This window comes from Nonomuraea terrae (genome assembly GCF_044465245.1).
Taxonomy (GTDB): domain Bacteria; phylum Actinomycetota; class Actinomycetes; order Streptosporangiales; family Streptosporangiaceae; genus Nonomuraea; species Nonomuraea terrae.
This window is the reverse complement of record NZ_JBITLL010000005.1, coordinates 502,081-557,151: the sequence shown is the minus strand read 5'-3', so window position 1 is coordinate 557,151 and position 55,071 is coordinate 502,081. Positions and strand designations below refer to the sequence as shown.

At 72.2% G+C, this 55,071-nt stretch carries 56 protein-coding genes and 1 pseudogene (1 of these 57 only partly in view); 32 read left to right on the top strand and 25 right to left on the bottom strand.

Annotated elements, in window-relative coordinates:
• On the bottom strand, window positions 1–11 hold the beginning of the coding sequence (locus ACIBP6_RS26350) for an alpha/beta fold hydrolase (RefSeq protein WP_397056255.1). The gene continues 655 nt to the left of window position 1, outside the view; only the first 11 of its 666 coding nucleotides appear in the window; it begins with the start codon at window positions 9–11; its stop codon lies off the left edge, out of view.
• A gap of 159 nt (window positions 12–170) precedes the next feature.
• Here ACIBP6_RS26350 and ACIBP6_RS26345 point away from each other — a divergent pair, with 159 nt between their 5' ends.
• The 7 genes from ACIBP6_RS26345 to ACIBP6_RS26315 all read left to right on the top strand — a co-directional run bounded on the left by ACIBP6_RS26345 (window position 171) and on the right by ACIBP6_RS26315 (window position 6,196).
• A complete protein-coding gene (locus tag ACIBP6_RS26345) occupies window positions 171–1,262 on the top strand; it encodes a barbiturase (RefSeq protein WP_397056253.1) in 1,092 nt (363 codons plus the stop codon).
• 87 nt (window positions 1,263–1,349) lie between these two features.
• Window positions 1,350–1,880, top strand: a complete 531-nt coding sequence (locus tag ACIBP6_RS26340; protein WP_397056251.1) for an SseB family protein — start codon at window positions 1,350–1,352, stop codon at window positions 1,878–1,880.
• 57 nt (window positions 1,881–1,937) lie between these two features.
• The gene (locus tag ACIBP6_RS26335) at window positions 1,938–2,522 is read left to right on the top strand and encodes a prepilin peptidase (RefSeq protein WP_397056249.1); all 585 of its coding nucleotides are present in this window, start codon (window positions 1,938–1,940) and stop codon (window positions 2,520–2,522) included.
• Between the two features lie 43 nt (window positions 2,523–2,565).
• Entirely contained in the window at window positions 2,566–3,747 is a 1,182-nt protein-coding gene (gene aroC / locus ACIBP6_RS26330; protein ID WP_397056247.1) for a chorismate synthase, read from the top strand.
• The gene (locus tag ACIBP6_RS26325; protein WP_397056245.1) at window positions 3,744–4,244 is read left to right on the top strand and encodes a shikimate kinase; all 501 of its coding nucleotides are present in this window, start codon (window positions 3,744–3,746) and stop codon (window positions 4,242–4,244) included. Before aroC ends, ACIBP6_RS26325 begins: the two co-directional genes overlap by 4 nt.
• A complete protein-coding gene (aroB, locus tag ACIBP6_RS26320) occupies window positions 4,241–5,311 on the top strand; it encodes a 3-dehydroquinate synthase (protein ID WP_132615009.1) in 1,071 nt (356 codons plus the stop codon). Before ACIBP6_RS26325 ends, aroB begins: the two co-directional genes overlap by 4 nt.
• A gap of 129 nt (window positions 5,312–5,440) precedes the next feature.
• Window positions 5,441–6,196, top strand: a complete 756-nt coding sequence (locus ACIBP6_RS26315; protein ID WP_397056243.1) for an SGNH/GDSL hydrolase family protein — start codon at window positions 5,441–5,443, stop codon at window positions 6,194–6,196.
• A gap of 137 nt (window positions 6,197–6,333) precedes the next feature.
• Here ACIBP6_RS26315 and ACIBP6_RS26310 read toward each other — a convergent pair whose 3' ends face one another.
• Window positions 6,334–6,990 carry a restriction endonuclease gene (locus ACIBP6_RS26310; protein WP_397056241.1) on the bottom strand — a complete coding sequence of 219 codons (657 nt, stop codon included), beginning with the start codon at window positions 6,988–6,990 and terminating at the stop codon, window positions 6,334–6,336.
• A 481-nt stretch (window positions 6,991–7,471) separates the two neighbouring features.
• Complete coding sequence (locus ACIBP6_RS26305; RefSeq protein WP_397056239.1) at window positions 7,472–9,448, bottom strand: ATP-dependent DNA helicase; 1,977 nt, start codon at window positions 9,446–9,448, stop codon at window positions 7,472–7,474.
• Between the two features lie 240 nt (window positions 9,449–9,688).
• Here ACIBP6_RS26305 and ACIBP6_RS26300 point away from each other — a divergent pair, with 240 nt between their 5' ends.
• Together ACIBP6_RS26300 and ACIBP6_RS26295 are read left to right on the top strand one after the other, a co-directional pair.
• Window positions 9,689–10,909, top strand: a complete 1,221-nt coding sequence (locus tag ACIBP6_RS26300) for a hypothetical protein (protein ID WP_397056237.1) — start codon at window positions 9,689–9,691, stop codon at window positions 10,907–10,909.
• 78 nt (window positions 10,910–10,987) lie between these two features.
• Window positions 10,988–12,607 (top strand): Na+/H+ antiporter, encoded by a 1,620-nt coding sequence (locus ACIBP6_RS26295; RefSeq protein ID WP_397056235.1) that lies wholly within the window; start codon window positions 10,988–10,990, stop codon window positions 12,605–12,607.
• Here the strand turns inward: ACIBP6_RS26295 and ACIBP6_RS26290 are convergent.
• A complete protein-coding gene (locus ACIBP6_RS26290) occupies window positions 12,604–12,861 on the bottom strand; it encodes a UBP-type zinc finger domain-containing protein (RefSeq protein WP_397056233.1) in 258 nt (85 codons plus the stop codon). The genes ACIBP6_RS26295 and ACIBP6_RS26290 overlap by 4 nt on opposite strands.
• Window positions 12,862–13,237: 376 nt before the next feature.
• On the bottom strand, window positions 13,238–13,714 hold the full coding sequence (locus ACIBP6_RS26285) for a nucleoside deaminase (RefSeq protein WP_111182740.1): 477 nt from the start codon (window positions 13,712–13,714) through the stop codon (window positions 13,238–13,240).
• 221 nt (window positions 13,715–13,935) lie between these two features.
• Between ACIBP6_RS26285 and ACIBP6_RS26280 the strand changes: the two genes are divergently transcribed.
• The gene (locus ACIBP6_RS26280) at window positions 13,936–15,660 is read left to right on the top strand and encodes an ABC transporter ATP-binding protein (protein WP_397056231.1); all 1,725 of its coding nucleotides are present in this window, start codon (window positions 13,936–13,938) and stop codon (window positions 15,658–15,660) included.
• Window positions 15,657–17,507: an ABC transporter ATP-binding protein gene (locus ACIBP6_RS26275; protein WP_397056229.1), complete on the top strand. Its 1,851-nt coding sequence runs from the start codon at window positions 15,657–15,659 to the stop codon at window positions 17,505–17,507. Before ACIBP6_RS26280 ends, ACIBP6_RS26275 begins: the two co-directional genes overlap by 4 nt.
• Here ACIBP6_RS26275 and ACIBP6_RS26270 read toward each other — a convergent pair.
• From ACIBP6_RS26270 to ACIBP6_RS26255, 4 genes are all read right to left on the bottom strand, one after another.
• Entirely contained in the window at window positions 17,504–17,929 is a 426-nt protein-coding gene (locus ACIBP6_RS26270; RefSeq protein WP_397056227.1) for a hypothetical protein, read from the bottom strand. The genes ACIBP6_RS26275 and ACIBP6_RS26270 overlap by 4 nt on opposite strands.
• Window positions 17,930–18,413: 484 nt before the next feature.
• Window positions 18,414–18,749 carry a DUF202 domain-containing protein gene (locus ACIBP6_RS26265; protein WP_397056225.1) on the bottom strand — a complete coding sequence of 112 codons (336 nt, stop codon included), beginning with the start codon at window positions 18,747–18,749 and terminating at the stop codon, window positions 18,414–18,416.
• Window positions 18,750–18,756: 7 nt separating this feature from the next.
• Entirely contained in the window at window positions 18,757–19,089 is a 333-nt protein-coding gene (locus ACIBP6_RS26260; RefSeq protein ID WP_132614985.1) for a YidH family protein, read from the bottom strand.
• Window positions 19,090–19,139: 50 nt separating this feature from the next.
• The gene (locus ACIBP6_RS26255; RefSeq protein ID WP_397056223.1) at window positions 19,140–19,535 is read right to left on the bottom strand and encodes a hypothetical protein; all 396 of its coding nucleotides are present in this window, start codon (window positions 19,533–19,535) and stop codon (window positions 19,140–19,142) included.
• Window positions 19,536–19,664: 129 nt separating this feature from the next.
• Here ACIBP6_RS26255 and ACIBP6_RS26250 point away from each other — a divergent pair, with 129 nt between their 5' ends.
• The 5 genes from ACIBP6_RS26250 to ACIBP6_RS26230 all read left to right on the top strand — a co-directional run bounded on the left by ACIBP6_RS26250 (window position 19,665) and on the right by ACIBP6_RS26230 (window position 25,473).
• Window positions 19,665–20,258 (top strand): helix-turn-helix domain-containing protein, encoded by a 594-nt coding sequence (locus tag ACIBP6_RS26250; protein WP_397056221.1) that lies wholly within the window; start codon window positions 19,665–19,667, stop codon window positions 20,256–20,258.
• 79 nt (window positions 20,259–20,337) lie between these two features.
• Window positions 20,338–21,534 carry an MFS transporter gene (locus ACIBP6_RS26245; protein ID WP_397056219.1) on the top strand — a complete coding sequence of 399 codons (1,197 nt, stop codon included), beginning with the start codon at window positions 20,338–20,340 and terminating at the stop codon, window positions 21,532–21,534.
• A 122-nt stretch (window positions 21,535–21,656) separates the two neighbouring features.
• Complete coding sequence (gene bla, locus ACIBP6_RS26240; RefSeq protein WP_397056217.1) at window positions 21,657–22,622, top strand: class A beta-lactamase; 966 nt, start codon at window positions 21,657–21,659, stop codon at window positions 22,620–22,622.
• Entirely contained in the window at window positions 22,622–24,808 is a 2,187-nt protein-coding gene (locus ACIBP6_RS26235; RefSeq protein ID WP_397056216.1) for a transglycosylase domain-containing protein, read from the top strand. The genes bla and ACIBP6_RS26235 overlap by 1 nt, the downstream gene beginning before the upstream one ends.
• A gap of 23 nt (window positions 24,809–24,831) precedes the next feature.
• Window positions 24,832–25,473 (top strand): TetR/AcrR family transcriptional regulator C-terminal domain-containing protein, encoded by a 642-nt coding sequence (locus tag ACIBP6_RS26230; RefSeq protein ID WP_132623276.1) that lies wholly within the window; start codon window positions 24,832–24,834, stop codon window positions 25,471–25,473.
• A 27-nt stretch (window positions 25,474–25,500) separates the two neighbouring features.
• Here ACIBP6_RS26230 and ACIBP6_RS26225 read toward each other — a convergent pair whose 3' ends face one another.
• A complete protein-coding gene (locus ACIBP6_RS26225) occupies window positions 25,501–25,962 on the bottom strand; it encodes an aggregation-promoting factor C-terminal-like domain-containing protein (RefSeq protein WP_397056214.1) in 462 nt (153 codons plus the stop codon).
• A gap of 334 nt (window positions 25,963–26,296) precedes the next feature.
• Window positions 26,297–26,695 carry an aggregation-promoting factor C-terminal-like domain-containing protein gene (locus ACIBP6_RS26220; RefSeq protein ID WP_397056213.1) on the bottom strand — a complete coding sequence of 133 codons (399 nt, stop codon included), beginning with the start codon at window positions 26,693–26,695 and terminating at the stop codon, window positions 26,297–26,299.
• 187 nt (window positions 26,696–26,882) lie between these two features.
• Between ACIBP6_RS26220 and ACIBP6_RS26215 the strand changes: the two genes are divergently transcribed.
• Window positions 26,883–27,368 (top strand): glutathione peroxidase, encoded by a 486-nt coding sequence (locus ACIBP6_RS26215; protein ID WP_397056212.1) that lies wholly within the window; start codon window positions 26,883–26,885, stop codon window positions 27,366–27,368.
• Between the two features lie 125 nt (window positions 27,369–27,493).
• Here ACIBP6_RS26215 and ACIBP6_RS26210 read toward each other — a convergent pair whose 3' ends face one another.
• A complete protein-coding gene (locus tag ACIBP6_RS26210; protein WP_397056210.1) occupies window positions 27,494–28,369 on the bottom strand; it encodes an alpha/beta fold hydrolase in 876 nt (291 codons plus the stop codon).
• Window positions 28,370–28,372: 3 nt separating this feature from the next.
• A complete protein-coding gene (locus ACIBP6_RS26205; protein WP_397056208.1) occupies window positions 28,373–31,057 on the bottom strand; it encodes a helix-turn-helix transcriptional regulator in 2,685 nt (894 codons plus the stop codon).
• 187 nt (window positions 31,058–31,244) lie between these two features.
• Here ACIBP6_RS26205 and ACIBP6_RS26200 point away from each other — a divergent pair, with 187 nt between their 5' ends.
• Window positions 31,245–32,372, top strand: coding sequence for a hypothetical protein (locus ACIBP6_RS26200; protein WP_397056206.1), 1,128 nt, complete (start codon window positions 31,245–31,247; stop codon window positions 32,370–32,372).
• A 1-nt stretch (window position 32,373) separates the two neighbouring features.
• On the opposite strand, the gene ACIBP6_RS26195 is transcribed toward ACIBP6_RS26200, so the two are convergent.
• Window positions 32,374–33,000, bottom strand: a complete 627-nt coding sequence (locus ACIBP6_RS26195) for a TetR/AcrR family transcriptional regulator (RefSeq protein ID WP_397056204.1) — start codon at window positions 32,998–33,000, stop codon at window positions 32,374–32,376.
• A gap of 49 nt (window positions 33,001–33,049) precedes the next feature.
• Here ACIBP6_RS26195 and ACIBP6_RS26190 point away from each other — a divergent pair, with 49 nt between their 5' ends.
• On the top strand, window positions 33,050–34,000 hold the full coding sequence (locus tag ACIBP6_RS26190) for an NADP-dependent oxidoreductase (protein WP_397056202.1): 951 nt from the start codon (window positions 33,050–33,052) through the stop codon (window positions 33,998–34,000).
• Window positions 34,001–34,011: 11 nt separating this feature from the next.
• Here the strand turns inward: ACIBP6_RS26190 and ACIBP6_RS26185 are convergent, their stop codons facing one another.
• Window positions 34,012–35,085: a LacI family DNA-binding transcriptional regulator gene (locus ACIBP6_RS26185; RefSeq protein WP_397056200.1), complete on the bottom strand. Its 1,074-nt coding sequence runs from the start codon at window positions 35,083–35,085 to the stop codon at window positions 34,012–34,014.
• A gap of 177 nt (window positions 35,086–35,262) precedes the next feature.
• Between ACIBP6_RS26185 and ACIBP6_RS26180 the strand changes: the two genes are divergently transcribed.
• Entirely contained in the window at window positions 35,263–36,474 is a 1,212-nt protein-coding gene (locus tag ACIBP6_RS26180) for an ABC transporter ATP-binding protein (RefSeq protein ID WP_132616644.1), read from the top strand.
• Window positions 36,475–36,567: 93 nt separating this feature from the next.
• Here the strand turns inward: ACIBP6_RS26180 and ACIBP6_RS26175 are convergent, their stop codons facing one another.
• Complete coding sequence (locus tag ACIBP6_RS26175; RefSeq protein WP_397056197.1) at window positions 36,568–37,317, bottom strand: SDR family NAD(P)-dependent oxidoreductase; 750 nt, start codon at window positions 37,315–37,317, stop codon at window positions 36,568–36,570.
• 34 nt (window positions 37,318–37,351) lie between these two features.
• Between ACIBP6_RS26175 and ACIBP6_RS26170 the strand changes: the two genes are divergently transcribed.
• Window positions 37,352–38,503 carry a PQQ-dependent sugar dehydrogenase gene (locus ACIBP6_RS26170; protein ID WP_397056196.1) on the top strand — a complete coding sequence of 384 codons (1,152 nt, stop codon included), beginning with the start codon at window positions 37,352–37,354 and terminating at the stop codon, window positions 38,501–38,503.
• Here ACIBP6_RS26170 and ACIBP6_RS26165 read toward each other — a convergent pair.
• On the bottom strand, window positions 38,463–38,798 hold the full coding sequence (locus tag ACIBP6_RS26165; RefSeq protein ID WP_397056195.1) for a carboxymuconolactone decarboxylase family protein: 336 nt from the start codon (window positions 38,796–38,798) through the stop codon (window positions 38,463–38,465). The genes ACIBP6_RS26170 and ACIBP6_RS26165 overlap by 41 nt on opposite strands.
• A 229-nt stretch (window positions 38,799–39,027) precedes the next feature.
• Window positions 39,028–40,206: a TerC/Alx family metal homeostasis membrane protein gene (locus ACIBP6_RS26160; protein WP_397056193.1), complete on the bottom strand. Its 1,179-nt coding sequence runs from the start codon at window positions 40,204–40,206 to the stop codon at window positions 39,028–39,030.
• Window positions 40,207–40,379: 173 nt separating this feature from the next.
• Here ACIBP6_RS26160 and ACIBP6_RS26155 point away from each other — a divergent pair, with 173 nt between their 5' ends.
• Window positions 40,380–41,486 (top strand): NAD(P)/FAD-dependent oxidoreductase, encoded by a 1,107-nt coding sequence (locus ACIBP6_RS26155; protein WP_397056191.1) that lies wholly within the window; start codon window positions 40,380–40,382, stop codon window positions 41,484–41,486.
• A gap of 115 nt (window positions 41,487–41,601) precedes the next feature.
• Window positions 41,602–42,618: a glutamine synthetase gene (gene glnII / locus ACIBP6_RS26150; protein WP_397056190.1), complete on the top strand. Its 1,017-nt coding sequence runs from the start codon at window positions 41,602–41,604 to the stop codon at window positions 42,616–42,618.
• A 49-nt stretch (window positions 42,619–42,667) separates the two neighbouring features.
• Here glnII and ACIBP6_RS26145 read toward each other — a convergent pair whose 3' ends face one another.
• The 4 genes from ACIBP6_RS26145 to ACIBP6_RS26130 form a co-directional block, all read right to left on the bottom strand.
• Window positions 42,668–44,206 (bottom strand): aldehyde dehydrogenase family protein, encoded by a 1,539-nt coding sequence (locus ACIBP6_RS26145; RefSeq protein WP_397056188.1) that lies wholly within the window; start codon window positions 44,204–44,206, stop codon window positions 42,668–42,670.
• Window positions 44,207–44,276: 70 nt separating this feature from the next.
• On the bottom strand, window positions 44,277–45,173 hold the full coding sequence (locus ACIBP6_RS26140; protein ID WP_397056186.1) for an aminoglycoside phosphotransferase family protein: 897 nt from the start codon (window positions 45,171–45,173) through the stop codon (window positions 44,277–44,279).
• 85 nt (window positions 45,174–45,258) lie between these two features.
• Window positions 45,259–46,164, bottom strand: coding sequence for an alpha/beta fold hydrolase (locus ACIBP6_RS26135; RefSeq protein ID WP_397056184.1), 906 nt, complete (start codon window positions 46,162–46,164; stop codon window positions 45,259–45,261).
• Between the two features lie 73 nt (window positions 46,165–46,237).
• Entirely contained in the window at window positions 46,238–46,498 is a 261-nt protein-coding gene (locus ACIBP6_RS26130) for a DUF1876 domain-containing protein (RefSeq protein ID WP_397057080.1), read from the bottom strand.
• 344 nt (window positions 46,499–46,842) lie between these two features.
• Here ACIBP6_RS26130 and ACIBP6_RS26125 point away from each other — a divergent pair, with 344 nt between their 5' ends.
• Together ACIBP6_RS26125 and ACIBP6_RS26120 are read left to right on the top strand one after the other, a co-directional pair.
• A complete protein-coding gene (locus tag ACIBP6_RS26125) occupies window positions 46,843–47,877 on the top strand; it encodes a DUF2716 domain-containing protein (RefSeq protein ID WP_397057079.1) in 1,035 nt (344 codons plus the stop codon).
• Between the two features lie 246 nt (window positions 47,878–48,123).
• The gene (locus tag ACIBP6_RS26120) at window positions 48,124–48,552 is read left to right on the top strand and encodes a GNAT family N-acetyltransferase (protein WP_397056182.1); all 429 of its coding nucleotides are present in this window, start codon (window positions 48,124–48,126) and stop codon (window positions 48,550–48,552) included.
• On the opposite strand, the gene ACIBP6_RS26115 is transcribed toward ACIBP6_RS26120, so the two are convergent.
• Both ACIBP6_RS26115 and ACIBP6_RS26110 read right to left on the bottom strand, forming a co-directional pair.
• Complete coding sequence (locus tag ACIBP6_RS26115; protein WP_397056180.1) at window positions 48,549–48,938, bottom strand: hypothetical protein; 390 nt, start codon at window positions 48,936–48,938, stop codon at window positions 48,549–48,551. The genes ACIBP6_RS26120 and ACIBP6_RS26115 overlap by 4 nt on opposite strands.
• 12 nt (window positions 48,939–48,950) lie before the next feature.
• Window positions 48,951–49,181: a TetR/AcrR family transcriptional regulator gene (locus ACIBP6_RS26110; RefSeq protein WP_397056178.1), complete on the bottom strand. Its 231-nt coding sequence runs from the start codon at window positions 49,179–49,181 to the stop codon at window positions 48,951–48,953.
• A 60-nt stretch (window positions 49,182–49,241) separates the two neighbouring features.
• On the opposite strand from ACIBP6_RS26110, the gene ACIBP6_RS26105 reads away from it, so the two are divergent.
• The 4 genes and pseudogenes from ACIBP6_RS26105 to ACIBP6_RS26090 all read left to right on the top strand — a co-directional run bounded on the left by ACIBP6_RS26105 (window position 49,242) and on the right by ACIBP6_RS26090 (window position 50,477).
• Complete coding sequence (locus ACIBP6_RS26105) at window positions 49,242–49,532, top strand: antibiotic biosynthesis monooxygenase (RefSeq protein ID WP_397056176.1); 291 nt, start codon at window positions 49,242–49,244, stop codon at window positions 49,530–49,532.
• A gap of 79 nt (window positions 49,533–49,611) precedes the next feature.
• Window positions 49,612–49,701: pseudogene (locus tag ACIBP6_RS26100) on the top strand (hypothetical protein); the annotation flags it as partial.
• A gap of 80 nt (window positions 49,702–49,781) precedes the next feature.
• Window positions 49,782–50,090 (top strand): hypothetical protein, encoded by a 309-nt coding sequence (locus ACIBP6_RS26095; RefSeq protein ID WP_397057097.1) that lies wholly within the window; start codon window positions 49,782–49,784, stop codon window positions 50,088–50,090.
• Between the two features lie 15 nt (window positions 50,091–50,105).
• Entirely contained in the window at window positions 50,106–50,477 is a 372-nt protein-coding gene (locus ACIBP6_RS26090; protein ID WP_397056174.1) for a DoxX family protein, read from the top strand.
• A gap of 91 nt (window positions 50,478–50,568) precedes the next feature.
• Here ACIBP6_RS26090 and ACIBP6_RS26085 read toward each other — a convergent pair whose 3' ends face one another.
• Window positions 50,569–51,111, bottom strand: a complete 543-nt coding sequence (locus ACIBP6_RS26085) for a cupin domain-containing protein (RefSeq protein ID WP_397056172.1) — start codon at window positions 51,109–51,111, stop codon at window positions 50,569–50,571.
• Window positions 51,112–51,263: 152 nt separating this feature from the next.
• Here ACIBP6_RS26085 and ACIBP6_RS26080 point away from each other — a divergent pair, with 152 nt between their 5' ends.
• The 3 genes from ACIBP6_RS26080 to ACIBP6_RS26070 form a co-directional block, all read left to right on the top strand.
• Window positions 51,264–52,841: an alkaline phosphatase D family protein gene (locus ACIBP6_RS26080; protein ID WP_397056170.1), complete on the top strand. Its 1,578-nt coding sequence runs from the start codon at window positions 51,264–51,266 to the stop codon at window positions 52,839–52,841.
• A 7-nt stretch (window positions 52,842–52,848) separates the two neighbouring features.
• A complete protein-coding gene (locus ACIBP6_RS26075) occupies window positions 52,849–54,498 on the top strand; it encodes a discoidin domain-containing protein (protein ID WP_397056168.1) in 1,650 nt (549 codons plus the stop codon).
• 67 nt (window positions 54,499–54,565) lie between these two features.
• Window positions 54,566–55,071: SWIM zinc finger family protein (locus tag ACIBP6_RS26070; RefSeq protein WP_397056166.1), on the top strand; the 506-nt coding region annotated here is incomplete at its 3' end.

Here is a 55,071-nt window from a genome sequence, read left to right as displayed (position 1 = left end):
TCGCGAATCACGTCCGCGACCCTACCGCCGCGGGCGCTGAGCGCGGGTTGACATCATCGGCTGCCTTCATGGGCACACCTTGACCGTGAACACCGCCGACCGGGCCGGGCTGGCGTCGCCGGCCGCCCCCGGGACAGGGCGGGCGACCGGTACATGAGAAGGGGCGTGGCATGCCGGACCCGATCGAAGTGCGCAAGGTTCCCATCGAGAGCGTCACCGACGCCTCCGGGCTGTCGCGGCTCATCGCCGACGGCGTGATCGAGGCCGAACGGGTGCTGGCCGTCATCGGCAAGACCGAGGGCAACGGCGGCGTGAACGACTACACGCGCATCCTCGCCGACCGCGCCTTCCGCGAGGTGCTCGCCGAGCACGGGCACCCGGCGCCGGAGAGCGTGCCGCTGGTGTGGTCGGGCGGCACCGACGGCATCCTCAGCCCGCACGCCACCATCTTCGCCACCACCTCCGACGCCCCCGCCACCGACGAGCCGCGCCTGTCGGTCGGGGTGGCGATGAGCGAGGTCATCCTGCCGGAGGACATCGGCCGCCCCGCCATGGTGGAGAAGGTCGCCGCCGGGGTCCGCGAGGCCATGAAGATCGCCGGCATCGACGACCCGCGCGACGTGCACTACGTACAGACCAAGACGCCGCTGCTGACCCTGGCCACCATCACCGACGCCAGGCGCCGCGGCCACGACACCGCCATCGAGGAGACCGGCCCCTCGATGGACCTGTCCAACTCCACGACCGCCCTCGGCATCGCCGTGGCCCTCGGCGAGATCGAGATGCCGCGCGCCGACCAGATCCACAAGGACCTGTCGCTGTACTCGTCCGTCGCCTCCTGCTCGTCGGGGGTGGAGCTGGACCGGGCGCAGATCGTGCTCGTGGGGAACGTGCGCGGCATCGGCGGGCGCTACCGCATCGGCCACAGCGTCATGAAGGACGCCCTCGACGCCGACGGCATCTGGGCGGCCATCCGCGACTCCGGCCTGCCGCTGCCCGACCGGCCCCACCCGTCCGACCTCGGGGAGCGGCTGGTGAACGTCTTCATGAAGTGCGAGGCCGACCCGTCCGGGCGGGTGCGCGGGCGGCGCAACATCATGCTGGACGACTCCGACGTCCACTGGCACCGCCAGATCAAGGCCGCGGTGGGCGGCGTGGCCGCCTCGGTCACCGGCGACCCGGCGGTCTTCGTCTCGGTCGCCGCCGTCCACCAGGGCCCCTCGGGCGGCGGCCCCGTGGCCGCCATCTCCGACCTGAGCTGACCCGGCCCCTCAGGTGACGTCGGCTCAGGTGACGTCGGCGCCCGCCCTTTCCCGCACCGCCGGTGGGCGCCGGTAGTCTCCGGAGTTGTGCCGAGCATTCCGCAACCTCTCGACCCGCACGACGACGGCTCCGTCGCGCCGGCGGTGGCCGCCGCGCTGGCCGCCTACGACGCCGGTACGACCGGCCCCGCCGAGGTCCTCAACGCGCTGAGCGGCGCCCGCCTGCTCGTCCCCGTCGTCGCCCTGCTGACCGAGTCCGAGGTCGGCGCCCACGGGCTGCGGCAGGAGAAGGAGAGCGAGATGGCCCTGCCCAAGCTCGTCGGCCAGGACGGCAGGCAGGCGGTGCTCGCGTTCACCGGCACGGAGTCGATGGCCAGGTGGCGCCCCGACGCCCGCCCGATCCAGGCCGGCACGCTGCAGGTCTGTCAGGCCGCCGTCCAGGAGCAGGCCGCCGCGGTCGTGGTCGACGTGGCGGGCCCGGTGCAGTTCGTGATCGAGGGAGAGGTCCTGCGGGCTCTCGCCGCCGTCGAGTCCGGCACCGTCACCGACCTGCCCGGCGCGACCGTGGCCACGGTGCGGCCGGCGCCCCGCAAGCGCCGCTGGTTCTCCAGGCGCTGACAGTCGAAAACGGCATACCCCCGATGCGGGGGAGCGGGGCCGGTCTAGGGTCTGGGCGTGGTCGCACTCATGGCGCTGCTCGGCCTGGTCTGCGGGGGCCGGATCAGGGCGCTGGCCGACTCCTACGACGACGGCGTCACCCCGGCGCCCGCCTGGCCGCCACTCACGGAGCTCGCGACCGCCGCCCTGGCCGCGCTGGTCGCCTGGCAGGCGGGCCTCCCGTACGCGTGCTTCGCCGTGATCGGGGCCGCGCTGGCGGTCATCGACTGGCGCACGTACACACTGCCCGACGCGATCACGCTGCCCGCGTACCCGATCATGGCGCTCGCGCTCGCGCCCACCGGCGAGCTGCCGCGCGCGCTGGCCGGCGGGGCGGTGCTGGCGGCCGCGTACGGGCTGCTCTGGTTCCTCAGGCCGGACGCGCTCGGGTTCGGCGACGTCAAGCTGGCCGGCCTGATCGGCATGGCCGCCGCCGCGCTGGGCTGGCAGGCGCTCGTGGCGGCGGCCTTCCTCGGGCAGCTGTACGGCGCGCTCTACGGCCTGTCCCTGCTGCTGACCCGGCGCGGCACCCGGCACACGCAGTTCCCGTTCGGCCCTTTCATGGTGCTGGGCGCGTTCACGACACTCTGTCTCACGTGGTGACCGACGGACATCCCACCCGGCGGCACGTGGAAGACTTGTACGCATGTTGCGCTGGTTGACCGCCGGAGAGTCCCACGGCCCCGAACTCGTCGCCATCCTGGAGGGCCTGCCGGCCGGGGTCGAGGTGACCACGGCCGCCATCGGCGAGGCCCTGCGCCGCCGCAGGCTCGGCTATGGGCGCGGCGCGCGGATGAAGTTCGAGGAAGACCAGGTGACGATCGCCGGCGGCCTGCGCCACGGCCGCACGATGGGCAGCCCGGTCGCGGTCCGCGTCGGCAACACCGAGTGGCCCAAGTGGGAGAAGGTCATGTCGGCCGACCCGGTCGACCCGGCCGAGCTGGAGGGCCTGGCCCGCAACGCGCCGAGGTCCCGCCCCCGCCCCGGCCACGCCGACCTGGCCGGCATGCAGAAATACGGCTTCGACGACGCCCGCAACGTGCTCGACCGGGCCAGCGCCCGCGAGACCGCCGCCCGGGTCGCCCTCGGCGAGGTCGCCCGGCGCTTCCTCAAGCAGGCGCTCGGCGTCGACATCGTCAGCCACGTCACCGAGATCGGCGGCGCCCGCACGCCGTCGGAGACGCTGCCCGGCCCCCACGAGCTGGCCCGCATCGACGCCGACCCGGTCCGCTGCGCCGACCCGGGCGGCAGCGCCGCCATGGTCGAGGTGATCGACAAGGCCCACAAGGACGGCGACACGCTCGGCGGCGTCGTCGAGGTGCTCGCCTACGGCCTGCCGCCCGGCCTCGGCAGTTACACCCACTGGGACCGCCGGCTCGACTCCCGGCTCGCCGGGGCGCTCATGGGCATCCAGGCCATCAAGGGCGTCGCGGTCGGCGACGGCTTCGAGACCGCGCGCAGGCCGGGCTCGCGCGCCCACGACGAGATCGAATACTCCGCCGAGGACGGCGTGCGCCGCATCACCAACCGCGCGGGCGGCGTCGAGGGCGGCATGACCAACGGCGAGATCCTGCGGGTCAGCGCCGCGATGAAGCCGATCTCCACGGTGCCGAGGGCGCTGGCCACGATCGACGTCAAGACCGGCGAGGCGGCCAAGGCCCACCACGAGCGCTCCGACGTGTGCGCCGTCCCCGCGGCGGGCGTCGTGGCCGAGGCGATGGTCGCGCTCGTGCTGGCCGACGCGGCGCTGGAGAAGCTCGGCGGTGACTCCGTCGAGGAGGTCGCCCGCAACCTGTCCGGCTACCTATCATCAATGGTGATCAAATGACCAAGGCCGTGCTGATCGGGCCTCCCGGGTCCGGCAAGACCACGCTCGGGCGAATGCTCGCCGAGCGGCTCGGCGTCGCCTTCCGCGACACCGACGCCGACGTGGAGGCCGTGGCGGGCAAGCCCGTCCCCGACATCTTCGTCGAAGACGGCGAGGCCCGCTTCCGCGAGCTCGAACACGAGGCCGTACGCCACGCGCTGGCCGAGCACGACGGCATCCTGTCGCTGGGCGGCGGCGCCGTCCTGCACGAGGAGACGCAGGCGCTGCTCGCCGGCCACCACGTCGTCTACCTCCAGGTGGGCCTGTCCGACGCGGTCCAGCGGGTCGGCCTGGGCTCGGCCCGGCCGCTGCTCGTGCTCAACCCGCGCAGCCAGCTGAAGAAGCTCATGGAGGAGCGCCGCCCGGTCTACGAGCGGCTGGCCTCCCAGACGGTGGTGACCGACAAGCGCGAGCCGGAGGAGCTCGCCGACGAGATCGTGCAGGGGCTGCCGTCATGACCGCCACACGCATCCCCGTACGCGGCGACAGCCCGTACGACGTCGTGGTCGGCACCGGCGTGCTCGGCGAGCTGACCACCCTGCTCAAACCGGGCGTGCGCACGGTCGCGGTGATCTTCCCCGAGACGCTGCCGCAGATCGCGAAGCCGGTGTGCGCGGCGCTGTCGCAGGCCGGCTACACGGTGGCCGAGCTGCCCGTGCCCGACGGCGAGCAGGCCAAGACCGTCGAGGTCGCGGCCGGCCTGTGGTCCGCGCTCGGCCGCCACGGCGTGACCCGCTCCGACGCCGTGGTCGGCGTGGGCGGGGGCGCGACGACCGACCTGGCCGGGTTCGTGGCCGCCACCTGGCTGCGCGGCGTGCAGGTCGTGCTCGTGCCCACGACGCTGCTGGCCATGGTCGACGCCGCGGTCGGCGGCAAGAACGGCATCGACACCCCCGAGGGCAAGAACCTCGTGGGCACGTTCCTGCCGCCCGCGGGCGTGCTGTGCGAGCTGTCCACGCTCGACGGCATGCCGAGGGCCGACTACGTCGCCGGGCTCGCCGAGGTCATCAAGGGCGGCTTCATCGCCGACCCCGAGATCCTCACGCTCATCGAGGCCGACCCCGAGGCCGCCACCAGCCCCGCCGGCCCCCACACGCGCGAGCTCATCGAGCGCAAGATCCGCGTCAAGGCCGACGTCGTGGGCGCCGACCTGCGCGAGGCCGGCCTGCGCGAGATCCTCAACTACGGCCACACGCTCGCCCACGCCATCGAACGCGAGGAGCACTACGCCATCCGCCACGGCGAGGCCGTGGCCATCGGCATGGTCTACGCCGCCGAGCTGTCACGACTGTCGGGCCGCGCCGACCTGGTGGCGCGCACCCGCTCGATCCTCACCGCCGTGGGCCTGCCCGTCTCCTACCACGCCGGGGCCTGGCCGCGGCTGCGCGACCACATGCGCCTCGACAAGAAGAACCGCGGCGCCAAGCAGCGCTTCGTCGTGCTCGACGGCCTGGCCGAGCCCGGCCGCCTCGAAGACCCCGCCGAAGACCTCATGGAGGCGGCGTACAAGGAGGTCTCCGCGTGACACCCGCGGCGAGGGAAGAGTTTCGCCATGCCTGTGTCGTGGCCGGGGTGGCGGCGCGCGCCCTCACGGGCTTAGGACTACAGTCATACGTCCTTGCGCAGCCCCCTATCCCGGAGATAACACCACCTCATGAGGCACTACAAGTCCTTCGTCGCCCTCGGTGACAGCTTCACAGAAGGACTGAACGATCCCGGTCCGGACGGTCACTACCGTGGCTGGGCCGACCGGGTGGCCGAACGGCTCGCGGCCGACGACTCCTCCTTCCGCTACGCCAACCTCGCCGTACGCGGCAAGCTGCTCGACCAGATCGTGGCCGAGCAGGTGCCGCTGGCCGTGGAGATGGCGCCCGACCTGGTCAGCTTCTGCGCCGGCGGCAACGACCTGCTGCGGCCGGGCAGCGACCCCGACGTGATGGCCAAGAAGCTCGCGCAGGCCGTGCGCGACCTGCGGGCCGGCGGCGCCGACGTGCTGCTCTTCACGGGCGTCGACCCGCGCGACACCCCGCTCATGCGCCGCCTGCGCGGCCGTTTCGCCATCTTCTACCTGCATGTCCGCTCGATCGCCGACCTGTACGGGTGCCGGCTGGTCGACCAGTGGTCGATGCAGGGGCTGCGCGACTGGCGGGCCTGGAGCCCTGACCGGCTGCACATGAACGAGGACGGCCACCGGCTCGTCGCCGCCCGGGTGCTCGACGTGCTGGGGGTGCCGTTCGAGGACTGGCGCAAGGACTGGCCCGAACGCTCGGTCGACCCGCGGGCCCGCCGCCGCGAGGACGCCCAGTGGATGCGCGAGCACCTCGTGCCCTGGGTCTCGCGCCGCCTGCGCGGCGTCTCCTCCGGCGACGGCCGCACCCCGAAACGCCCCGACCTCGCCCCCTGGGCCTGACCCCAGGCACCCCGCGCCGCCATCGCGCCACGTGGCCCATCACGTGGCCCATCACCTGGCCCATCACCTGGCCCATCACCTGGCCCATCACGTGGCCCATCACCTGGCCCGCCACGTCGGGCTGTCACGCCTGCCCGTCACGTGCGTTGCCTCCTCGATGGCTCCGCCGCACCGATCCGGCGGTGGCGGCGGAGCCGTCCGCGGGGTCGGCGCCAAGGCCGTACGACCGAGTCCAGTCCGAGCAGCTCCTGTAGCCGGGCTCCTTCCTCGGCCCATGTCCGCAGCGTCTCGCGGTCGACGAGGTGAATGCCGACCTCGGCGGCGAACTCCACGGCCCCCTTGGTGAACGACCCATTGGTCACGACGACGGCGACGTCGGCGCCGTGCGCGTGCTCCGCCGTGCCGTTGACCTGGCGGATGACCCGTGCGTCGACCTTCTTCCCGGTGATCGTGTGCTTGCACTGCACCACGATCACCCGTCGGTCCCCGTTGCGGCCGATCAGGTCGGCGGCCCTGTCTCCGGCTCCGGCCACCCGCCTCGCGTCGACGCCGTCGCGGATCATCAGGTCGCGCACGGCGTTCTCGAAGGCGGTGGGGTCTAGCCGGTCGATCTCGGCGGCGAGGTCGAGCCGCAGGTGGGCCAGTCGCTCGGCGCGACGGCGCCTGACGGCCGCTCTCCAGCGCATGCGCCCGGCCAGGACCACCGCCGGGACGCAGATCGCCGCGGCGCCGGCGTACCACCTGCTGAGCAGCAGATCGACCAGGGCACTGATCGCCTCGACGGCGAGCAGCACCCGAACAGCGCCGCGATCGCGGCGGCGATCCATTCGCCGCCGCCGGACGGCGGGCGATGCCGGACGTGCGACCGCAGCCACGTCCACGCGGCCCTGCTCACGGGTGGGGAGCCTGCCGCGCCGGGGCGAGCTGCTCTGTGGGGGACTCGGCGGCCTGTACCGCGACCAGGCCGCGACGACGGCGACCGCCGGCATGGCCCAGCCCGCGCCTTTCCTGGATTTGCGCCTGGGCTTGTTCACCCCGTGGCCGCGCCGATAATACTGCTCTGCCATGGCCGGCCTCCGATGCGAATGTGGAGTGGTTCGCATGCAGGTGAACAAAGGCAGCCGACAAAAGACGTCAGGTGCGGCCGGAAAAGCGCGCCGGGACGCGACTGATTCATTCTCCGACGTTCAGCCGGTCACCTGGAAGAGGCTCTGACCTGCCGCATCGCCGCAGATCCGCGGATTTCCGCTCGACGAAGAAAATCCGCTTCCTGCGTCAGGCGGATTCGGCCGAGAGGCGCTTGAGCGCGGCTCTCGGGACGGCCGGGTCGGTGGTGCGCCAGAACGGCGGCAACGAGCCCAGCAGGAAACCGCTGTAGCGGGCCGTGGCGAGGCGCGGGTCGAGGACGGCGATCACGCCCTTGTCGTCCTGCGACCGCAGCAGCCGCCCCACGCCCTGCGCCAGCAGCAGGGCGGCGTGGTTGGCCGCCACCGCCATGAACCCGTTGCCGCCCCGCGCCTGCACGTGACGCTGGCGGGCGGAGGTGAGCGGGTCGTCGGGCCGGGGGAACGGCACCCGGTCGATGATCACGAGCCGCAGCGACGGCCCCGGCACGTCGACCCCCTGCCACAACGACAGCGTCCCGAACAGGCACGTCGGCTCGTCCTCGGCGAACTGCTTGACCAGCAGCATCGTCGAGTCGTCGCCCTGGCACAGCAGCGGCACGTCGAGCCGGTCGCGCAGCGCCTCGGTGGCCGCCTTGGCCGCGCGCATCGAGGAGAACAGCCCGAGCGTGCGCCCGCCGGCCGCCTCGATCAGCTCGGCGATCTCGTCGAGGTACTGCTGGGGCAGGCCGTCGCGGCCCGGCTGGGGGAGGTGCTTGGCGACGTACAGGATGCCGGAGCGGGGGTGGTCGAACGGCGAGCCGACGTCGATGCCCTGCCAGCCCTTGCCGTCGCCGAGCCCCCACTGCGCGGCCAGCGCGTCGAAGGTGCCCCCGAGCGCCAGCGTGGCCGAGGTGAGCACGACCGTGCGCTCGCCGAACAGCTTGTCGCGCAGCATGCCGGCCACGCTCAGCGGCGCCACCCGCAGCGCGGGCGGGCGCCGGTCGGTGCCGGCGTCGAGCCAGACGACCTCCGCCCGGTCGGCCTCGGTGGCGTGACCGTACGCCTCCAGCATGCGCACCGCCGTGTCGTGCACGTCGTCGAGCGCCGTGAACGCCGCCTTGCGCTGCCCGGCCTTGTCGGGGTCGTCCTTGTCGGCGTTGCGCGGGCCCAGGGCGGTGATGCAGCGCCAGGCCGTGTCGCGGACGAGCTGCAGGGTCAGCCCGAGCACCTGCGGCAGCTCGTCGATGCGCCCGGGCGGCGCGGCCGACAGCAGCGCCTTGAGGTCTTCGCCGGCCTCCAGCAGCTGGTCGGCGATGGGCTGCTCGATCAGCCGGCCGACCCGGCGGACGGCGAGCGTCACCGACGCCTCCGACAGCTCCGAGGTGACCACGGAGGTGACCCGGTCGGCCAGCTCGTGGGCCTCGTCGACCACGACGACGTCGTGCTCGGGCAGCACCGGCAGGTCGCCCATGGCGTCGATGGCGAGCAGCGCGTGGTTGGTCACCACCACGTCGGCGTCGCCGGCGCGGGCCCTGGCCAGCTCGGCGAAGCACTCGGCGCCGCTCGGGCAGCGCGAGGCCCCGAGGCACTCCTGGGCGCTCACCGAGAACTGCCGCCAGGCCTGCTCGCTCACCCCGGGGACCAGCTCGTCGCGGTCGCCGGTCTCGGTCTCCTCGGCCCACTCCTGGATGCGCTGCACCATGCGGCCGGTCGCGCTCACCTCGCGCGGGTCGAACAGCTGGTCCTGCTCGTCGTCCTCGGGCCAGCCCGCCGTGGCCTTGTAGCGGCACAGGTAGTTGCGGCGGCCCTTGAGTATCGCGTACGTCGGCTCGTGCGGCAGCTCCTTGCCCAGCGCCTCGGCCAGGCGGGGCAGGTCGCGGTCGACGAGCTGGCGCTGCAGCGCGATGGTGGCCGTGGAGATCACGACCGGCTTCTCGCTCTCCATCGCGTGGCGGACCGACGGCACCAGGTAGGCCAGCGACTTGCCGGTGCCCGTGCCGGCCTGGACGGCGAGGTGCTCCTCGGCGTCGAGCGCCTTCTGCACGGCCTGCACCATGGTGATCTGGCCCTGCCGCTCGCTCCCTCCGAGAGCGTTGACCGCGATGCTGAGCAGTTCGTCGACTGACGGGAGATGGGAGTCCGGCACGGCAGTAAACGCTACCGGCAATCCGCCGTCGCCGCGCCGAACGGGCTGTGATCGGCCGGACGCATCCCGGCGTTCCCGGACCCGTACGCCGGGAGGCGTGGCACACTGGACGATCGGGACTCCAGGTGGTCCAGGGCGTGGGACCCGAGGGGGCTCCCGGTGTAGGTGGGAAGGCCGGTTCATTAGGGTTTTCCGAGGTTGAGTGGACGAATAAAGGCTGGTTAAAGCAATATGTCCTCCATGTCGGAAGTTGTCCCGTTGCCGTCGTTCGGCGAAGTCTTCTTCGATGCCCGAGGTCAGGAGCGGTGTCTCCGGGTCACCTGGCACGAGGGGACACTGGTCCTCAGTCTGTGGCGCGGCGAGATGTGCACAGCGAGCTTCCGCATGCCGATGGAGGACGTCGGCCGGTTGCTCGACACCCTTGACGAGGGCTTCGCCGAGGCCACGGGCGAGCAACCCGCGGTGCCGGCCCAGGACCCGGGCACGGAGATCATCCCCGGCACCGGCCAGTACCACCGGCCGCCCCAGCACGCCCAGCAACCGCCGCCTGCGCCCCAGCAGGAGGAGCGGCAGGCGGCCTCCCTGTCGCCCACCGACGTGCTCGTGGCGCGCGGCAACCCGCCGCAGGACAAGCTCGTGGCGTCCTACAGCGAGACCACGGCGCCCAGGGACACGACTCCGGCCTACGGCGACCACCGGCCCTTCACCGGTCCCCAGTACGTCGAGCCGAACCAGTACGTCGAGCCGAACCAGTACGTCGAGCCGAACCAGTACACCGAGCAGCCCGCGCCGCAGTACGAGCAGACCGGGCCGCAGCCGGCCTACACGGGCGACCCCTTCAGCGGGCCGCAACCGGCCTACACGGGCGACCCCTTCAGCGGCCCGCAGTACACCGGCGACCCGCTCAGCGGACCCCACTACGCGCAGCCCGACCCGTTCACCGGCCCTCAGTACAGCGAGAACGAGCCCGTCTACCAGATGCCCGGCGAGCAGCGGCGCTCTTCGCCGCTGAGCACCGACCCGCTCGGCTTCCCGTCGCAGGCGCCCGACCCGTACCAGTCGTCGCCGGCGCGCTCCGACGCCTACCCCGCCGACCCGTACCCGTCCGATCCGTACGGAAGCCGGCGTTCCGAGGCCTACGAGCAGCCGCAGCCCAGCGCGGCCGGCCTCGGCACCCCCATGCACGGCATCCCAGGAGCGGGCCGCCCCCGGCCGCCCATCCAGCAGCGTCAGCAGCCGGCGCAGCCCGCCCGCGACGACTACGCGCCCTACCAGACGCCGCCCAACCCCGTGGACCCGCTGCTCGCCCTCGGCCGGCAGGAGTACACGCCCCAGCCCGGCCGGCAGGCCGACCCCAGCATGTCGCGGCCGTACATCGGGGACCCCATGTTCTCCACGGGCGAGCGCCTGCGCCCCGAGCAGCAGGATCACCTCGACGGAGGCGACCGCAGGGAGTGGTGAGGGCACCCGCCGTCGCGGCGGGTACGCTCTGCGCGGGACGATCGGCCCGCCCGGCCTGACCTGGCCACGCCGTGGCGCGTGATCGGCCCTGACGGATCGTGCGGGGAGGGGCTGCCGGTGGACGCGACCATGGGCCTGCAGTTGCTGCTGGTGGCCGCCGGGGCGATCGGCGTGGCCGCCGTGGCCCGGCGCAAGGGCTGGCCGGCGCCGCTGCTGCTGGTGGCCGCGGGCCTGCTCGTCTCGCCGCTGGTGCCGCCGGTGCCGCTGGAGCCCGAGCTCATCCTGTACGTCTTCCTGCCGCCGCTGCTCTACTCCGCCGCGTTCGAGAGCTCCTACCTGCGCCTGCGCGACGTCAAGCGCACGGTCGGCCTGCTGTCGGTGGGGCTCGTGCTGTTCACCGCGGCCGCCGTCGGGACGGCCGTCCACCTGATGCTGCCCGACCTGCCGCTGGCGCTGGCGTTCGCGCTGGGCGCGATCGTCGCGCCGCCCGACGCGGTGGCCGCCGTCGCGGTCGGCCGCCGGCTGGGCCTGCCGCGCAGGGCGCTGACCGTCCTCATCGGCGAGAGCCTGTTCAACGACGCCACCGCGCTGACGCTCTACCGGGTGGCGATCGGGGCGGCCCTCGGCGGGGCCGTCAGCCTCTGGGAGGGCCTGGGGCAGTTCCTGCTCGCCGCGGTGGGCGGTGTGGTGATCGGGCTGGCGCTGGCTTTCGCGTTCGCCTGGTTGTTCCGCTACACGCGTGACTCGCTGGTCGAGAACACGCTGATGCTGCTGATCCCGTTCGCCGCCTACCTCGCCGCCGAGTCCGTGCACGCCTCCGGCGTCATCGCGGTCGTGATCATCGGCCTCTATCTCGGCAACCGCATGCACCTGCAGGGGTTCGGCACCCGCCTGGTGTCCACCGCGGTGTGGCGGGTCACCGACTTCCTGCTCGAAGCCGTCGTGTTCGCCCTGATCGGGCTGCAGTTCGTCACCGTGACCGAGGGCATCATCGGCTACGGCGCCTGGGAGGTCGCCGGCTACGCCGCCGCGGTGCTGATGGTGACGATCCTCAGCAGGTTCGTGTGGGTCTTCACGGTGACGTCCCTCGTCAGGTTGCTGAGTCGTGCGGAGTCCAGGCCGCCGCCGGGGCAGCGGGTGGTCCTCTCGTGGGCCGGCATGCGCGGCGTGGTGTCGCTGGCGGCGGCGTTCGCCATCCCGCCCGATGTGCCCGCGCGCGACCGGGCGCTGCTGCTGTTCCTGACGTTCACCACCGTGATCGGCACGCTGCTCATCCAGGGCACCACGTTCCCCGCGCTGATCAGGCGGCTTGGCGTGTCGAGCGAGCGGGAGCGGTACGAGGACCGGCTCGCCGAGGCGGCGGCCCAGCAGGCGGCGCTCGACGCCGGCGTGGCGGAGCTGGAGCGGCTCATCGCGCAGGAGGGGGAGCCCGACGAGATCCAGGCACAGGTGATCGACAACCTGAGGGACAAGTCGTGGCGGCGTTCGCTGAGCGCGTGGGAACGGCTGGGCGGCGGCACCTCACACGGCGGCGCCGAGACGCCGAGCGCCCTCTACCGGCGCCTGCGCCGGCAGATGCTGCAGGCCGAACGGCAGGTCTTCGTCCGGCTGCGCGACGAGCGCCGCCTCGACGACGAGGTGCTGCACGAGGTGATGGCGCAGCTCGACTTCGAGGAGGCGATCCTCGAACGCGACTAGGCCATCTGGTTGTCCACGAAGCACCAGCGCCATTCCTCGCCGGCCTCGAACGACTGGATCACCGGGTGGCCGGTGGAGTGGAAGTGCTGGGTCGCGTGCTTGTTCGGCGAGGAGTCGCAGCACCCGATGTGGCCGCAGTCGAGGCAGCGCCGCAGGTGGACCCACCGGCTGCCGGAGGCCAGGCACTCCGCGCAGCCCTCGGGCGTCTGCGCGGAGGGGTCGTCGGCGTGGGAAAGATGCTCACACATTGCCATACGGCAAATCCTAGGACCAGCGCTCCGGCCGGCTCACGGCCGGTTCCCGCCCGCGGGGCACGGGCGGCCGGAGCTCCCGGGGGCATGGCGTCGGCACCCGTGTTCCGGTTTCGTCACCGAGCTGTAGATCTGAGGCGGGTGTCCGGACACCGGTCCGGCGTTCAGAATGGGAGCAGGTAGCGGGCGGTACCGCCCGTCCCCCCAAGCCGAGGAGGGCCGATGCTTCCGGGGTGTGGCTCGTGTAACTGCTCAGATCCCCTGTCCACCGCCAAGCCGCCGTGGTGGCAGTCGTACCTGACGTCACAAGTGCGATGACGTGACGGCGGAGCCCCGTCCGGGACGCCGGACGGGGCTCCGCCGCCGCTACGCCCGCCGGTCAGCGCGTGTAGAAGCGGCGGTGCAGCTCGCGGATCTCCTCGGCCAGCTCCGGCACGGGGCCCTCCACGGTCACCCCGGGGGCCACCTCGTTGACCGGCAGGGTGCGCACGGGCGGCGCGGGCACGCCCAGCTCCGCCAGCCAGGCGCCGAGCTGCGCGGAGGAGGCGGCGTAGACGATCCGCCCCAGGCCCACCCAGGCGTGCGCTGCCGCGCACATCGGGCAGTGCTCGCCGGAGGTGTACACCGTGGCGGCCGCCCGCTCCTCGGGCGGCAGGTGCTCGGCCGACCACCGGGCGAGCGCGAACTCCGGATGCCGCGTACGGTCGCCGGCGGCCACCCGGTTGTGGTCCTCGGCCAGGATGAGGCCGTCGCCGGAGACCAGCACCGAGCCGAACGGCTCGTCGCCCAGCTCCAGCGCCCGCGCGGCGAGGTCGACGCAGCGGCGCAGGTACGGCAGCTCAGACGAGTCGATCATGAGTCCCTCAACGTCCCAGCCTCGGCATTTCTCATCATTACCCAACGAAAGTAACGGGCTTCCGAAAGTGTACGAAATCTCGCATTTCCCCATGTCATGTACGGGAAACCCACCTTGAGGTCACTGAAAATCGGTTGATTCGCCGTACTAATCTGGTGGGGATGCCTCCCGATACGCACATACCTCGCCGTCCCCTGCTCTCCTCCAACTCCCTGTGGCGGATGAAGTCGTATCTCCGCCCCTACGTCGTCAGATTGGTGCTCATCTGGCTGATGGCGATCGTCGGCATCGCCGCCGCCATCTCGCTGCCCCTCATCATCGAGAGGGTCGTCGACGGCCCCGTCGCCCAGGGCGACACCGGCGCGCTGCTCCCGCTCGGGCTGCTCGCCATCGGCGTCGGCGTGGTCGAGGCCATGCTGATCTTCCTGAGGCGGTGGCTCCAGGTCAAGCCGGTCCTCGGCCTGGAGACCGCCATCCGCAACGACCTGTACGCCCACCTGCAGCGCCTGCCCATGGCCTTCCACGGCGACTGGCAGTCAGGTCAGCTGTTGTCACGGGCCACCACCGACCTGTCGACCATCCGGCGCTTCCTGGGCTTCGGAATGCTCTTCCTGGTCATGAACATCCTGCAGGTCGTCACAGTCATCGTGCTGCTGCTGAACAAGTACTGGCCGCTCGGGCTGCTCGTGGCCGCCTCGGCCGTGCCGATCGTCTGGACCTCGCTGCGCTTCGAGAAGCGCTACATCAGGATCTCCCGCCAGGTCCAGGACGAGCAGGGCGACCTCGCCACGTTCGTCGAGGAGTCCGCGATCGGCATCCGCACGATCAAGGCCTTCGGCCGCCGGCACCACGTCTACGACCGCTACGACGACGCCGCGCTCAAGGTGTACGGCACCTCGATGGACAAGGTCAGGCTGTCGGCGCGGTTCTTCTCCTTCCTGGAGATCATCCCCAACATCACGCTGGCCATGGTGCTGCTGCTCGGCGCGCTGGCCGTCGGCACGGGCGGGCTGACGCTGGGCGCGCTGGTCGCCTTCACCACGCTGATGCTCCAGCTCGTGTGGCCCATCGCGAGCCTCGGCTACATCCTGGCCATGGGGCAGGAGGCGATGACCTCCGCCGACCGCGTCATGGAGGTCCTGGACACCGTCCCCTCGATCGAGGGCGGCACCGAGACCATCGACGAGCCGCGCGGCCACCTGCGCTTCGAAGGCGTCGGGTTCCGCTTCCCCGACTCCGACGAGCCGGTGCTGCACGACGTCCGGCTCGACGTCCGGCCCGGTGAGACGGTCGCCGTCGTGGGCGCCACCGGGGCGGGCAAGACCACCCTGACCGCGCTCGTGCCGCGCCTGATCGACCCCACCTCCGGCCGCATCACGATCGACGGCCACGACATCCGCGACCTCGACCTGAGCACGCTGCGCTCGGTGGTGGCCACCGCGTTCGAGGAGCCGACGCTGTTCTCCATGAGCGTGCGGGAGAACCTCATGCTCGGCCGGGCCGACGCCACCGAGGAGGAGCTGGCCGACGCGATCCAGACCGCGCAGGCCATGTTCGTCTACGACCTGCCGTGGGGACTCGACACCCGCATCGGCGAGCAGGGCCTGTCGCTGTCCGGCGGGCAGCGCCAGCGGCTCGCCCTGGCCAGGGCCGTGCTGAGCAAGCCGCGCATCCTGGTGCTCGACGACACCCTGTCGGCGCTCGACGTCGAGACCGAGGCCCTGGTGGAGGAGGCGCTGCGGCACGTGCTGCGCGAGGCGACCGGCATCGTGGTCGCCCACCGCGCCTCCACGGTGCTGCTGGCCGACAAGGTGGCGCTGCTGCGCGGCGGCACCATCACGCACGTCGGGAAGCACCACGAGCTGCTGGCGCGGGTGCCCGAATACCGCGAGCTGCTGGCGCAGGACGCCGACTTCGACGACGCGGCGGAAGGGGCTCTGCGATGACCGCGACCGCTCCCGAGACCCAGCAGTCCGCCGGATCGTGGCGCGGCGTCGCCGCCGAGGACCAGGACGAGCTGTCCGAGAAGGTCTCCGTCCTGCTGCGGGCCCGTTCGCGGCGGCTGCTCGGCGACTTACTGGCGCCGCACCGGAAGAAGATCGCGCTGCTCGTGGCGATCATCGTGGTCTCCAACGCGGCCGGGTTGTCGATCCCCTTCCTGGTGGCGATCGGCATCAACGAGGGCATCCCGCCGATCACGAACGGCGACGGCCCCCGTGTGCTGCTGACCGTGGTCGGGGTGATCGTGGGCGCGGCCGTCACTCAGGCGATCACCCGGCAGGCGTTCCTGCGCCTGGCGGGCACCATCGGCCAGAGCGTCCTGCTGGAGCTGCGCCGACGGGTGTTCGACCACTTCCAGCGGCTGTCGCTGAGCTTCCACGAGAACTACACCTCCGGCCGGGTGATCTCGCGGCTGACCTCCGACATCGAGTCGATCGCCGAGCTGCTGCAGTCGGGGTTCGACGCGCTGGTCAAGGCCGTGTTCACCATGGTCGGCACGGCCGTGTTGCTGCTCGTCCTGGACGTGCACCTCGGCCTGGTCGCGCTGGTGCCGATCCCGATCCTGCTGGTGTTCACCCGCTGGTTCCGGCAGCAGTCCACGATCGTCTACCGGCGCACGCGCGAGACGGTGGCGCTCGTCATCGTGCACTTCGTGGAGTCGATGACCGGCATCCGCGCGGTGCAGGCCTTCCGCAGGCAGCCGCGCAACCAGGAGATCTTCGAGCAGCTCAACGACGACTACCGTGCGGCGAACGCGCGCAGCATGCAGCTCGGCGCGACGTTCATGACCGGCATCAAGCTGATCGGCAACTTCACGATCGGCGCGGTGCTGCTCTACGGCGGCCACCTGGCGATCCAGGGCGAGGTCGAGGTCGGCACCCTGGCCGGCTTCCTGCTCTACCTGCGCCAGTTCTACGAGCCGATGCAGGAGGTCAGCCAGTTCTACAACACCCTGCAGTCGGCGGGCGCGGCGCTGGAGAAGCTCTCGGGCGTCCTGGAGGAGGAGCCCGGGGTGCCCGAGCCGAGCGAGCCCGCCGCGCTGCCGGGCGGCCGGGCCCGTGGTCAGGTGCGCTTCGACGACGTCAGGTTCGCCTACGTCGAGGAGATGCCGATCCTGCCGCGCCTCGACCTGACCATCCCGGCCGGGCAGAGCGTGGCGCTGGTCGGCGCGACGGGCGCGGGCAAGACGACGCTGGCCAAGCTGATCTCCCGCTTCTACGACCCGACCGGCGGCCGCGTGCTGCTCGACGGCGTCGACCTGCGCGATCTCGACGAGCCGACGCTGCGCCAGGCCGTGGTCATGGTGACGCAGGAGAACTTCCTGTTCAGCGGTACGGTCGCCGACAACATCCGGTTCGGCCGCCCTGACGCCACCGACCGCCAGGTGCGCGAGGCCGCCAAGGCCATCGGCGCGCACGAGTTCATCTCCTCGCTGCCCGACGGTTACGACACCGAGGTCGGCAAGCGCGGCGGCCGCATGTCGGCCGGGCAGCGCCAGCTCGTCGCGTTCGCCCGGGCGTTCCTCGCCGACCCGGCGGTGCTCATCCTCGACGAGGCCACCTCCAGCCTCGACGTGCCGAGCGAGCGGCTCGTGCAGCGCGCGCTGCGCACGATCCTCGCCGACCGGACCGCGCTCATCATCGCGCACCGGCTGTCGACCGTGGAGATCGCCGACCGGGTGCTGGTGATGGAGCGCGGCCGCATCGTCGAGGACGGGCCGCCCGCCCAGCTCATCGCGGCCTCCGGCCGGTTCGCCGGGCTGCACCGCGCGTGGCTGGAGAGCCTCAGCTAATGGCCCGCGTGCGCCGCCGCGATGATGTACAGCTCGTACCCGAGGAACAGGGCGAGCGGGACGCCGAACGCGATCAGCAACCGGCCGGGCAGTTTGCTCCGCCGGGCGGCGGGCGCACTGTCCGGCCAGGACACCGGCGCCGGTGCGAACACCGGCGCCGGCCCCGGCTCGGGCTCGGCGACGAGCTCGGGGTGGCGGGCCAGATACCCGCTGGGAAACCACGTCAGGTGGTGCGCACCGCAGCTCGGGCATGAGGTGCCCGCCCACGGCGGCTGCACCGGCACTCCCGCGCTGAGCCAGATCTCCGCGCGCTTGCCGTAGGCGTCACAGAGGCGTCTGACGACGAACTCCTCTTCCCAGACGTATAAGCAGCGCAGGCATTCGTAGGGCCACATCTCGCGGGTCTCGAACCCGTCCAGCACTCGGACCACCCCCCGGATCGCCGTTCGCGCCCTGAGTGTCCGTCCGGTCTCCTACGCCCTTCAAGACGGGCTTGTGACACTGTTAGTTATGGAATGCTCACCATGTGTCAAGTTATGGGTCAGTACGCTGGCCTTCGCACCGGCCGTCGCACTGGGCTGAGCGGCGGCGTCGGGTCGGGAGCGGGCGGCTCGGGCGGCGGGACCGCCTCCGGGTGGTGCGCCAGGTAGCCGTCCGGGAACGTGGTGGCCTGCTCGCAGCCGCACCTCGGCAGCCGGCGCCCGACGACGGCGGTGGCACCTGCACGCCGGCCGGTAGCCAGACCTCGCCCTCGTTGCCGTGGTGGTCATCGATGCGCCTGACGATGTAGTGCTCTTCCCACACGTGCCAGCACCGTCGGCACTCGAAGGGCACGGTCCGGTGGATCTCTAGTTATGAGGTCACCCCTTCGTCCGAGTCCTCCTTGCCGCGCTCTCGCGACGGGGGTCACCGAAGGGTGAGCACAAAGGTGAACGCGCCCGCGACCAGGCACAACGTGCCGAGCCAGGCGAACCGCGCGTCGAGGTCGTCGTCCAGCGGCCGGCCGGCGTGCAGGGCCTCCTGCACCCGGCGGAACCGCAGCCTGGTCCTGATCAGCAGCACGCCGCCGCAGAGCGCCGCCAGCGCGAAGCCGGCGGCGCCGATCTCCGGCAGGCCGTGCCTGAGGGACAGCCCGGCCGCGCCGAGCCCGGCGGTGGACAGGGCCACCGCGGTGCGCACCCAGGCCAGCCGGGTGCGCTCGCTCTGCAGGCCGCGATCCCAGACCTCGTCCTCGGCGTTCATGCCGCGCTCACGTGCGGGCGGACACGATGATGAGGACGAGTGCCGCCACCGCCACGAAGGCGACGCCGTAGCCGAAGACGGCGGCGAGCGCCGGGGGCGGGAGCGGCTCCTGTGCGCGCAGGGCGCGCTGGATGTTGCGCCAGCGGGGGTAGGCCATGCCCGCCGCCAGCGCCGACAGGCTCACCAGCACCACGGCCAGCGCGGTGCGGATCCACGGCACGAACACGTCGGCCGGCACCGCCGCCATGGCCACCCCGCCCGCGCTGAGCGCCAGCGCCGTGCTCAGCCAGGTGAGGAAGGTGCGTTCGTTGGCCAAGGTGAAACGCGGGTCGGGTTCCATGGGAAAACCGTAATTCGGCCCCATTTCCCCTAGAGATGTTGGGATTGCGGTCAGCCGCCGCCCCCGCAGGCCTGTGCGACCTTCTGCGCGTACGCGGTCGCCTCGGTGCCCACCTTCTGGGCCGCGTCGACGGTGTCGTTGACGTCGTTGACGGTGATGCCGGTCAGCGTCGTGGCGAGCTGGTCGGAGGCCTCCTTGAGCGTGGTGTTGGAGGCCGTGTCGGCCACCCCGTTGAGCTTGGACGCGGCGTCGTCGATGGCCTTGTCCATGGCCTGTGGGTCGTTGGTCAGGTTTGCTATGTCGGCGACCAGCTCCGTCATGATCTTCGGCGCTTCCAGGCATGCCTGGGCACGGTCGATGGTGTTGTTGACGTCGCTGCAACCGGCGGCGAGCACGCCGGCGGTCACGACGGCCAGAGGCACGAGCCGGTTCTTGAGGAGACGCATGTCATTGACCCTACCCAAGCACTCGGCCACGTGGCGTGACCGGAAGGTTTCGGACGGCATCCGTCTGTTCGCCGGTGTATCCCAAAGAGGTCCTTGACTTCTCTTTGCCTGGGCTTGATGATCCCCAGCATGTCTTTGGAATCCTTGGGGCCGCGACGGGTGCTCGACGACCCGGCGGCGATGCGGGCCTTCGCCCATCCCGTCCGGCTGGCGCTGCACGAGCTGCTGCTGCGCGGGGGGCCGGCCACGGCCGCCGAGGCCGCCCGCGAGGTCGGCATCAGCCAGGCGCTGGCCTCGTACCATCTGCGGCAGCTGGCCAGGTACGGCTTCGTGGAGCAGGCCGAGGCGCGCGACGAGCGCGAGCGGCCGTGGCAGGTGACCGAGGCCGTCCAGGAGTGGTCCGACGCCGAGCCGGGCTCCGAGACCTCGGCCGCCCGGGGGCTGCTGGAGCGGGTCATGGCCGAGCGGGCGCTGTCGCGGCTGGTCGAATGGCAGCGCCGCCGCCAGGACGAGACCGGCGAGTGGCGGAACGCCGGCGGCATCGGCAACAGCTACGTCTACGCGACGCCTGAGGAGATCGCGGCGCTCGGCGAGGCGCTCAAGGGGCTGCTGGAGCCGCTGATGGCGCGGGTGTTCGACCCGTCGGACCGGCCCGAGGGGGCCCGGCCCGTGCTGCTGACGCGGCTGGTGGTCCCGCTCCCACCGACCGGCCGCCCGGAATGAGCGCTGGGATGAGGGCCGGGATGGGCGCCCGTAGGGGCACTGGGATGAGGGCCGGGATGGGCGCCCGTATGAGCGCCGGATGAGGCGGCTGCTCGCGGGAAACCCGGACTACCGGCGGCTGCTCGCGGCGGGGCTGATCTCGCAGACGGGCGACTGGGCGATCAGCACCGGCCTGGCCTTCCACGTCTACCAGCTCACCGGCTCGGCGCTGTCCACCGCGACGATGCTGCTGGTCTCGCGGCTGCCGGACGTCGTGCTCGGCCCGGCCGCCGGGGCGCTGGCCGACCGCTGGGACCGCCGCCGCCTGCTCGTCGCCGCGGACCTGCTGCTCGCGGTCGCGCTGCTGCCCCTTCTCGCGGTACGCGAACCCGGCCAGGTGTGGATCGTCTACACCGTCGCGCTGGTGACCGGCGTGCTCGGCACGGTGCTCGTACCGGCGCAGAAGGCGTTGCTGCCGCAACTCGTCACCGGGGCGCAGCTCGTCCGGGCCAACGCCCTGCACGGCCAGAGCGGCCAGGTCGCCCGGCTGCTGGGGGCGATGGCCGGCGGGGTCGCGGTCGAGGCGGGCGGCCTGGCCGCCGTCGTCTGGATCGACGTGGCCAGTTTCCTGCTGTCGGCGCTGCTGCTGTGGCGGGTGCGCCCGCCGGTCGCGGAGCCGGCGCCCGCCCGGGAACGGGGCCCGGCGGGCGGGGCGTGGGGGTGGGGGCTGCGGGACGCGGCTGTGCGGCCGCTCCTGGCGTACATGGTGATCACGGGGCTGGGGGAGGGGATCTTCGCGACGCTGGCGGCGCCGTTCGTGGCCGGCGTGCTCGGCGGGGCCGGGGACGCGTACGGGCTGTTCCTGTCGGTGCAGGCGGTCGGCGGGATCGCCGGCGGCCTCGCGGTCGCCGCCTGGCCGGGCGCCACCTCCCCGCGTGCGCTGCTGGGCTGGGGGACGGTGGTCTTCGGCCTGGCGGACCTGGCCCTGTTCGTCTACCCCCTCGCGTGGCCGGCGCTGTGGCCCGCGCTCGTGCTGATCGTCGTGGCCGGGGTCCCGGCCGCCGCCGCGATGGCGGGACTGACCACGCTCGCGCAGCGCAGTGTCCCGGACGGCCGCCGGGGCGCGCTCTTCGGCCTCCTCGGCGGCGCCCAGGCCGCCACCTCGCTGCTCGGCATGGCGCTCGCGGGCGTGCTCGGCGACCGCATCGGCATCGTGGCGACGCTGTGCCTGCACGCCGGCGGCCTGTTCACCGCAGGCGTGATGATCTTGGCGAGAATCCGCAAAGACCCCGTCTGACCTGGTGTCATGCGCAAACGGATATGGATCTGTTTGTGATATCGCTATTAGACATCGACTGATCGCATCTGCTTTGCTCCTGACCTCTGACGGATCACGGCAGACGACAGTAAGGATTCGACATGCGAGACCTCCGCGCCCGCCGCCGCACGGCCGCGCTGGAAGCGGCCGTTCTGACGATCTCCCTTCTCACGGGCTCCCTCCTCGCGGGCGGGGCCGTCACGGCGGGCCCGGCCGCCGCGGCCCCCGCCGCCGTGCGGGACGTGCAGGCGCTGTCCGGTGCGGCCCAGGCCAAGAAGGAACTGCGCGACCTGGAGCGGTCGCTCGGGGTCCGGATCGGCGCGTACGCCATCGACACCGCCACCGGCCGGACGATCGGCCACCGGTCGGGGGAGCGGTTCGCGCTGGCCTCCACGTTCAAGGCGATGGCCGCCGCGGCCGTGCTGCACAAGGCCCGCACCAGCGAGCCCGGCCTCATGGACAAGGTCGTCACGTGGACGGCCGCCGAGCTCAAGCCGAACTCCCCGATCACCGAGAAGCACGTCAAGGACGGGCTGACGGTCGCGCAGCTGTGCCACGCGGCGATCACCCGCAGCGACAACACGGCCGCCAACATGCTGCTCAAGCAGCTGGGCGGTCCCGCCGGCCTGACGCGCTACTTCCGCACGCTGAAGGACCCGATCTCCCGCCTCGACCGCTGGGAGACCGAGCTGAACGACTGGAGCCCCAAGGAGAAGCGCGACACCACCACGCCCGCGGCCATCGCCCGCGACCTGCGCCTGGTCACCGCCGGCGACGCGCTGCCGGCCAAGGACCGCGAGCGGCTCAACGGCTGGCTCGTCGCCAACACCACCGGCGACGCCCGCATCCGCGCCGGGCTGCCCGCCTCGTGGATCGTCGGCGACAAGACCGGAACGGGCGGCACGTACGGCACCGCCAACGACATCGCCGTCGCCTGGCCGAAGAAGGGCGCCGCGCCCGTCATCATGGCGGTCTACACCAACGGCCGCACGGCCGGCGCCGCCGCCCAGGACAAGGCCCTCGCCGACACCGCCTCCATCCTCGCCCGCGGGCTCGGCAGGCTCTGATGACGCCACGGGGGACGCAGATCCTACGGCTCGCCGCCTCGGGGGCGGCGGCGGGCGTCCTGCTCGCGGCCATCGCGCTGCCCACCGTGGGCGGCGCGGGGGCCGGGTTCATGGCCGCCGCGAACGAGGTGAACCTCAAGCCCGCCGACCTGCGCGAGCCGCCGCCGGCCGAGGTCACCATCGTGCGGGACGCGCACGGCGGCGTGATCGCCCGCTTCTACGAGGAGTACCGCGAGGTCGTCGGCCTGGACGAGATCGCTCCGGTCATGCGCACCGCGATCGTGGCCATCGAGGACTTCCGCTTCTACGAGCACGGCGCCATCGACCTCGAGGGCACGCTGCGCGCGCTGGCCACGAACCTGCAGTCGGGCCGGGTGAGCCAGGGCGGCTCCAGCATCACGCAGCAGTACGTCAAGCAGGTGCTGCTCAACTCGGCCGAGACGCAGCAGGAGCGGGACGCCGCCCTGGCGCCGACGTACGCGCGCAAGCTCAACGAGTTGCGGTACGCCATGGGGATCGAGAAGAAGTACACCAAGGACCAGATTCTCGAGAAATATCTGAACATCGCGTACTTCGGGGCGAGTGCGTACGGTGTGGAGGCGGCCGCCCGGCGCTTCTTCGGTATCTCGGCGGCCGAGCTGACCCTGCCGCAGGCCGCGACCCTGGCCGGCGCCGTGCAGGACCCGAACGCCACCGACCCCAACCTCGGCACGCAGCAGCGGGAGCGGCTGCTGAAACGGCGCAACGTCGTCCTCGACCGGATGGCCGAGTTGGGCGAGATCACGAAGGAGCAGGCGGCGACGGCGAAGGCCGCCAAGCTGGGCTACAAAGGCACCAAGCTCCCCGGAGGCTGCGAAGCCAGCAAATATCCGTACTTTTGCCTGTATGTCCGGCATGAGATCCTGGGCAACCCCGCCTTCGGCGCCACGGCCGAGGCCCGGCTGGCCAGGCTCAACCGCGGCGGCCTGACCATCGAGACCACCCTCGACCCGGCCATGCAGTCCGCCGCCGACCGGGCGATCAAGCGCTACGTCCGCGCCTCCGACCGGCCGGTCGCCTCCGAGGCCCTGGTCGAGCCCGGCACGGGAGCGATCAAGGCGATGGCCGCGAGCCGCCGTTTCGGGGCGGACGCCGACGAGAACGAGATCTCCTACAACGTCGTCGCCGACGCCGCGCACGGCGGCGGGGCCGGGTTCCAGGCCGGGTCCACCTTCAAGACGTTCACCCTGATCACGGCGCTGAAGGAGGGCCTGCGGCTGGACGACGGCCTGGAGGCAGGGGCCGGCTACCGGGCGCCCGCGTACTCGACGTTCCGCACCTGCGCGGGCTCGAACATCGGCGACCCCAGCCACACCGTCACCAACGACGAGGGCTCGCCCGGCTGGAAGTCGCTGCGCACCGGCACCTGGGCCTCCGTGAACACGTTCTTCATGGAGTTGGAGGAGCGGGTCGGGCTCTGCGACACCGTCAAGACCGCCAAGGCCCTCGGCGTGCGGCGCGCCGACGGGAAGAAGCTGCGCGAGTTCGAGACGTTCACCCTCGGCATCAACGAGATGGACCCGGTGACGCTGGCCGGGGCGTACGCGGCCATCGCGGCGCGCGGCGAGTACTGCGCCCCGATGGCGATCACGCGGATCACCGACCGCGACGGCCGCACCACCCGCTACCGCCCCAAGTGCCGGCAGGCGCTGGAGCCGCCCATCGCGGACGCCGCCGCCGACGTGCTGTCCGGGGTCTTCACCCAGGGGACGATGAGCGGGTACGGCGGCATCGGCCGCGACGCCGCGGGCAAGACCGGCACGACCGACGACTACGCGGCGGCCTGGTTCGCCGGCTTCACGCCCGACCTGGCGAGCGCGGTGAGCCTCGGCGACCCGCGCGGCTCCCAGCGGTACAAGCTGACGGGCGTGACGATCGGCGGCCGCTACTACGGCGCCGTCCAGGGCGCCACGATCCCGGGGCCGATCTGGCGGGACACGATGATCGCGGCGCTGCGGACGGTGCCGCCGTCGGAGTTCGTCCCGATCGACTCGTCCCGGTTCGGCGGCTGCCGATCGTCCTGCCGTCCTGAGCCGGAGAAGAAACCCGAGGAGGAGAAGGAGGACGGTGAGCCCGAGGCCGGGACGTCGGCCTCACCGGCGCCCTCTCCCTCGGCGACCGCGACCTCCGCGAACCCGCAGAGGTGAGCGGCGCGTACCTAGAATGAGCTATGCCCAGCGAGCCCCTCACCCGAGGCCGCATCGTCACCGCGGCCGTCGGGCTCATCGAGCGGGAGGGCGCCGACGCCGTCTCCATGCGGCGCATCGCCGCCGAGCTGGGCGTGGGCGTGATGTCGCTCTACAACCACGTGCCCAACAAGGACGCCCTGCTCGGGGCGGTGGCCGAGACGGTGCTGAACCGGATCGAGTTCACCGACGACCCGGGCGCGCACTGGAGCGACCGGGTGCGCGTGCAGGCGCGGGCGTTCCGCCAGATCGCCCACGACTATCCGCGCTGCACGATGCTCGTGGTCAGCCGCCAGCTCCACTCCGCCGCCGGTCTGCTGCCGGTCGAGCGGGCGCTGGCCACGCTGCGCGGCGCCGGGTTCGAGGGCGCCGACGCGGTGCGGATGCTGCGGATGTTCATCGCGTACGTGGTGGGGTCGCTGCTGAGGGAGGTCGGCCTGACGCCCGCGTTCGCGCAGGCCAGGCCGCTCACCGCGGAGGGGGTCGATCCGGAGCTGTTCCCCGAGGTCAGCGCGCTGGCGGGGCTGCTGTCGGCGTGTGACCACGAGGCCGAGTTCGAGTTCGGGCTGGAGTTGCTGATCAAGGCGATGGAGGCGCATGCGGGGCGTCGGGAGGGCACCCGGTGAGCTGTTCCGGATGCCCTCCGGAGCCCGCTAGTACCAGTTGTGCGATCTGAAGTGGCCCCAGGCGCCGCACGGTTTGCCGTACCTGCCCTTGATGTAGGCCAGGCCCCACCGGATCTGTGTATCAGGGTTCGACCTCCAGTCGCGGCCGGAGATGCGCATCTTGCCCGCAGGGAGCGCCTGCGGGATGCCGTACGCTCCCGACGAGCGGTTGTGCGCCCGGTGGTTCCAGCCGCTCTCCCGGGTCCACAAGTTGTCCAGGCAACGGAACTCCCGGTAGTTCCAGGAGCGGCGGACGACGTGGTCCAGGGCGATTCTCTTGTTCCTGTCGGCGGGTCTGACCCCGGCGAACTTGGGCTGCGCCGACGTCGTCCAGACCCGGGTCTTGACCGGTGACTCGCCCGGCTCGGCCCTGGCCGGAGCCGTGGCGCCCAGGGTGGCGCATGCGGTGACGGTGATGATAGTGCTGCTCAGCGCACGTTTGCTGTCCAAATCGATCCTTGCTGTCGGGTCGCGTGCGGACGGGCGCCGCCAAGCGGCGCCTGTGCCGGTCCGCGTCCGTGGCTCGGACGCGGAGGGTCCGCGCGGCCCTCCGGGATCCTGTTCCGCCCGATCGTGCTGGGCGGCCCGGAGGGCACCACGACGTGTCCTCTAGCACGATTCCTAATACGCGCGGTCACGGAGCGTCACATCTCGTGACACGCGAAGGACAGGTGTTTGTGTGATCGTTGCGGGTGAAAGGCCCTCTCGCAGGGCCGGGTTTGCCCGGTCCGCCGCCTGATTGGGCGGGCCGTGGCGGAAAAAGCGGGCAAGTCTGGGGTTTGGCTCAGTACCAACGGTGGGATTGGAAGTGGCCCCAGGCGCGACACGGCGTGCCGTACCGCTGCTTGATGTAACGAAGGCCCCATTTGATCTGGGTGCGGGGGTTGGTCCGCCAGTCGCGTCCCGAGGAGGCCATCTTGTGCCCGGGAAGCGCCTGGGGGATGCCGTAGGCGCCCGACGAGCCGTTGGCGGCGCGGTGGTTCCAGCCGCTCTCGCGGTGCCAGAGCTTCACCAGGCACCTGTACTGGGCCGTGCTCCATCCTCGCTCGGACACCATGGGCTTGGCGAGGGACTTGTTCCTGACACTGCTCTGGGAGCTCTGCGCCTGTGCGGCCGGGGCGCCGCCCGCCGCCACGAGGGTGGCGGTGAGGACCAGGACGCCGGTACGGCGGAGCATGGGCATGCGGGTTCCCTTTCGAAGGGGTTCAGGGGACCGCGCCACATTGCCCGATAGGTAACCTTTACTGCGAATTGACCATGAAAAGGTGGATCGTCAGTAAAGATCCCGATATATGCTTTTCCAGTGCCTTCATGGTGAAATTGAGGGCTATGTCACAATCGTGGGTTTACTGGTTCTGTAGTGTCGGAGGATGAGTCTCAACGACATCCCGCTCCGCACGCTCGCGGACGCTTCCACGACCCTCGGGGAGCTGACGGCCGGCCAGGCCGCTCTGATCGTCAACGTGGCGTCCCGATGTGGCCTGACCCCGCAGTACGCCGGCCTCGTCGAGCTCCAGCGCGCGTACGGACCACGCGGCTTCACGGTGATCGGCATGCCGTGCAACCAGTTCGCCGGCCAGGAGCCCGGCACTGCGGAGGAGATCCAGGAGTTCTGCGCCGCGACGTACGGCGTGGACTTCCCGCTCCTGGCCAAGGCCGACGTGAACGGCCCCGGCCGCCACCCCCTGTACGAGCGGCTCGCCCAGACCCCGGACGAGAGCGGTGAGGCGGGGGACGTGCAGTGGAACTTCGAGAAGTTCCTGGTGGACCGGGACGGCCGCGTCGTGGCCCGTTTCCGCCCCGGCACCACCCCGGACGACCCGGCCGTCACCGCGGCGATCGAGAAACTCCTCTGACCGTCCGCCGCGGGCTCGGATCCTCGACGCGAAGACGCGCCCGCCCGCCCTGGCAGGGGCGGGCGGGAGGGCGGGGCCGGCCGGCTGCCCCGGAAGGCCGCCGACGTCGCACTGACGGTGGTCCGTCACTCCGTCGTGTGGGTGAGGATGGCCGTGGCCAGGGCCTCGTGGACCTCGGGCGGCAGGGTGTGGCCCATGCCGTCGATCATCAGGAGCCGCGCTCCGGGGATCTGCTCGGCGATGAGCGCGCCGTGGCCCGGCTTGGCGGGCTCGTGGGTGCCCTCGATCACCAGGGTGGGCGCCTTGACCTGGTGTAGCACGCCCACCGGCTCGAAATCAGGCCGGGCCGCCGCGGCCCGGCGGTGGTTGGCCGCGGCGTCGAGGTCGCGGGCCCGGTCATGGATGCGTTCCTGCAGGCGGCGGGCGGCGTCCTCGTCGAACGGCAGCCCGGTGCCGTGCAGCACCCGCTGCTCGGCGATCATGAGGTCGATGCGCTCGCGCCGGCCGGCGGGGGGCGGCGAGGTGATGAGCCGCCGGAAGAAGTCCACGAACTCGGGGGTGGGCTCCGGCAGGCTGCCCTCCGGCTGTGGCTCCCCCATCAACGCCCGCATGATCACCGCGCCCTCACCGCCGCCGAGCGGCGAGGAGCCGATGACGGTGAGCGTGCGCACCCGCTCGGGCCGCTCCACCGCGAGCAGCTGCCCGAGCAGCCCGCCTGCCGAATGACACACCAGGTGCGCGCTGTCCAGGCCGTGCGCGTCCAGCACGCGCAGCACGTCGTCCTTGATGTCGTCCCAGGTGTACGGGTCCCGGTCGAAGTCGACGGTGTCCGACTTGCCGGTGTCGCGGTGGTCGTACCGGATCACCCGCCGGCCGCCCGCCGCGAGCCTGCCGGCGAACTCGTCCGGCCACAGGACCCCCTGCGACATCGACCCCATGACCAGCAGGATCGGCGTGTCCGTGACGGCGCCGAACTCTTCGCTCCACACGTTGATTTGCATGACTCACAGCTTGCCGACACCGGCCGCCGGTGCCTTCCGTAGAACTACCAGCCGCGCCAGTTCCGTACGGGTACCGATGCCGAGCTTCGGATAGATCTTGTACAGGTGGTACTCGACCGTGCGCGGGCTGAGGAAGAGCCGGGCGGCGATCTCCTTGCTGGACAGGCCGTCGGCGACCAGGCCGGCGATGCGCAGCTCCTGCGGGGTCAGCGCGTCCAGCGCGGACCCGGCCGGGGCCTCGGCGCTCTCGCCGGCGGCGCGCAGCTCGGCGTGCGCGCGCCGCGCCCACGGCTCCGCCCCCGCCTGCCGGAACGTCTCCAGCGCCGCCCGCAGATGCGGGCGCGCCTCGGCGGGCCGGTGCGCGCGGCGCAGCCGCTCGCCCAGCAGCAGCCCGGTCCTGGCCGCCTCGTACGGGTTGGCGTGCAGCCGCAGCGCCTCCGCGAACCCCTCCTGCGAACCCTCCTCCGACGCGGACACGAGGGCGCGGCAGCGGGCGAGCAGGGCGCGCGACTCCGCCGTCGCGGCGTGCGCCGACCACCGTTCGTACGCCTCCAGCGCCGCCCGCGCGCTGTCCGTGTCGCCCGCGCCGACGGCGGCCTCGATCCGGTCGGGGGTCGTGCGCCACACCGTCGTCGGATGTCCGGCTCCCGGGCCCGCGGCCACGAGCGCGGTGAACCGGTCGTGCGCCGCGGCGTACCGCCCCAGCCCCAGGTCGAGCATCCCCAGCGCGTACGCCGCCACGCTCACGCGCAGCCCCACCCGGTGGGGGAGGGCGATGGCCAGCGCCTCCTGGGCGTGCCGCCGGCACGTCTCCTCCTCACCCCGCAGCGCCGCGCACACGGCGAGGTTGGCCAGGTGGGCGGCCACCGTGTTGGCGTACCCGGCCTCGCGGGCCAGCTCCAGCCCCTCCTCCGAGATCGCCTGGCTTTCCGCCGGCCGCCCCGCGATGCGCTCGGCCGTGGCGACGAACTCCAGCACCACCGGCAGCTGCCCGGTCATGCCCGACACCCTGGCCACCCGCCCGGCCCGCGCGGCCAGCTCGGCCGACAGGTCGGCCTCGCCCAGGTAGCTGGCCGCGGCCGTCGCCCACAGGAACTCCGCCGCCTCCCGCAGCTCCCCGGTGCGCGCGAGCGCCCGCCTCAGCAGGCCGTGCCCGCCGCTGTGCCCGTCACTGTGCCCGCCGCTGTGCCCGCCGAGCATCGCGCCGATCCCGGCGACCACGTCACGCAGGAACCCCTCCGGGTACGCCTCCGCGCGCCGCCCGAGCTCGATCATGGCCGCCGTGTCGCCCACGTACGAGGCCGCCTCCGAGGCGTCGGCCAGCATGCCGAGGCTGCCGCCCGCCGACAGGATGCGCACGGCCTCGGCGGCGCTGCCGGAGTTCAGCTCCAACCGGCCGCGCAACTGGGCGATCTCCGTGCCGAGGGCGGCGTCGTCCCCGGCGTGCTCGCGGGCCTCGGCCAGCAGCGACTCGGCCTGCCCGGGCAACCCGCCGAGCCAGGCGGCGACGGCGGCGTCCGTCAGCCGCGCGGCGCGGGTGAGCGGTTCGGGGGTGAGCTCGGCGGCCCTGGTCAGGGCGGTGGCGGCGTCGCCGTACCCGCCGCGGTCGCGGGCCCGGGCGGCGGCCCGCGCGAGCGCGCCGGCGACGGCCTCGTCGGGGCCGAGCGCCGCCGCCGCCAGATGCCGCGCGCGACGGTCGCCCTCGGCCACCGCGGCCAGCGCCGCGTGGGCGTCGCGGCGTACGGCGGGCGGGGCCGACTCGTACACCGCCGACCGGACGAGAGGGTGGCGGAAGCGCACGGACGTGCCCGTGACGCGGGCCAGCCCGGCGGCCTCCAGCTCGTCCAGCGCCTCCCGGCCCGCGCCCAGGCGGCCGCCGGCGCGCAGCACCAGGCCGAGATCGCCGTCCAGCGCCGCGAGCAGCGCCACCTGCCGGGCCGGTCCCGGCAGCGCGGCCACCTGCTCGCCGAAGAGCCGGCTGCCGCCCGGCAACGGGTCCGGCAGCGGCTCGCGCCCGTCGAGCTGGGCGGGGCTCAGCCGCCGTACGGTCTCGCGCAGGGCCAGGGGGTTGCCCGCGGTCAGCGCCACCAGCCGCTGCTTCACCCCGGCCGCGATCGTCGCGCCGGCGTCCAGCAGTTCGGCCGCCGCCGCCTCCGGCAGGCCGCCGACCTCCAGCGACGGCACGCCCTTGACGGGCAGGTCCCCGCGTACGGTCAGCAGCATCGCGATCCGTTCCGTGCCCAGCCGCCGGGCGGCGAACAGCAGCGCGTCGGCCGAGGCGCGGTCCACCCACTGGAAGTCGTCCACCACGCAGACCAGCCCGCCGGGCGCGGCGGCCTCGGCCAGCAGCGACAGCACCCCGGCCGCCAGCAGGAACCGATCTCCGGAGCCGGCCAGCCCCAGCGCGCCGCGCACCGCCTCGCGCTGCGGCTCCGGCAGCGCGTCCAGCAGCCCGGCCACCGGCCGCAGCACCTGGTGGAGCGCGGCGAAGGCCAGATCCGACTCGGCCTCGACCCCGGTGGCGCCGAGCACTTTCATCGGCCCGCCCCGGGACGCCGCCAGATCCAGCAGCGCCGTCTTCCCCACGCCCGCCTCGCCCCGCAACACCAGCGCGCCGCCCGCGCCGTCCCGCGCCCGGGAGATCAGCTCGTCGATGGCGGCGATCTCCGTCTCTCTGCCGTACAGCACAGAAGGAAACTCTAGGGGGGACGAGCCGGACAAAAGTCCACCGACGTGACGGTAAACCGCTTTGCTCGCGGAGGGTAAGCCGCATCCACCAGAGTCAAATCGCCGCGCGGAGTAGCCGAGAAAGTGCGCGGCGTAGCCGATTCGGGGGTATCGGTGCTGGCGCCGGTCTCCGAAGCCAGGGAGTGCGATGTCGATCAACCCGTACGCAGGATCGCCCTTCAGCTACGTCGCCGAGCCCGCCGTGGCGCCGTACTCGATCGTCGAGCTGATGCCAGGCGTGCGCAACCTGTGCGAGTACGTCCGGCTGGTCCCCGGCGAGCGGGTGCTGCTCATGATGGAGCACACCGTCGACCCGGTCGTCGTGCAGGCCATCGCGGCGGCGGCGGCTCTGCGTGACGCCGACGTGCGCATCCTGTCCGTGCCGCCGTTCAGCCCGGGCGGGTGGGACCGCGAGGCGTCGTACGCGATCGAGACGGCCGCCTTCCACGAGGCCGACGTCGTGATCAGCGGCACCTGGTGGGGCGAGGTGCACACCGCGCCGCTGTTCTTCGACCAGATCAAGTCGCGCTCGTCCCGCTTCCTGTCGCTGCACATGACCGCCACCGCCGGCGCGCTGCTGACCGGCGGCCGGCTGCCCGCCGAGGTCTTCTACGCGCTGCTGGAGCGGACCCTGCGGCAGCTGTCGGCGGCGCGGGAGATCCGGGTGACGTCCGCGCGCGGCACGGACGTGACGTTCTCGGGGTTCACCTTCGACCCCGACCCCGGCGCCATGCGCCCCGGCGACTGGCGGCCCTTCCCGTACGGGGGCGCGAACTTCTGGCCGTCCGACACCGAGGGCGTGCTCGTCGTGGAGGACTCCACGGTGACCGGCGTGCCGGAGGAGCCCCTGCGCATCACGCTCGAAGGCAACCTGGTCCGCAAGATCGAGGGCGGAGCCGCCGCCGCCCAGCTGCGCAGGTACGCGCCGGGCGGCTTCTACATGCGGCACGGCCTGATCGGGCTGAACCCGAAGGTCCGCCTCGCGGGCGGCACCCAGTTCGAGCGCGAGAAGCACGCCGGAGCGTTCTACTGCGGCCTCGACGGCCTGACCGACGGCGAGCCGGTCACGACGGGGCCCGGCTTCGCGCACTGCGACTGCCAGGTGGACCGGCCGACCGTGATCGCCGACGGCGAGGTGTTCATCGAGCACGGCCGCCTGCTCCTCCTGGACGAGCCGGAGATCCGCGAGGTCGCGGCCGGTTTCGGCCCGCCCGAGGTGATCCTCGACGACAACCCGGTCATGATCCTGCCCCGCCGCTACACCGGCGCCCGCTGAGCTAACGGGCGGAGAGCGGCAGCCGGACGGCCGGCGGAAGCGGCTCAGGGACGGGGTCCGCCCGGAACGACTGGATCATCAGGGCGGCGAGGCGACGCGAGGCCGCCACTCTCATCTCGGGGGACTCGGCGCGGATGCCGTCGTTGGCCATCATCGCCAGGATCATGTCCTCCAGCACGAAATCCGCCCGCAGGCCGCCCGCCTCCTTCGCCCGCCGGATGAGCACGACCAGCAGCCGCAGCGCCCGGTCGCGGTCGGCGGTGAAGTAGTCGACCGCCGGGGGAAGCCGCGAGGTGAAGGCACGGGAGAAGCCCTGGTCGAGGGCGTTCGCCTCCATGAGTTTCTCGATCACCTGGCAGAACCCGCGCCACGGGTCGGCCGCCGCCAGGCCCTCCTCGATGCTCGCCGAGCAGGTGGCCAACGACTCGGCGAAGGCCGCGCCGAACAGCGCTTCCTTGGTGGGGAAGTGCCGGTAGACGGTCGCGGGGCCCACCTGCGCGCGCCGGGCGATCTCCCTGATCGGCACGTCGAGACCCTCGGCGGCGAAGGCCGCGCGGGCGACCGCGAGGATGCGCGCGCGGTTGTCGCGGGCGTCGGAGCGCAGCTGTTGACTCACTTCGGCCGTCACCGCTCTCACTTTAGTCAAACGGACGGGGTGTTCCGCTACGGTGCGGCGCATGAGAGCTGTTCAGTTTTCCGAGTACGGACCGCCCGGCGTCGTGCATGTCGCCGAGGTCGAGGAGCCGCACGCCGGAGCGGGGAGGATCCGCGTCGCCGTACGGGCGTCCGGGATCTCGGCGGGGGAGACGTACTTCAGGTCCGGGATGCTGCGTGACGTGGTGCCGACGACGTTCCCGTACCGGACCGGGGTCGAAGCGGCGGGCGTGGTGGACGAGGTCGGCGAGGGTGTGACGGGCGTCGGCGTCGGTGACGAGGTGTTCGGCCTGACGGACCTGAGCGCGCGCGGCGCCAACGCCGACCACGCGGTCCTGGCCGCCTGGGCGCCCAAACCGGCCGCGTGGAGCTGGGAGGAGGCCGGCGGCGCCGCGGGCGGCGTCGAGACGGCCACCCGGGTCCTCGACCGGCTCGCGGTCGGCGCCGGGCACACCGTGCTGGTGCAGGGCGCGGCCGGTGCGGTGGGCACGGTCGCCGTCCAGATGGCGGTCGCCCGCGGCGCCACCGTCATCGGCACGGCCGGCGAGCACAACCACGACTTCCTGCGTTCCCTCGGCGCGGAGCCGACGACGTACGGGCCGGGGCTGGCGGAACGGGTCCGCGCGCTCGCTCCTGAGGGGGTGGACGCGGTGTTCGACTGCGCCGGAGGAGCGCTGCCCGACCTGATCGCCATCGCCGGGGACCCGTCGCGCGTGGTGACGATCGCCGACTTCGCCGCCGCGGCCCACGGCGTGCACATGTCGCAGACGGCGCTGGCCGACGAGTCGGGCGCGGCCATCGGGGCCACCGCCGACCCGCCGGCGCTGCACGGCCTCGGCATCGCGGTCGCGCTCGCCGAGCAGGGCCGGCTACGGATCCCGGTCGCGGCGGCGTTCCCGCTGACCGAGGCCGCTGCCGCGCACGAGCTGAGCGAGACCAGGCACGCCCGGGGAAAGATCGTGCTGGTGAACTGATCGGCGGCGGATCACCAGGAGCGGCGTGGGCCGCAGCTGCCGCGGACGATCAGCTCCGTGGGCAGCACCACGCCGCGCGGGCGCCGGCCGCCCGACCGCAGCACCAGCTCGGCCGCCCGGTAGCCCATGTCGCGACCCGGCTGGGCGATCACGGTCAGCGGCGGGGAGCACAGCTCAGCCCACGGCACGTCGTCGTACATGATCAGCGACACGTCCTGCGGCACCCGCAGGTCGAGCTCGCGGGCGGCGAGCACCGCCGCCTCGCCGAGCACGTTGCCGCCGGCGAGCACCGCCGACAGGTCGGGGCTGCTCTGGAACAGCCCGGAGGCGGCCGCGTACGCCGAGTCGCGGCTGCCCGTGCCGAACACGACCAGCTCCTCGTCCACCGGCTCGCCCACCGCCTCGCGGAACGCCGCCGCCCGCCGGTCGTGACCGGGCCCGCCCAGGAACGCGATGCGCCGGTGACCGAGCCCCCGCAGGTAGCGGACGGCCGTACGGATGCCGGCGCGGTCGTCGGCCACCACGGACGGCACGTCGAGCGGGCGCGACTGCGGCGCGGGCGGCAGGCCGTCGAGCAGCAGGAGGTCGTCGACCGCGCGTGCCGCGCCGTCCTCCTCCTCGGCCGACGGCACGGAGGGTGGCAGGCGGTCGGCGAAGACCACCGTCATGCCCGCCCGCAGCGCCGGTGACCAGGTCTCCGCGTCACCCGACGGCACGGCGATCAGCCGGTCGACGCTCTGCTCCAGCAGCATGCCGATGAGCTCGGCCTCCTGCTCGGGGTCGCCGCCCGTGGAGCCGAGCACGACCGGCTCGCCGGCCGCGCGGGCGCAGGCCAGCACGCCCTCGGCCAGCTGCCCGTAGAAGGTGTCGGTCAGATCGGGGACGAGCAGCCCCATGCCGCCGGTACGGCGCTGGCGCAGATTGCGCCCGAGCGCGCTGGGCCGGTAGTCGAGCTGCGCCGCGACGGCCAGGACGCGCTCCCTGGTCTGCGGGCTGGCCGAGCCGCCCGACAGCACGCGGGAGACGGTGGCGACCCCCACGCCGGCCGCCTGCGCCACATCCTTGATCGTCGCACGCCTGCTCATGGAAACGATTCCATCATGGTTCCGCGGAAACGAGAAGCAAACACCGTCACAACGGCTGGTCACATATGAACTCTTGACACCCATGTCCGTTTCCGGTGAGATGCTTGAAAACGTATCCACGTGAGTGGGGCAGGGTAAGCAACGCCGGGCCACAGCCCAGGATCGCGAAGGAATGTCATGGCATCCATCGTTCTGACGAACGTCGACAAGATCTACGCCGGTGGCGTGAAGGCCGTGAACGGGCTCAACCTTGAGATCAAGGACGGCGAGTTCATGGTGCTGGTCGGTCCTTCGGGTTGCGGTAAGTCCACCGCGCTCCGGATGATCGCGGGCCTGGAGGACATCAGCGGCGGCGAGATCTCCATCGGCGAGAAGGTGGTCAACCACCTGCCGCCGAAGGACCGCGACATCGCCATGGTCTTCCAGAACTACGCGCTCTACCCCCACATGACGGTGGAGGAGAACCTCGCCTTCGGCCTCAAGCTCCGCAAGATGCCGAAGCCGGAGATCCAGAAGCGCGTCAACGACGCCGCCAAGATGCTCGGCCTCGAGGCCTACCTCAAGCGCAAGCCGGCCGCCCTGTCCGGTGGTCAGCGCCAGCGCGTCGCCATGGGCCGCGCCATCGTCCGCGAGCCGCAGGCCTTCCTCATGGACGAGCCGCTGTCCAACCTCGACGCCAAGCTCCGCGTCTCGATGCGCGCCTCGCTCAACACGCTGCACGAGCGCCTCGGCGTCACCACCGTGTACGTCACCCACGACCAGGTCGAGGCCATGACCCTGGGCGACCGCGTCTGCGTGCTGCGCGACGGCATCCTGCAGCAGGTCGACACCCCGCAGAACCTGTTCGACAAGCCGGTCAACCTGTTCGTCGCCGGCTTCATGGGCTCGCCCGCGATGAACTTCGTCACCGCCGAGCTGGTCCGCGACGACGGCCCCGCGGTGAGCTTCGCCGACATCAAGCTGCCGATCCCCGAGTCGACCCTCACCGACAAGCCGGGCCTCGAGCAGTACATCGGCAAGAAGGTCATCCTCGGCATCCGCCCGTCCGACTTCGAGGACGCCGGCTCGGCCGGCAGCAACGCCAACGGCTGGGCCACCCTGCCGGTCAAGGCGGAGGTCACCGAGGAGCTGGGCTCTGAGATCAACGTGCTGTTCCTCGTCGACGCCCCGCCGGTCGAGCACAAGGACACCGTCGCCGCCGCCGACACGGGCGACGACGAGGAGGCGGCGCTGCCGCTGACGGGCGACAAGTCGCTGTGGACCGCCCGCGTCAACGCCCGCAGCCACGTGCGCCCCGGCCAGAACATCGACCTGGTCCTCGACACGCACAACCTGCACTTCTTCGACCCGGAGAGCGGCCTGGCCATCGGCCACGAGGCCAACCGCTGACCCCTGGTTCCCGGCCGTGAGCCCCGCTCACGGCCGCCCGGGCCCCCACCGCGACCCCCTCCCGCGGCGGGGGCCCTTCCTTCTGCCGGGGCTTCAGCGGCCGATCCGCGACGCCACCAGGGCCTGCAACCGGCGGGGCACGAAACGGCCGACGGCGACGACGGCCTTGTAGCGCGGGTCGGGGATCGACACCCGCTTGCCCACCGCCAGGTCGCGCATCGCGGCGCGTACGACGTCGTCGGCCTGCAGCCAGAGGAAACCGGGGATGGAGGAGGAGTCGATGGCGGCCCGCTCGTGGAACTCGGTGCGCACGAAACCCGGGCAGAGCGCCATGATCCGGATGCGCGGGTTGCGGATCTCGGCGGCGGCCGACTCGCTGAAGTTGACCACCCACGCCTTCGAGGCGCTGTAGGTGCCGCGCGGGAAGAACGCCGCCACCGACGCCACGTTGACGATCGCGCCCCGGCCGCGCCGGCGCATGCCGGGCAGCACCGCCAGCGTCAGCCGCAGCACGGCCTCGCAATGAAGCTTCAGCATGCGCTGCTCGTCGGCGACGGGCACGTCGGGGAAGCGGCCGGGGTGGCCGAAGCCGGCGTTGTTCACCAGCAGGTCGACGCCGTCGCGCAGCCGCGCCTCGACGGCGGCCAGGCCCTCCTCGGTGGCCAGGTCGGCGGGCAGCACCTCCACGCTCACGCCGTACCGGAGCTTGAGCTGCTCGGCGGCTCCTTCCAGGCGGGACTCCTCGCGTGCCACGAGGACGAGGGAGAACGCGTCGGCGGCCAGGCGCCGGGCGAAGGCGGCGCCGAGACCGGCGGTCGCGCCGGTGATCAGTGCGGTAGGCATGTTCGCACCTTAACGTTCATGGCAGGATGGCGGGATGACCGGTGTGCGCCTCACCGCGGCCGTGCTGCTTCTCGTGGCCCTCACCGCCTGTTCCCCCGACCAGCCGTCCGCCGCGTCGGCGAGCCCGGCCCCGTCGGCGAGTGCTGCCGCGACTCCCACCGGGAGCGCCCCGCCCGAGCGCGGCCGGCTGCGCTTCCGCGAGATCGCCCGGTTGGAGCAGCCCGTGGCCTTCGCCGTGCGCACGGGCGACGACCGCCTCTACGTCGTCGAGCAGACCGGGCGGCTGCGCACCTCCGAGGGCGACACCGTGATCGACCTGTCCGGGGAGGTCAGCACCGGCAACGAGCAGGGGCTGCTCGGCGTCGTCTTCCACCCGACCGGCCGCTGGGTCTACCTCGACTGGACCGATGCCCAGGGCCACACCCACGTCACCGAGTGGGCCTACGACGGCATCAGGGCGACCGCCCGGCGCGACGTGCTCACCCAGGAGCAGCCGTACGCCAACCACAACGGCGGCCAGCTCGCGTTCGGCCCTGACGGCCACCTCTACATCGCCCTCGGCGACGGCGGCAGCGCGGGCGACCCGCAGGGCAACGCCCAGGACCTCGGCACGCTGCTCGGCAAGATCCTGCGCATCGACCCGCGCGGCGAGCCGTACGAGATCCCCGAGGACAACCCGTTCGTCGGACGGGAGGGGGCGCGCCCGGAGATCTGGGCGTACGGGCTGCGCAACCCCTGGCGGTTCACCTTCGACCGCGAGAGCGGCGATCTGTGGATCGGCGACGTCGGCCAGAACGCCTGGGAAGAGGTCAACCGCCAGCCCGCCGGGTCCGAGGGCGGCGAGAACTACGGCTGGAACCTGCGCGAGGGCGAGCGCCCCTACCGCGGCGGCGGCGAGGGCCGTGACCTGGTCGACCCGGTGATCACCTACCCGCTGGGCGAGGGCGGCAACTGCTCCGTGATCGCCGGCCCCGTCTACCGCGGCCGCCAGATCCCCTGGCTGCGCGGACACTTCCTGTACGGCGACTTCTGCGCCGGCTGGATCAGGGCCGCGCCCGTCGACGACATCGCGGACGCGGCCGAGGCCGGCGAGGTCGAGCAGCTCTCGTCGTTCGGCGAGGGGCCCGACGGCGAGATCTACGCGCTCAGCCTGCAGGGTCCGCTGTATCGGATCGAGCCCGCCTGACCCGCTCGAGCAGCGTCTCCACCTGGTCGTTCAGCTTCGAGCCCCGGGCCCAGCCGGCGTAGTGGGTGAGGAAGACCACCACCTCCCGCAGCTCGGTCTCGGTCAGCTCGCCGGCTCGCAGCGCCGTGTCGAGATGGACGTCGGTGAGCTCGTGGAGTCCCTGTCCGACCAGCAGCCCGATGAGGAGCAGGCGGCGTTCCCTGACCGTCAGCACCGACCGCGACCACACGTCGGCGAAAAGGCGCTCGGCCGTGATGCCGAAGGAGTCGACGGTCTCCATGGCGGGTTCTGTCATTGTTCGCTCCGGTTATCGGAAGGGACGCTCATATCTTTCGCTACCCCTTGAGTTGACCTCATGGAGGTTGCATGAAGGTTGTGGCGGAGCACCACGGACCTCGGCGCGTACGCAGAACCCCGTGTGGAACGAGCAAAACCAAGGTGGAGCCGAGATTTGGGCAAGATTCACCACTTTACCTGGCACGGATTCACCGTGAAACACGACAGAACCACTCGGTCGGTACGCCTCACGCGTGGTTGCGGTCGTGCTCCTCGTGAGCGCGGCGGAGCAGGGCCATCAGCTTCTCCTCCTCGCGGATGCGCCGCCGGTACTTCTCCGGCAGCCGGCGCAGCTGGGCCTCCTCGGCGAGCAGCCGGCGGAAGATCTCCTCGCGCACTTCCGGGTCGCGCTCCACGTCCAGGTACTCCTGGGCGTGCCGGCGCGCCGCCGACACCGTGTTCTGCGCCCGGCCCTTGGCGCTGACCAGCGAGCCCACCACGGTGATCACCAGCACCGAGAGAATCACCAGCAGGGACAGGCCGGTGCTGATCTCGATGACCGGCACGGGGTCGCCGTCGTTGATGAACGGCACGTTGTTCTCGTGCAGCGCGTGCAGGATCAGCTTGACCCCGATGAAGCCCAGGATGATCGCCAGTCCGTACGTCAGGTAGATCAGCCGGTCCAGCAGCCCGTCGATGAGGAAGTAGAGCTGCCGGAGCCCGAGCAGCGAGAAGGCGGTGGCGGTGAAGACGAGGTAGACGTTCTGGGTCAGGCCGAAGATGGCCGGGATCGAGTCGAGGGCGAACATGATGTCGGTGCCGCCGATGGCGATCATGACGAGCGGCATCGGCGTCATCACCCGCTTGCCGTTCACCAGGGTGGACAGCCGGTCGCCGTCGTACTCGTCGGTGGTGCGCAGCCGCTTGCGGGCGAAGCGGATCAGGAAGTTGTCGGGGGTGTGGCTCTCCTCGCTCTCCGGTTTGAACAGGTTGCCCGCCGTGATCAGCAGGATGAGGCCGAAGAGGTAGAACACCCACGAGAACAGGCTGATCAGCGCCGCCCCGATCAGGATGAACGCCGTCCGCGCCAGCAGCGACAGCGTGATGCCGAACAGCAGCACCTTCTGCTGTTCGGCGCGCGGGACCTTGAAACTGGAGATGATGACGAGGAAGACGAACAGGTTGTCCACCGACAACGCCTTCTCCGTCACGTACCCGGCGAAATACTCCGCGCCCGGGGCGTGGCCGCCGAACCACCAGACGCCCACGCCGAACAGCAGCGCGACGCCCACGTAGAGCGCGGACCAGACCGACGCCTCGCGCAGCGTGGGCACATGCGCCTTGCGTACGTGGAAGACGAAGTCGAACAGCAGCAGGCCGACGATCGCCACGATCGTCAGCGCCCACACGGCGGCGGATACGTCCACTCCAGGCTCCATGCGCGAGCCGTCGTGGGGGGTGGCGACTGCTGGCGGCGCTCACTCGTTGCCGACGGTTGTCGTCGCAGGTGGTACCCCGTCTGCAAGGCCCCAAGCGGCCTGCCGCCCGGCTCGCCGGTTACAGTGGGCCGCGTCACCGGGGAGATCACAGGAGGGCCGTCGTGTCACGCCACCGCGTCATCGTCATCGGAGCCGGCATCGCGGGCGCGAGCGCCGCGTTCGCCCTGGCCCGCCGCGGAGCGGACGTCACGATCGCCGACCCCGGCCTGGACGGGCAGGCCACGCAGGCGAGCGCCGGCATCATCGCGCCGTGGGCCTCCTCGTCGCAGGGCCCCTTCTACGACCTGTACGCGGCAGGCGCGGCCTACTATCCGCAGGTCATCGCGCTGCTGGCGGAGGCGGGCGTGGAGCGTACCGACTACCGCCGCACCGGCGCCCTGATCGTGCACGCCGACCCCGCCCGGCTCGACGAGGAGCAGGCCCGCGCCGAGGCGCGCGCCCGCGCGGCCGGCGACGTCGCGGGCGAGGTGAGCCGTCTCGGCGGCGACGACGTCCGTGCGCTGGTGCCGGTGCTGGCGCCCGACCTGGAAGGCGTGTTCATCTCGGGCGGCGCCCGGGTGGACGGGCGGACGATGCGCGACGCGCTGCTCACGGGGGCCGAGCGCCACGGCGCGCGGCGGCTGCCCGACCGGGCCCGCCTGCTGCCGCGCCCGCACGGCGCGCCCCGCGTCGAGGCAGGCTCGCAGGTCCTGGAGGCCGACGACGTGGTGGTGGCCGCGGGCGCCTGGGCCGGCGACCTGCTGGCACCCCTGGGCCTGCGCCCGGCGGTCGAGCCGCAGCGCGGCCAGATCACCCACCTGCGCGTCGAGGGTGTCGACACGAGCGGCTGGCCGTCGGTCTTGCCGCTGTCCCACCACTACCTGGTGGCCTTCGACGACTCGCGGGTGGTGGTCGGGGCGACCAGGGAGACGGGCAGCGGGTTCGACCCCCGGGTGACGGCCCGCGGCCAGTGGGAGGTGCTGTCGGACGCGTTCGGCATCGCGCCCGGCCTGGCCGACGCCACGCTGATCGAGACCCGGGTCGGGCTGCGGCCGCTGCCCTCCGGCGGGCTGCCCGTCGTGGGCGCGCTGCCGCGGACGCCGGGGGTGCACGTGGTGACCGGGTTCGGGGCGGCGGGCCTGACCATGGCGCCCTTCACGGGCGACGCCCTGGCGCGCGCGATCCTCGACGGCGAGACTCCGGCCGAGCTGGCCCCCTTCGCGCCGTGACCTGCCGGAAACCTTTCCCGGCGGTCCTTAACACGGCGTTCACATGCGAGCAAAAGCTGGGAAACGGCTGTCCATAAGACTCGGCGTGGCTGAGAAGGACGCTGAAAGGACCGCCGTGTACAAGGCTGAGTACATCTGGATCGACGGCACCGAGCCCACGGCTCTGCTGCGCTCGAAGACCAAGATCCTGGTCGACGGAGCCGAGCCTCCGGTGTGGGGCTTCGACGGCTCCAGCACCAACCAGGCCGAGGGGCACTCGTCGGACCGCGTGCTCCGCCCGGTCTTCACCTGCCCCGACCCGATCCGCGGCGGTGACAACGTCCTCGTGCTGTGCGAGGTCGAGGAGATCAACGGCGACCCCCACGTCAGCAACACCCGCGCCCTGCTGCGCCCGATCGCCGAGCAGTACGCCGAGCAGGACTCGTGGTTCGGCATCGAGCAGGAGTACACGTTCTTCAAGGGCAGCCGCCCGCTCGGCTTCCCCGACGGCGGCTTCCCCGCCCCGCAGGGCCCCTACTACTGCGGTGTCGGCGCCGACGCCATCTTCGGCCGCGAGATCGTCGAGCTCCACCTCGACCGCTGCCTCGCCGCCGGCCTCAAGCTCTCCGGCATCAACGCCGAGGTCATGCCCGGCCAGTGGGAGTTCCAGGTCGGCCCGGCCGGCCCGCTCGAGGTCGCCGACCACCTGTGGGTCGCCCGCTACCTGCTCTACCGGACCGCCGAGGAGTTCGGCGTCGAGGCCACCCTCGACCCCAAGCCCGCCCGCGGCGACTGGAACGGCGCCGGCGCGCACACCAACTTCTCCACCCGCGCCATGCGCGAGGGCTACGACGCCATCATCACCGCCTGCGAGGCGCTCGGTGAGGGCGACAAGCCGATGGAGCACATCACCCAGTACGGCGTCGGCGTCGAGTCCCGCCTCACCGGCGCCCACGAGACCGCCCCGTGGAACAAGTACAGCTACGGCGTCTCCCACCGCGGCGCCTCGGTGCGCATCCCGTGGCAGGTCGAGGTGGACAAGAAGGGCTACATCGAAGACCGCCGTCCCAACGCCAACGTCGACCCGTACGTCGTCACCCGCCTGCTGGTGAACACGTGTTGCGCGGCGCTGGAGAAGGCCGGCCAGGTCTGATCCAGAGCTTCAGGAGAACGGGGCCCCGGCGCGGGGCCCCGTTCTTGCGTCATGCCAGGCGGAAGTCCAGGTCAGGGACGATCTCCGCGACGTCCATCTGCGCCTTCTGCAGGCGCCCGGAGTGGTCCCAGTTCATCGCCTGCCAGCGGGTGAACTGGTCGAGCACCCACATGCCCGACTGGCGGCTGCCGTTGCCCGACTTGCCGTTGCCGCCGAACGGCAGGTGCGCCTCCGCGCCCGAGGTGGAGTTGTTGACGCTGACCATGCCGGCCGAGACGCCCTCACGGAAGCGGAAGGCGTTCTTCGCGTCGGTCGTGTAGATGGAGCTCGACAGGCCGTAGCCGGGCAGGTTGGCCAGCTCGATCGCCTCGTCGAGAGTCCGGAACGCGGTGACGCCCACGATCGGGCCGAACGTCTCCTCCATGAAGATCCGGTCGCCGGGCCGGACGCCGTCGACGACGACCGGGTGGTAGTACAGTCCCTCGCCACCGTCGAAGCCGCCGCGCGGGTTGTCCTTCGTGATGCGCCCGACGCTGCCGGTCACGACCGTGTGGTGGGGCTGGATCCAGGTCAGGTACTCCTCGTACCGCTCGGCGAACTTCTGGTCGAGCAGCGGCCCGGCCAGCACGTCCTGCGTGGGGTCGCCGATCTCGGCCTCGCGCACCGCCCGCGCGAACCGCTCCAGGAACGCGTCACGGACGCTTTCGTGCACGATGACCGTGCCGAGGCTCGTGCAGCGCTGCCCAGCCGTGCCGAAGCCGGAGAACAGCGCGCCCTCGACGGCCAGGTCGAGGTCGGCGTCCGGCATGATCACCATCGGGTTCTTGCCGCCCAGCTCCAGGCAGGCCGACTGCAGGTGACGCCCGGTCAGCTCGCCGATCTTGCGGCCGACCTCGCTGGAGCCGGTGAAGCCGACCTTCTGCACGCTGCCCTCGCCCAGCGCCTTGTCCAGGCCGCCGAACGTCTCGGCCCCGTCGGCGAAGACGATGTTCAGCACGCCGTCGGGCAGGCCCGCCGCGGTGAACAGCCGGAACATGGCGTGCGCGGAGGCCGCGGCGTACTCGGCGGGCTTCCAGACGACGGCGTTCCCGCACAGCAGGGCCGGGACCAGGTACCACGACGGCACGGCCACCGGGAAGTTGCCCGCGGTCACGACCGCCGCGACGCCGACCGGGGTGCGGAAGGTGAACAGGTTTTTGTCGGGCATCTCCGACGGGACCGTCTGCCCGTACAGGCGGCGGCCCTCGCCGAGGAAGAAGTCGCAGGTGTCCACGATCTCGCGCACCTCGCCGAGCGCCTCGGCGTACGGCTTGCCGATCTCCTCGGTCACCAGCCGGGCCAGCCGCTCGGCGTTCGCCTCGACCAGCCGGCCGATGGAGGCGATCACCCGGCCGCGCACCGGCGCGGGCACCTTGGCCCACTCGCGCTGCGCCTCCTTGGCCGTACGGCAGGCGGCGGCGAACGTGTCAGCGTCCGCCAGCCCGACCCGCGCCACGACCTCGCCCGTGCGGGCGGGATTGACGGATTCGTACGTGGCCGCGGCCTCCGCGTCCTTGCCACCCACGATGGAAACGATCTGACGGCTCACCGGTGTCCTCCTCATAGTTCCTTCGGACAGACAACCATCCTGCCGGAGAAAACCCAAGAAGACGGCTGCGTCAGGACGTCAGCACGGCGTCGATGACGTGGCGGGCGTTGGCCGCGAACGCCGGGTTGGTCTCCTGGTAGTAGGGCAGCGCGATGAGGGCGATCGACAGGGCCCGGCCGCGCCCGCGTTCCCACATGGCGTCGTCGGCGCCGAGCGCCGTGCGGAAGACCTCACGGCCCCGCGGCGGGAGCAGGTTCCACGCGACGATGAGGTCGCAGGCGGGATCGCCCACGCCCGCGGTCGCGAAGTCGATCACCCCGGTCAGCCGCCCGCCCGCGACCAGCAGGTTTCCCGGCATGAGGTCGGCATGCACCCACACGGGCGGGCCGTCCCAGCCGGGGGCGCGCAGGGCCGACTCCCACGCCTCGGTCGCCGCCGCCGTGTCGATCAGCCCGTCGAGCTCGCCGATGGCCTTTCTGGTGCCCGCGTCGAGGTTGGCCGGCGGGCCGCCGCGGTAGGCCGGAGGCGCGTCGGGAAGGTCGATCCGCCGGAACGCCGCGACGAACGCGGCCAGATCCGCCGCGAGGCCCTCCGGGTCGGCCACCTGGCCTTCCTCGGGGTTCTCGCCGTCGATCCACCGGCACACCGACCACGGCCACGGGAAACCCTCGCCCGGCGTTCCCGCGCCGAGCACCTCGGGGATCGGCACGGGCAGCAGCGGCGCCAGCCGGGCGAGCCAGCTCTGCTCCTTGCCGACGTCCGCGACGCCCCACTCGACGCGCGGCAGGCGGACGGACAGGTCGTCGCCGAGCCGGAACACCGCGTTGACCGTGCCGGGGGAGGGACACGGCTCGATGGGCAGATCCGCCCATCGGGGGAATTGCGCCGCCAGGAGCCGGCGGACGAGGCCGGTCTCGATGACGGCCTCGCCGGCGTGCATGGTGCCCATGGATGCCTTTCTCGTCATCGAAGCGAGAGCAATACCATCGGCTGCCGACATGTGACGTCAAACGAATTACCGGCTCCGGCGCGGGACGTGCTCTTCCCCGGCGTCAGCCTGTGTGGCGCAGGATCAGTTCGGCGACCCGGCGGGGCAGACCGGGGGACAGCAGCGAGTGGCCCATGCCGTCGATCGGCTCCAGGCGCGCCCGCGGGATCGCGGCGGCCAGCGCCTCGCCGTGGGAGAGAGGGCGCAGCGGGTCGGCCGTCCCGTGGACGACCAGGGCCGGGGCCTTGATCGAGGACAGCGGCACCAGCCGGTCCTCGGTCATCTTCCGCCCGGCCAGGTCGTGGTTGGCCGCCGCCGCGGGGTTCGCCGTGCGGTCGTGGCCCTCCTCGGCCAGGCGCCGCGCCGCCCGCTCGTCGAACGGCAGGACGCCGCCGTTCAGCGCTCGCCAGGTCTCCACTCCCGCCGCGACGGCCTCCTCCCGGGTGGCCGGCGGCGTCGCGGCGGCACGCAGGAAGTGCTGGAGCAGGTACGGCGCGGGCGGCGGCAGGTCGTCCGGGTCGGGCTCCTCGCCGGCCATCGCCCGCGCCCAGGCCGGCCCGGCGTCGGCGCCCATCGGCCCGGTCATGATCGCGGTCAGCGTGTCGACCCGCTCCGGGCGGTGCGCGGCCAGCCACTGGGCGATCGCGCCGCCCAGCGACGCCCCGGCGACGTGAGCGGAGGCGACGCCGTACGCGTCGAGCACCGCGAGGGCGTCACCCGCCATGTCGGCCAGCGTGTACGGGTGTGCGGCGAAGTCGACGCAGTCGGAGCGGCCGGTGTCGCGGTGGTCGTACCGCATCACCTGCCGGCCGCCGGCCACGAGGGTCTCGACGAGTTCGTCCGGCCACCCGATGCCGGGCGTGGACGTGCCCATGATCAACAGCACCACCGGATCGGCGGGGTCGCCGAACCTCTCCGTCCACAGCCGCAGATTCTCAGAGGTGATGAATTTCCCTTCACTAATCGCCATGGGCATAAAAATAGCGAAATTCCGCTGCCTTATTCATAAAATGCGGAATTTCGCTTTTTGTGGTATAATCAAGTCACCATGAACGGACGTCGAATTCGGCGGATTCGGCGATGTCGTGTTTCGTGATGACCGCCAGCTTGCCCGCCAGATCGGCCAGCGCCCGCGAGACGGCAAGCTCGTCGCCGATCTCCGGCACTGACGGATCGGCCGGGTTCCGCTTGGCATGGCCGGTGCCGATCACGCGGTCCTTGCCCGTGGCCAGCGTGGCTCGCGCCCGGGTGTCGTCACCGTCCTCGTCGAGGTGGACGCGTACCGTCCAGTCCTTGGCCTGCATGTCCACCACCCCCTTTCCAGCAGGCTGCCCGCCCGGCGGCCGCTAAACCCGCGTACGGCCGCTAGGTTGCCGGGCGTGGAAGAGTACGAGACGCAGGTGCGCGGCCGGGTTCCCCGCTTCCCGCCGCTCGGCGCGGTCATCGAGCGCGACGGCCCGGTGGTCAGGACCCACTACGGCACCCACGGGAGCGTGGACCACGGCGACCTCGGCGACGCCGACCTGGCGGATCTCGTCCGGCGGCAGCTGGAGGCGTTCGCGGCCCGGTGCGAGCCGGTGGAGTGGCGCGTGCACGACACCGACACGGGCCTGGCCGAGTGCCTGGCCGAGGCGGGGTTCACGGCCGGATGGGAACGCCCGGTCCTCGTCATGGACCTCGACCAGGTCCGCGACGTGCGGGCCCCCGGCCACCGGATCCGCCTGCTGGGCGCCGCGGAGACCAGAAGCGTCGAGCGGGTCCGGCGACTGGCCGCCCGTACCGGGCCGCACCGCAGGCCGTTCCCCGAGATGGAGGCCGACGGCGGCCTCACGGCCGTCGGGACCCGGATCCACGTCGTGGAGTCCGACGCTCGGATCCTGGACGCGGCCTGGGCCGAGCGCGTCGGCGACACCGGCTTCCTGGCCATCGGCGGGATGACCGGCTTTCATCCGGAGTTCCTGGGCGAGTGGGCGCGCTGGGCCGTATACCGGCCCCACTGGGCGCCCGCCTATCGGCCGGTCGATCTCGACCTGCGCCACCTTCTCGCCGAGGCCGCCGGAGAGATGCGGGACGTCCTCACGGGCGCCGGCTTCCGCGAGATCGCCACCGTCCGCTCGTACCACTGGACGCCGCCCTGTGCTCCCGCCCGCGAACGCGCGGTACGGCAGCTGATCTCCGAACCCGAGCACGACGACCTGTGGGATCGCTGCTACGAACAGTTCCGCTTCCAGCCGAGCATCGACACCTGTCCGGGCGTCACGGAGCCGCCGCGTCGGTCACCTGGCACCTCGGCACCGGCCACGCCATCGCCGGCGAGCTGGACCGCCTCGTCAGGCGCGGCCTGCTCGCCTGCGTCCGCCCGGACGAGCCCCTCTACTTCCTCGACTGGAACCACCAGGGCTACCGCTTCGACCCCCATCGCGTGGGCGGCCCCGGCCGGCCCTTCTGGCCGGGCACGGCGTACCCGGACGGCGACTACTACCTGTACGTGACCGCCGACCTGCGCCTCGGCACGTTCGGCCACCCGTGGGAGGAGTCGTTGTGCGTCTTCGGCGCCGACCTGCTGGCCGAGGTGGAGGCCGGCCTCACCGCGTTGCTCGGCCCGGTGATGCGTCGCGGCGGACGCAATGCCGGCGACATCTGGACGATCGGCCCCGACGGCGTCACTCGCGTACGACCCTGACGGTCTTACGGACCAGCCGCCCATTCGCGACGTCACCCACGTGGACCGGCTCCGGTTCGGGCTCGGGGGGCTTCGGCTGGCGGGTCATCGGCGGTTCGCGGCCGAGTCCATCCCCTTCGGGTCGGCCGCCTCAGTCACGACCACTTCTCCTCTGTTGCGGAAAGTGGCCGGCCAGGTGGTGAAGTCGGCCGAAGGTCATGGTGATATCGCGTTGCCTTCCGGCGTGGGCGCGCGCAGGCTTTGACCGTGACGGTCAGGGACGCTTTCGACATCGTGCCGTTCGACTCCCCGCACGCGGACGGTGTGTCGGCGCTCGCGCGGGCGGAAGGCTGGCCGACGTTCTCCGATCCCGGCCGCGTACGTCGTCTGTTCGCCGCTCCCGGCGTGGTGGGCCTGGTCGCGGTGCATCACGTCGACGTCGTGGGCGCCGCCCATCTGCTGACCGACGGGCACCACGGCTATCTGACCTTCCTCGCCGTCTCGGCCGGCAGGCGCCGGGACGGGATCGGGCGGCGCTTGGTCGAGGAGGCGTTCGAGGCCACCGGGGCCGAGCGGATCGACCTGCTGTCGACCCCTGAGGCCGAGCCCTTCTACCGGCGGCTGCCCCACCGTGAGATGCCCGGGTTCCGCGTCTTCCCCGAGTGGATGCGGCCGCATCCCGGCCCCGGCCTCTAGTCCGAGCAGAGCTGGGTGCGCAGCGTCCGGTGGGCCCAGCGTTCCCAGCGCTCGCGCGGCCACGTGCGCTCGTGGACGAGCAGCAGGAACAGCTCCGGGCTGAGCAGGCCGTACAGCAGGTCGGCGGCTTCCTCCACCGACACCTCCGCCCGCGCGCAGAGCTTGCCGGTGAGAGCTTCGGCCGCCCTTCGCTGGACGACGTCGTGCGGATCGACGTCGTGCGGCCACAGCGTGGCGACCTCCGGATCGCTCGCCGCCGCCGCGTTCAGCGTCTTGCCGATCGGGGCGACCCGTTCCAGGACCGACGCCGTGCCGGCGACGTAGGCGGTCAGCATGTCCTGGGCGGTGCCGGCGGCCAGGGCGTCGACGTACCACGGCCGGTCCATCGTGGCGACCGGCTAGTCGTCGCCATCGATCGTGACGTCGACCAGCTCCTTCAGCAGGGCCCGCTTGTTGCCGAGGACGAAGTAGATCGTCTGCATCGCGACCCCGGCTCGGCCGGCGATGTCCTGAAGGTTCGTCGCGCCGTAGCCGTCCCGCAGGAACAGTTCGAGTGCCGCCTCCCTGATGCGTCGCCGCGTCTCCTGCGCCTCCTGAGCCCGTCTGTTCGGCCACTTGACATCGGTCATGGCTAGAGTCTATCTCTAGATTCATTCACTAGAAGCGAACTCTAGAGACGAGGTTTAGCAATGTCGGTCATCACCGTCACCCGCTTCCACGCCGACCCCGCCGACGCCGACCGGCTCCGCGCCCGGCACACCGCCCTGGTCGCCGCCACGAGGGCGGTCGTTCCCGGACTGACCGAGGCCCGGCTCGGGCGGATCGACGACGACACCTGGGTGGGCGTATGGCGCTGGGATTCGGCCGCAGACCTGCGGGCGGCTCGCGCGGCCGTGCCAGGGAACGCCGCGGCCGCCGCGGCCTTCTCGCTGACCCGCGACGCCGCGGTGGAGGACATCGAGGTCCTGGACGAGCACTGACCCGCGGTCCCGGCCCTCACCAGGGCCGGGACGCTCCACCCGAGGAGATGACACGATCGAGATCGAAGCGTTGACGAAGGTGTACGGGCCGGCGCGGGCAGCGTCCCTCGACGAGGTGTCCCTGTACGTTCCCCGCGGGTCGGTCTTCGGCTTCCTGGGCCCCAACGGCGCGGGGAAGACCACCACCATCAAGATGCTGGCCGGACTGATCACCCCGACTCGGGCCGGGTCCGGCTGGGCGGCTACGACGTGGCCGGCAGCGTTCGAGAGATCACCACCCAGCTGCCGGTGGCGGTCTACGCCATCACCGGTGGCATGCTCGTCGCAGCCATGCCCGACGCGATCGCCTTCCTCAGTCGGCTGGTGGTTCCCATCGCGCCCGGCATCGAGGCGATGCGCGACATCCTGCTCGGCGGGCACGCGCTCGTCTCTCTGCCGACCGGATGGGGGCTCGGGTGGCTGCCGGCCCAGCCGCTGCTCATCACGGCCGCCGGAGTGGTCCTGTTCAACCGGTTCGAACGCCTTGCCCGCCGCCGCGGCACTCTCGGCCGCCCGTAGCAAAGGAAGATCGACGTGAATGTGCTTCTGTGGGTGCTCCAAGCCGTCCTTGCGGCCGTCTTCGGCCTGGCCGGGGCGATGAAGTCCACCCAGCCCAGGGAGCGGCTACGCCCCGTGCTGGCCTGGGTGGAGGACTTCAGCCCCGCCCAGGTCCGGCTGATCGGTGTGGTGGAGCTGCTCGCCGCGCTCGGCCTGGTCCTCCCCGCCGCCACGGGCGTCGCCCCGGTCCTCACCCCGCTGGCCGCCGCCGGTCTGGCCATCACCATGATCGGAGCCGCCGTCACACACGCCCGCCGCGCAGAACCGCCGGCCATCGCCGTCAACGTGGTGCTGTTCGTGGCGGCCGTTGCCGTCGCCTGGGGCCGCTTCGGCCCGTACACCTTCTGACCGGCCCGGGCCGCGCGCCCGGCCATCCGGTCGTCCGGCCCGCCTGGGCGACCGGACTCATGCGCCGCCATGACGGAGGAAGGGGGACGGGTCAGGCGGTGAAGTCGGCGAAGTCGAAGCCGGGGGAGACGATGCAGCTGACCAGGACGGGTTCGTCCGCGGCGGGGCGGGCCGACTGCCAGACGCCGGCGGGGACGATGGCCTGCGGCACCTCGCCGTGCTCCACGTCCTGGCCCAGGGTGACGGTGGCGTCGCCGACGGTCAGGCTCAGCGGGCCGCCGCGGTGCCACAACCACAGCTCCGTCGAGCGCACCGTGTGCGGGACGGACTCCTCGCCCGGGTTGAGCAGGAAGTAGATGGCGGTGGCGCTCGCGCGCGGGCCCGGGTACCCGTCGGGCCGGAAGGTCACCGGCGACCTCCAGGTCTCGCGGAACCAGCCGCCCTCCGGGTGGGGCAGCAGGTCGAGGGCCTCGGCGACCGGCGGGCGCTCGACGAACGCGACCGGCTTGCCGGTGACATCCCTGCGCAGGAACCGGCCGTCGAGGACGAGCTGGCCCTCCAGCGTGCCGGCCAGCGCCGCCGCCTCGTCCGCTACCTGGATGGACGGCCCGTCGGGGTAGATCCGCAGTTCCACGTTCGGGATTGTACGGCGACAGAGCCGGCACGAGCTCTCCCGGGGTCCCTGGCCGGATGCATTCACCTGTCGTACGATCACTGGCTTTTACCCGTTCATCGCCCCATGAGTGGATGTCCGGCGATCCGACCGAACGAATGAGGCAAGACCAGGTGAAACCCGAACTTTGGCGGCCGCTGCTCAGCGGCACCGCCTCCAGGCGACAACTCTTCGCGTACGCGGCGGGCGTCGCCGGGGTCGTGGCGCTGGCCCAGGTGCCAGGCTCCGCGAACGACCCGGCGCCCCCGCTGCGCGCGAACCCGTTCACCTTAGGCGTCTCCTCAGGAGACCCCCGGCCCGACGGCATCGTGTTGTGGACCAGGCTGGCCACCGAGCCGCTGGCCGACGACGGCTCCGGCGGCATGCCGCCGGAGCCCGTGCCGGTCCGGTGGGAGATCGCCGAGGACGACCGCATGCGCCGCGTCGTCCGCAAGGGCGTGGCCACCGCCCGTCCCGAGCTGGCCCACTCCGTGCACGTGGAGGTGAAGGGGCTGCGTCCGGGACGTGAGTACTGGTACCGCTTCACGGCGGGCGGCGAGACCAGCATGACCGGCCGCACCAAGACCGCGCCCGACCCCCGCTGGAACACCGAGGTGGCCTTCGCGTACGCCTCCTGCCAGCAGTGGGAGTCCGGCTTCTACACCGCCTACCGCGACATGGCGGCCCAGGACCTCGACCTGGTCGGCCACCTCGGCGACTACATCTACGAGCTGGGCATCGGCGCCACCGGCGGCGTGCGCCGGACGCCGCTGTCGGCCGCGCACAACGCGCCTACGATGACGCTGTCGCAGTACCGTCTGCGCTACGCGCTCACCAACTCCGACCCCGACCTGCAGGCGGCCCGCGCCGCCGCGCCGTGGTTCGTGACGCTGGACGACCACGACGTCGAGGACAACTGGGGCAGCGACCTGTCGCCGACCGGCGGCTCCCCGGAGAACTTCCTGCGCCGCCGCGCCGCCGCCTTCCGCGCCGCGTTCGAGAACCAGCCCATGCGGCCCTCGACCCTGCCCACCGGCCCCGACATGTCGATTTACCAGCGCATCCGGTACGGCGGCCTGGCCACGTTCCACGTGCTGGACGAGCGGCAGTTCCGCAGCCCGGCCGACGTCAACGCCCGCCTGGACCCGGCCCGCACCATGCTCGGCGCGCAGCAGGAGGCCTGGCTGCTGGACGGCCTGGGCCGCTCCCGCAGCACCTGGAACATCATGGCCAACCAGGTGATGATGTTCCAGCTCGACCGGCTCACCGACCCCGGCCTGCAGCAGCTCAACCCCGACACCTGGGACGGTTACGCCGCCGGCCGCGACCGCCTGTGGGCCGGCATCGCCGAGCGCGGGGTCTCCAACCCGGTCGTCATCACCGGCGACGCGCACGTCAACTGCGCCGCCGAGCTCAAGGCCGACTACGCGAACCCCGACGCGCGGACCGTGGGCGTCGAGTTCCTCGGCACCTCGATCACCTCGGGCGGCGACGGCTCCGACATGACGGCGGGCGGCACCGAGTGGCTGGCGTCCAACCCGCACCTGAAGTTCTTCAACAGCCAGCGCGGCTACATCCGCTGCCGCGTCGCCAAGGACACCATGCGGGCCGACTACGTGGTCGTGGACAAGGTCACCACGCCCGGGGGCACCGCGTCGGTGCGCAGGTCGTTCGTCGTCGAGTCGGGCCGGCCCGCCCTCCAGGACGCGTGAGGCTCCCATGAGACGATCCGTGATCCTCGCCGCCGCGGCGGCGCTCCTCCCGCTCGGCGTCGTGCCCGCGGCCGCCGCCACCAGCTCCCGCGAGCTGCCCAGGACGCCCGCCGGCCAGGTGCTCGTGGTGCACGCCAACCTCCAGGACTCGGTACGCCCGGCCGACGCCGCCGACACCACCGACCTGGACAACTTCGCCGAGCGGCTGGCCGCGAAGCTGCCCGCCGCACCCGACGCGCTCGTGCTCAACGAGATCCTCGGGCCGGGCGCCCGCCGCCTGGCCGCCAGCCTGAGCAAGGCGACCGGCTACCGGTACCGGGCGGAGGTGTCGGGCGAGCGCACGGCGTTCCAGCCCGACGGCTCCGTCCGCGAGACGGCGATCATCCTGAACTCCGACACCATGACCGCGGCCGGGCCGTCCGGCTACGAGCGCGTCCAGGACGAGGACCAGGCGTACACCGGTGCCGCCAGGCGCGACGGGTCGCTGCGGGCGCCGCTGCTCGCCGTGCACCCGGGCGCCGACCCGGCCACCGCGACCCCGGCGTTCACCGCGCTGGCCGCGGCCAGGTTCCCGCAGGTTCCCGGCCAGGCGCAGGTGACCGTGCTGGGCGGCGACTTCAGGAACGCCCGGTGCGCCGTGCCGGCCGAGGACCAGGCCGTCGGCTGCGCGCCCCAGGCGTTCTGGTCCGAGCTGACCGGGGCCAAGGCGTACAGCGACGCCCTGTTCGACAAGTCGGACACGCAGAGCCGCAGCCACAGCGGGTACGTGTTGGCCCGCGGCGACGTGCTGGCGGCCGGGCTGGACACCGCCTACGACGCCGACCTGCCCGACCGGGCGGCCTGCAAGGCGGCCTTCGACGCGGGGCGACCCCGCTCGGCGCCCGGGGAGTGCCGTACGGCCTACTACGCCGACGTGCCGTTCGGGTGGGCCCTGCTCGCGCCGGGCCGGCCGGTGCAGCAGACGGTGACGCCCGGCCGGATCGCGCTGGACCACTGCGAGCTGGCCACCCGGCGCGCCGAGGTGGCCGTCCGGGTGGTCAACAACACCGGCGAGGCCGTCTCCAGGACCGTCACGGTGACGGCCGCCGCGCCGCTCACCGCGAACCCGGCCGAGAGCTCCCTGGACGTCCCCGCCGGTCAGGGGGCGACCGGCGCCGTCACGGTCACCGCGCCCCGCGACACGCCTCCCGGCGAGCACGAGATCACGGTGCGGGTCGGCGACGAGGTCACGAAGGTGCCGGTCACCGTCACCGAGACGTGCACGGAGCCCGCGGTGTTCGCCACCAGCTTCCACCCCGGGCGCGAGCCGGAGTTCGCCGTGGACGGCGACATCGCCACCTTCTGGCACTCGGAGTACTCCCCGCCGCACCCGCTGCCGCAGTCGATCACGCTCAACCTGGGCGAGGTCAAGCAGGTGAGAGAGGTGAACTACCAGCCGCGGTTCGACGGCAACCTCAACGGCACGATCCTGGACTACCGGGTGTACGTCAGCACCGACGGTGAGACCTTCACCCAGGTCGCGACCGGCACGTGGGCGACGGACGCGCGCCGGAAGACGGCCTCGTTCGACCCGGTGGACGCCCGTTACGTCCGGCTGGAGTCCACGCGTTCCAGCGGCGGCTCGTACGCGTCCGTGGCGGAGGTAGGCGCAGAATGATCCCGCTGGGTCCGAGATGTCCCGGACCCGGCGCGAAATGTCGGTCGACCTGGCTAGTCTGCGGCAGGTGATCGAACGGTGGAGCCGTGACCAGGTGCTCGCCCTCGCCCCCGACGCCTCGTCCCAGAAGGCCGCCCAGGGGGTGGCGGCGCCCGCCAAGTGGTCGTTGCGCGGCACGACGGGCACGGTGCTCTACGGCGCGTGCAAGGGCAGCGGGGCCAAGCCCTACCTGGCCTGCGTCGATGTGAGCGAGCCCGCGTACCGGTGCAGCTGCCCCAGCCGGAAGTTCCCCTGCAAACACGCGCTCGGCCTGCTGCTCCTGTGGTCGGCCGACGGGGCGCCCGAGGAGGAGGCCGCGCCGGAGTGGGTGACCGAGTGGGTCGAGGCCCGCGCCGGACGCGCCGCCAAGGCCGCGGCCCGCGTCGAAGCCGCCCGCGCGGAGGCGGCGAAGGCCGCCCGGCCCTCATCGGGTGCCGACGCGGCGGCTCATGGCGACGCTGGGTCTGACGGTGCTGGGTCTGACGGTGCTGGTTCAGACGGTGCTGGGTCTGACGGTGCTGGTTCAGACGGTGC

What these genes read in the sequence shown, in the direction of transcription:
- ACIBP6_RS26345 (WP_397056253.1), top strand. Translation starts at nt 171, where the DNA reads ATGCCGGACCCGATCGAAGTGCGCAAGGTTCCCATCGAGAGCGTCACC.
- aroC (WP_397056247.1), top strand. Translation starts at nt 2,566, where the DNA reads ATGTTGCGCTGGTTGACCGCCGGAGAGTCCCACGGCCCCGAACTCGTC.
- ACIBP6_RS26325 (WP_397056245.1), top strand. Translation starts at nt 3,744, where the DNA reads ATGACCAAGGCCGTGCTGATCGGGCCTCCCGGGTCCGGCAAGACCACG.
- aroB (WP_132615009.1), top strand. Translation starts at nt 4,241, where the DNA reads ATGACCGCCACACGCATCCCCGTACGCGGCGACAGCCCGTACGACGTC.
- ACIBP6_RS26315 (WP_397056243.1), top strand. Translation starts at nt 5,441, where the DNA reads ATGAGGCACTACAAGTCCTTCGTCGCCCTCGGTGACAGCTTCACAGAA.
- ACIBP6_RS26300 (WP_397056237.1), top strand. Translation starts at nt 9,689, where the DNA reads ATGTCGGAAGTTGTCCCGTTGCCGTCGTTCGGCGAAGTCTTCTTCGAT.
- ACIBP6_RS26290 (WP_397056233.1), bottom strand. Translation starts at nt 12,861, where the DNA reads ATGGCAATGTGTGAGCATCTTTCCCACGCCGACGACCCCTCCGCGCAG.
- ACIBP6_RS26285 (WP_111182740.1), bottom strand. Translation starts at nt 13,714, where the DNA reads ATGATCGACTCGTCTGAGCTGCCGTACCTGCGCCGCTGCGTCGACCTC.
- ACIBP6_RS26280 (WP_397056231.1), top strand. Translation starts at nt 13,936, where the DNA reads ATGAAGTCGTATCTCCGCCCCTACGTCGTCAGATTGGTGCTCATCTGG.
- ACIBP6_RS26275 (WP_397056229.1), top strand. Translation starts at nt 15,657, where the DNA reads ATGACCGCGACCGCTCCCGAGACCCAGCAGTCCGCCGGATCGTGGCGC.
- ACIBP6_RS26265 (WP_397056225.1), bottom strand. Translation starts at nt 18,749, where the DNA reads ATGAACGCCGAGGACGAGGTCTGGGATCGCGGCCTGCAGAGCGAGCGC.
- ACIBP6_RS26260 (WP_132614985.1), bottom strand. Translation starts at nt 19,089, where the DNA reads ATGGAACCCGACCCGCGTTTCACCTTGGCCAACGAACGCACCTTCCTC.
- ACIBP6_RS26255 (WP_397056223.1), bottom strand. Translation starts at nt 19,535, where the DNA reads ATGCGTCTCCTCAAGAACCGGCTCGTGCCTCTGGCCGTCGTGACCGCC.
- ACIBP6_RS26250 (WP_397056221.1), top strand. Translation starts at nt 19,665, where the DNA reads ATGTCTTTGGAATCCTTGGGGCCGCGACGGGTGCTCGACGACCCGGCG.
- ACIBP6_RS26245 (WP_397056219.1), top strand. Translation starts at nt 20,338, where the DNA reads ATGAGGCGGCTGCTCGCGGGAAACCCGGACTACCGGCGGCTGCTCGCG.
- bla (WP_397056217.1), top strand. Translation starts at nt 21,657, where the DNA reads ATGCGAGACCTCCGCGCCCGCCGCCGCACGGCCGCGCTGGAAGCGGCC.
- ACIBP6_RS26235 (WP_397056216.1), top strand. Translation starts at nt 22,622, where the DNA reads ATGACGCCACGGGGGACGCAGATCCTACGGCTCGCCGCCTCGGGGGCG.
- ACIBP6_RS26230 (WP_132623276.1), top strand. Translation starts at nt 24,832, where the DNA reads ATGCCCAGCGAGCCCCTCACCCGAGGCCGCATCGTCACCGCGGCCGTC.
- ACIBP6_RS26220 (WP_397056213.1), bottom strand. Translation starts at nt 26,695, where the DNA reads ATGCCCATGCTCCGCCGTACCGGCGTCCTGGTCCTCACCGCCACCCTC.
- ACIBP6_RS26215 (WP_397056212.1), top strand. Translation starts at nt 26,883, where the DNA reads ATGAGTCTCAACGACATCCCGCTCCGCACGCTCGCGGACGCTTCCACG.
- ACIBP6_RS26210 (WP_397056210.1), bottom strand. Translation starts at nt 28,369, where the DNA reads ATGCAAATCAACGTGTGGAGCGAAGAGTTCGGCGCCGTCACGGACACG.
- ACIBP6_RS26200 (WP_397056206.1), top strand. Translation starts at nt 31,245, where the DNA reads ATGTCGATCAACCCGTACGCAGGATCGCCCTTCAGCTACGTCGCCGAG.
- ACIBP6_RS26190 (WP_397056202.1), top strand. Translation starts at nt 33,050, where the DNA reads ATGAGAGCTGTTCAGTTTTCCGAGTACGGACCGCCCGGCGTCGTGCAT.
- ACIBP6_RS26185 (WP_397056200.1), bottom strand. Translation starts at nt 35,085, where the DNA reads ATGAGCAGGCGTGCGACGATCAAGGATGTGGCGCAGGCGGCCGGCGTG.
- ACIBP6_RS26180 (WP_132616644.1), top strand. Translation starts at nt 35,263, where the DNA reads ATGGCATCCATCGTTCTGACGAACGTCGACAAGATCTACGCCGGTGGC.
- ACIBP6_RS26175 (WP_397056197.1), bottom strand. Translation starts at nt 37,317, where the DNA reads ATGCCTACCGCACTGATCACCGGCGCGACCGCCGGTCTCGGCGCCGCC.
- ACIBP6_RS26170 (WP_397056196.1), top strand. Translation starts at nt 37,352, where the DNA reads ATGACCGGTGTGCGCCTCACCGCGGCCGTGCTGCTTCTCGTGGCCCTC.
- ACIBP6_RS26165 (WP_397056195.1), bottom strand. Translation starts at nt 38,798, where the DNA reads ATGACAGAACCCGCCATGGAGACCGTCGACTCCTTCGGCATCACGGCC.
- ACIBP6_RS26140 (WP_397056186.1), bottom strand. Translation starts at nt 45,173, where the DNA reads ATGACGAGAAAGGCATCCATGGGCACCATGCACGCCGGCGAGGCCGTC.
- ACIBP6_RS26135 (WP_397056184.1), bottom strand. Translation starts at nt 46,164, where the DNA reads ATGGCGATTAGTGAAGGGAAATTCATCACCTCTGAGAATCTGCGGCTG.
- ACIBP6_RS26130 (WP_397057080.1), bottom strand. Translation starts at nt 46,498, where the DNA reads ATGCAGGCCAAGGACTGGACGGTACGCGTCCACCTCGACGAGGACGGT.
- ACIBP6_RS26125 (WP_397057079.1), top strand. Translation starts at nt 46,843, where the DNA reads ATGGGAACGCCCGGTCCTCGTCATGGACCTCGACCAGGTCCGCGACGT.
- ACIBP6_RS26115 (WP_397056180.1), bottom strand. Translation starts at nt 48,938, where the DNA reads ATGGACCGGCCGTGGTACGTCGACGCCCTGGCCGCCGGCACCGCCCAG.
- ACIBP6_RS26110 (WP_397056178.1), bottom strand. Translation starts at nt 49,181, where the DNA reads ATGACCGATGTCAAGTGGCCGAACAGACGGGCTCAGGAGGCGCAGGAG.
- ACIBP6_RS26105 (WP_397056176.1), top strand. Translation starts at nt 49,242, where the DNA reads ATGTCGGTCATCACCGTCACCCGCTTCCACGCCGACCCCGCCGACGCC.
- ACIBP6_RS26075 (WP_397056168.1), top strand. Translation starts at nt 52,849, where the DNA reads ATGAGACGATCCGTGATCCTCGCCGCCGCGGCGGCGCTCCTCCCGCTC.